General features: G+C 64.2%; 59 protein-coding genes and 1 tRNA gene (2 of these 60 cut by a window edge). 31 read left to right on the forward strand and 29 right to left on the reverse strand.

Annotated features, from left to right (window positions below; all coding sequences use genetic code 11):
- Positions 1-1,848 carry the 5' portion of an acetate--CoA ligase gene (acs, locus tag ACZ2HM_RS15960; RefSeq protein ID WP_470425690.1) on the reverse strand. Its footprint begins 96 nt before the window's first position, so 1,848 of the gene's 1,944 nt are visible here — the first part of the coding sequence; its start codon is at positions 1,846-1,848; the stop codon falls past the left edge of the window.
- Positions 1,849-2,033: 185 nt separating this feature from the next.
- On the opposite strand from acs, the gene ACZ2HM_RS15965 reads away from it, so the two are divergent.
- On the forward strand, positions 2,034-2,705 hold the full coding sequence (locus ACZ2HM_RS15965; protein WP_037476369.1) for a glutathione S-transferase family protein: 672 nt from the start codon (positions 2,034-2,036) through the stop codon (positions 2,703-2,705).
- An 86-nt stretch (positions 2,706-2,791) separates the two neighbouring features.
- On the opposite strand, the gene ACZ2HM_RS15970 is transcribed toward ACZ2HM_RS15965, so the two are convergent.
- Positions 2,792-4,123, reverse strand: a complete 1,332-nt coding sequence (locus tag ACZ2HM_RS15970) for a dicarboxylate/amino acid:cation symporter (protein WP_096060897.1) — start codon at positions 4,121-4,123, stop codon at positions 2,792-2,794.
- A 174-nt stretch (positions 4,124-4,297) separates the two neighbouring features.
- Positions 4,298-4,873 (reverse strand): pyridoxamine 5'-phosphate oxidase, encoded by a 576-nt coding sequence (gene pdxH / locus ACZ2HM_RS15975; protein WP_313922641.1) that lies wholly within the window; start codon positions 4,871-4,873, stop codon positions 4,298-4,300.
- 127 nt (positions 4,874-5,000) lie between these two features.
- Here pdxH and ACZ2HM_RS15980 point away from each other — a divergent pair, with 127 nt between their 5' ends.
- From ACZ2HM_RS15980 to ACZ2HM_RS16005, 6 genes are all read left to right on the forward strand, one after another.
- A complete protein-coding gene (locus tag ACZ2HM_RS15980) occupies positions 5,001-5,918 on the forward strand; it encodes a DnaJ C-terminal domain-containing protein (protein ID WP_313922640.1) in 918 nt (305 codons plus the stop codon).
- Positions 5,919-5,933: 15 nt separating this feature from the next.
- Positions 5,934-6,899, forward strand: coding sequence for a YihY/virulence factor BrkB family protein (locus tag ACZ2HM_RS15985; RefSeq protein ID WP_470425691.1), 966 nt, complete (start codon positions 5,934-5,936; stop codon positions 6,897-6,899).
- Entirely contained in the window at positions 6,896-7,702 is an 807-nt protein-coding gene (gene fabI, locus ACZ2HM_RS15990; protein ID WP_037476375.1) for an enoyl-ACP reductase FabI, read from the forward strand. Before ACZ2HM_RS15985 ends, fabI begins: the two co-directional genes overlap by 4 nt.
- The gene (aroC, locus tag ACZ2HM_RS15995) at positions 7,699-8,769 is read left to right on the forward strand and encodes a chorismate synthase (protein WP_037476377.1); all 1,071 of its coding nucleotides are present in this window, start codon (positions 7,699-7,701) and stop codon (positions 8,767-8,769) included. Before fabI ends, aroC begins: the two co-directional genes overlap by 4 nt.
- Positions 8,770-9,018: 249 nt before the next feature.
- Positions 9,019-10,800, forward strand: coding sequence for an SLC13 family permease (locus ACZ2HM_RS16000; protein WP_470425692.1), 1,782 nt, complete (start codon positions 9,019-9,021; stop codon positions 10,798-10,800).
- A gap of 78 nt (positions 10,801-10,878) precedes the next feature.
- Positions 10,879-11,667 (forward strand): PhzF family phenazine biosynthesis protein, encoded by a 789-nt coding sequence (locus tag ACZ2HM_RS16005; protein ID WP_470425693.1) that lies wholly within the window; start codon positions 10,879-10,881, stop codon positions 11,665-11,667.
- Here ACZ2HM_RS16005 and ACZ2HM_RS16010 read toward each other — a convergent pair.
- The gene (locus ACZ2HM_RS16010; RefSeq protein WP_470425694.1) at positions 11,664-12,788 is read right to left on the reverse strand and encodes a serine hydrolase domain-containing protein; all 1,125 of its coding nucleotides are present in this window, start codon (positions 12,786-12,788) and stop codon (positions 11,664-11,666) included. The genes ACZ2HM_RS16005 and ACZ2HM_RS16010 overlap by 4 nt on opposite strands.
- Positions 12,789-12,826: 38 nt before the next feature.
- On the opposite strand from ACZ2HM_RS16010, the gene ACZ2HM_RS16015 reads away from it, so the two are divergent.
- From ACZ2HM_RS16015 to ACZ2HM_RS16035, 5 genes are all read left to right on the forward strand, one after another.
- Positions 12,827-13,147, forward strand: coding sequence for a hypothetical protein (locus ACZ2HM_RS16015; RefSeq protein WP_470425695.1), 321 nt, complete (start codon positions 12,827-12,829; stop codon positions 13,145-13,147).
- Positions 13,148-13,195: 48 nt separating this feature from the next.
- Positions 13,196-14,968, forward strand: a complete 1,773-nt coding sequence (gene recQ / locus ACZ2HM_RS16020) for a DNA helicase RecQ (protein WP_470425696.1) — start codon at positions 13,196-13,198, stop codon at positions 14,966-14,968.
- Positions 14,969-15,295: 327 nt separating this feature from the next.
- The gene (locus ACZ2HM_RS16025) at positions 15,296-15,727 is read left to right on the forward strand and encodes a protein tyrosine phosphatase family protein (RefSeq protein ID WP_470425697.1); all 432 of its coding nucleotides are present in this window, start codon (positions 15,296-15,298) and stop codon (positions 15,725-15,727) included.
- A gap of 56 nt (positions 15,728-15,783) precedes the next feature.
- Positions 15,784-16,062 carry a ribbon-helix-helix domain-containing protein gene (locus ACZ2HM_RS16030; RefSeq protein ID WP_470425698.1) on the forward strand — a complete coding sequence of 93 codons (279 nt, stop codon included), beginning with the start codon at positions 15,784-15,786 and terminating at the stop codon, positions 16,060-16,062.
- Between the two features lie 2 nt (positions 16,063-16,064).
- Entirely contained in the window at positions 16,065-16,370 is a 306-nt protein-coding gene (locus ACZ2HM_RS16035; RefSeq protein WP_470425699.1) for a type II toxin-antitoxin system RelE/ParE family toxin, read from the forward strand.
- A 10-nt stretch (positions 16,371-16,380) separates the two neighbouring features.
- Here the strand turns inward: ACZ2HM_RS16035 and dmeF are convergent, their stop codons facing one another.
- Positions 16,381-17,373 (reverse strand): CDF family Co(II)/Ni(II) efflux transporter DmeF, encoded by a 993-nt coding sequence (gene dmeF / locus ACZ2HM_RS16040; RefSeq protein WP_470425700.1) that lies wholly within the window; start codon positions 17,371-17,373, stop codon positions 16,381-16,383.
- Positions 17,370-17,642, reverse strand: coding sequence for a metal/formaldehyde-sensitive transcriptional repressor (locus ACZ2HM_RS16045; protein ID WP_470425701.1), 273 nt, complete (start codon positions 17,640-17,642; stop codon positions 17,370-17,372). Before ACZ2HM_RS16045 ends, dmeF begins: the two co-directional genes overlap by 4 nt.
- A gap of 119 nt (positions 17,643-17,761) precedes the next feature.
- On the opposite strand from ACZ2HM_RS16045, the gene crtY reads away from it, so the two are divergent.
- The 4 genes from crtY (at position 17,762) to ACZ2HM_RS16065 (ending at position 21,998) form a co-directional block, all read left to right on the forward strand.
- On the forward strand, positions 17,762-18,910 hold the full coding sequence (gene crtY / locus ACZ2HM_RS16050) for a lycopene beta-cyclase CrtY (protein WP_037474752.1): 1,149 nt from the start codon (positions 17,762-17,764) through the stop codon (positions 18,908-18,910).
- Positions 18,910-20,391: a phytoene desaturase gene (locus tag ACZ2HM_RS16055; protein WP_470425702.1), complete on the forward strand. Its 1,482-nt coding sequence runs from the start codon at positions 18,910-18,912 to the stop codon at positions 20,389-20,391. Before crtY ends, ACZ2HM_RS16055 begins: the two co-directional genes overlap by 1 nt.
- Positions 20,392-20,396: 5 nt before the next feature.
- Positions 20,397-20,978 (forward strand): LOG family protein, encoded by a 582-nt coding sequence (locus tag ACZ2HM_RS16060; protein ID WP_470425703.1) that lies wholly within the window; start codon positions 20,397-20,399, stop codon positions 20,976-20,978.
- 147 nt (positions 20,979-21,125) lie between these two features.
- Positions 21,126-21,998 (forward strand): phytoene/squalene synthase family protein, encoded by an 873-nt coding sequence (locus ACZ2HM_RS16065; protein ID WP_037478147.1) that lies wholly within the window; start codon positions 21,126-21,128, stop codon positions 21,996-21,998.
- Between the two features lie 229 nt (positions 21,999-22,227).
- On the opposite strand, the gene ACZ2HM_RS16070 is transcribed toward ACZ2HM_RS16065, so the two are convergent.
- From ACZ2HM_RS16070 to ACZ2HM_RS16150, 17 genes are all read right to left on the reverse strand, one after another.
- Entirely contained in the window at positions 22,228-23,565 is a 1,338-nt protein-coding gene (locus ACZ2HM_RS16070) for an ammonium transporter (RefSeq protein WP_470426871.1), read from the reverse strand.
- A gap of 13 nt (positions 23,566-23,578) precedes the next feature.
- On the reverse strand, positions 23,579-23,917 hold the full coding sequence (locus ACZ2HM_RS16075; protein WP_037476545.1) for a P-II family nitrogen regulator: 339 nt from the start codon (positions 23,915-23,917) through the stop codon (positions 23,579-23,581).
- Between the two features lie 158 nt (positions 23,918-24,075).
- On the reverse strand, positions 24,076-24,651 hold the full coding sequence (locus tag ACZ2HM_RS16080; protein WP_470425704.1) for a DUF924 family protein: 576 nt from the start codon (positions 24,649-24,651) through the stop codon (positions 24,076-24,078).
- A gap of 56 nt (positions 24,652-24,707) precedes the next feature.
- Positions 24,708-26,150 carry a metalloprotease TldD gene (gene tldD, locus ACZ2HM_RS16085; protein WP_470425705.1) on the reverse strand — a complete coding sequence of 481 codons (1,443 nt, stop codon included), beginning with the start codon at positions 26,148-26,150 and terminating at the stop codon, positions 24,708-24,710.
- A 44-nt stretch (positions 26,151-26,194) separates the two neighbouring features.
- Entirely contained in the window at positions 26,195-26,422 is a 228-nt protein-coding gene (locus tag ACZ2HM_RS16090; protein WP_037473436.1) for a zinc-finger domain-containing protein, read from the reverse strand.
- Positions 26,423-26,466: 44 nt separating this feature from the next.
- Positions 26,467-26,652: a hypothetical protein gene (locus tag ACZ2HM_RS16095; protein ID WP_470425706.1), complete on the reverse strand. Its 186-nt coding sequence runs from the start codon at positions 26,650-26,652 to the stop codon at positions 26,467-26,469.
- Between the two features lie 119 nt (positions 26,653-26,771).
- A tRNA-Val gene (locus ACZ2HM_RS16100) sits at positions 26,772-26,847 on the reverse strand.
- Positions 26,848-26,916: 69 nt separating this feature from the next.
- Positions 26,917-27,909 carry a MarR family transcriptional regulator gene (locus ACZ2HM_RS16105; RefSeq protein WP_052027540.1) on the reverse strand — a complete coding sequence of 331 codons (993 nt, stop codon included), beginning with the start codon at positions 27,907-27,909 and terminating at the stop codon, positions 26,917-26,919.
- A gap of 202 nt (positions 27,910-28,111) precedes the next feature.
- A complete protein-coding gene (locus tag ACZ2HM_RS16110) occupies positions 28,112-28,963 on the reverse strand; it encodes a D-amino-acid transaminase (RefSeq protein WP_470425707.1) in 852 nt (283 codons plus the stop codon).
- Between the two features lie 28 nt (positions 28,964-28,991).
- On the reverse strand, positions 28,992-31,010 hold the full coding sequence (locus ACZ2HM_RS16115; protein ID WP_470425708.1) for a TonB-dependent receptor: 2,019 nt from the start codon (positions 31,008-31,010) through the stop codon (positions 28,992-28,994).
- Positions 31,011-31,061: 51 nt separating this feature from the next.
- Complete coding sequence (locus ACZ2HM_RS16120; RefSeq protein ID WP_470425709.1) at positions 31,062-32,279, reverse strand: MBL fold metallo-hydrolase; 1,218 nt, start codon at positions 32,277-32,279, stop codon at positions 31,062-31,064.
- A gap of 592 nt (positions 32,280-32,871) precedes the next feature.
- Positions 32,872-33,162: a UvrB/UvrC motif-containing protein gene (locus tag ACZ2HM_RS16125; protein ID WP_470426872.1), complete on the reverse strand. Its 291-nt coding sequence runs from the start codon at positions 33,160-33,162 to the stop codon at positions 32,872-32,874.
- 129 nt (positions 33,163-33,291) lie between these two features.
- Complete coding sequence (locus ACZ2HM_RS16130; RefSeq protein WP_176482657.1) at positions 33,292-33,651, reverse strand: hypothetical protein; 360 nt, start codon at positions 33,649-33,651, stop codon at positions 33,292-33,294.
- A 158-nt stretch (positions 33,652-33,809) separates the two neighbouring features.
- On the reverse strand, positions 33,810-34,202 hold the full coding sequence (locus ACZ2HM_RS16135; protein WP_096060874.1) for a PIN-like domain-containing protein: 393 nt from the start codon (positions 34,200-34,202) through the stop codon (positions 33,810-33,812).
- A complete protein-coding gene (locus ACZ2HM_RS16140) occupies positions 34,199-34,918 on the reverse strand; it encodes a DUF433 domain-containing protein (RefSeq protein WP_141249448.1) in 720 nt (239 codons plus the stop codon). Before ACZ2HM_RS16140 ends, ACZ2HM_RS16135 begins: the two co-directional genes overlap by 4 nt.
- 538 nt (positions 34,919-35,456) lie before the next feature.
- On the reverse strand, positions 35,457-36,818 hold the full coding sequence (locus ACZ2HM_RS16145; protein ID WP_096061000.1) for a methyl-accepting chemotaxis protein: 1,362 nt from the start codon (positions 36,816-36,818) through the stop codon (positions 35,457-35,459).
- Between the two features lie 88 nt (positions 36,819-36,906).
- Positions 36,907-38,427: a fumarate hydratase gene (locus tag ACZ2HM_RS16150; RefSeq protein ID WP_470425710.1), complete on the reverse strand. Its 1,521-nt coding sequence runs from the start codon at positions 38,425-38,427 to the stop codon at positions 36,907-36,909.
- 586 nt (positions 38,428-39,013) lie between these two features.
- On the opposite strand from ACZ2HM_RS16150, the gene ACZ2HM_RS16155 reads away from it, so the two are divergent.
- The 4 genes from ACZ2HM_RS16155 (at position 39,014) to ACZ2HM_RS16170 (ending at position 43,479) form a co-directional block, all read left to right on the forward strand.
- Positions 39,014-40,906, forward strand: coding sequence for a ribonucleoside-diphosphate reductase subunit alpha (locus ACZ2HM_RS16155; protein WP_069065901.1), 1,893 nt, complete (start codon positions 39,014-39,016; stop codon positions 40,904-40,906).
- A gap of 66 nt (positions 40,907-40,972) precedes the next feature.
- Entirely contained in the window at positions 40,973-41,236 is a 264-nt protein-coding gene (locus ACZ2HM_RS16160; RefSeq protein ID WP_470425711.1) for a hypothetical protein, read from the forward strand.
- Between the two features lie 12 nt (positions 41,237-41,248).
- A complete protein-coding gene (locus tag ACZ2HM_RS16165) occupies positions 41,249-42,295 on the forward strand; it encodes a ribonucleotide-diphosphate reductase subunit beta (RefSeq protein WP_470425712.1) in 1,047 nt (348 codons plus the stop codon).
- Between the two features lie 560 nt (positions 42,296-42,855).
- A complete protein-coding gene (locus tag ACZ2HM_RS16170; protein WP_037473215.1) occupies positions 42,856-43,479 on the forward strand; it encodes a glycine zipper 2TM domain-containing protein in 624 nt (207 codons plus the stop codon).
- Between the two features lie 22 nt (positions 43,480-43,501).
- Here the strand turns inward: ACZ2HM_RS16170 and ACZ2HM_RS16175 are convergent, their stop codons facing one another.
- Positions 43,502-44,023: a thermonuclease family protein gene (locus ACZ2HM_RS16175; protein ID WP_470425713.1), complete on the reverse strand. Its 522-nt coding sequence runs from the start codon at positions 44,021-44,023 to the stop codon at positions 43,502-43,504.
- 144 nt (positions 44,024-44,167) lie between these two features.
- On the opposite strand from ACZ2HM_RS16175, the gene ACZ2HM_RS16180 reads away from it, so the two are divergent.
- Entirely contained in the window at positions 44,168-44,578 is a 411-nt protein-coding gene (locus ACZ2HM_RS16180; RefSeq protein WP_470425714.1) for a group II truncated hemoglobin, read from the forward strand.
- Positions 44,579-44,582: 4 nt separating this feature from the next.
- On the opposite strand, the gene ACZ2HM_RS16185 is transcribed toward ACZ2HM_RS16180, so the two are convergent.
- Complete coding sequence (locus ACZ2HM_RS16185) at positions 44,583-44,873, reverse strand: hypothetical protein (protein ID WP_037473218.1); 291 nt, start codon at positions 44,871-44,873, stop codon at positions 44,583-44,585.
- 151 nt (positions 44,874-45,024) lie between these two features.
- Between ACZ2HM_RS16185 and ACZ2HM_RS16190 the strand changes: the two genes are divergently transcribed.
- The 5 genes from ACZ2HM_RS16190 to ACZ2HM_RS16210 are packed head-to-tail and all read left to right on the forward strand — an operon-like array spanning position 45,025 to position 47,971.
- Entirely contained in the window at positions 45,025-45,405 is a 381-nt protein-coding gene (locus tag ACZ2HM_RS16190; protein WP_470425715.1) for a RidA family protein, read from the forward strand.
- Between the two features lie 6 nt (positions 45,406-45,411).
- Positions 45,412-45,768, forward strand: coding sequence for an ArsC family reductase (locus ACZ2HM_RS16195; RefSeq protein WP_037473222.1), 357 nt, complete (start codon positions 45,412-45,414; stop codon positions 45,766-45,768).
- A 38-nt stretch (positions 45,769-45,806) separates the two neighbouring features.
- Entirely contained in the window at positions 45,807-46,805 is a 999-nt protein-coding gene (locus ACZ2HM_RS16200; protein WP_470426873.1) for a glycerophosphodiester phosphodiesterase, read from the forward strand.
- 40 nt (positions 46,806-46,845) lie between these two features.
- Positions 46,846-47,274: an RrF2 family transcriptional regulator gene (locus tag ACZ2HM_RS16205; protein ID WP_037473224.1), complete on the forward strand. Its 429-nt coding sequence runs from the start codon at positions 46,846-46,848 to the stop codon at positions 47,272-47,274.
- A 37-nt stretch (positions 47,275-47,311) separates the two neighbouring features.
- Positions 47,312-47,971 carry an MBL fold metallo-hydrolase gene (locus ACZ2HM_RS16210; RefSeq protein WP_470425716.1) on the forward strand — a complete coding sequence of 220 codons (660 nt, stop codon included), beginning with the start codon at positions 47,312-47,314 and terminating at the stop codon, positions 47,969-47,971.
- A 3-nt stretch (positions 47,972-47,974) separates the two neighbouring features.
- On the opposite strand, the gene ACZ2HM_RS16215 is transcribed toward ACZ2HM_RS16210, so the two are convergent.
- Positions 47,975-48,406, reverse strand: coding sequence for an MAPEG family protein (locus tag ACZ2HM_RS16215; RefSeq protein WP_470425717.1), 432 nt, complete (start codon positions 48,404-48,406; stop codon positions 47,975-47,977).
- 208 nt (positions 48,407-48,614) lie between these two features.
- Between ACZ2HM_RS16215 and rpmF the strand changes: the two genes are divergently transcribed.
- The 5 genes from rpmF (at position 48,615) to ACZ2HM_RS16240 (ending at position 51,648) form a co-directional block, all read left to right on the forward strand.
- Positions 48,615-48,794: a 50S ribosomal protein L32 gene (gene rpmF, locus ACZ2HM_RS16220; protein WP_006957677.1), complete on the forward strand. Its 180-nt coding sequence runs from the start codon at positions 48,615-48,617 to the stop codon at positions 48,792-48,794.
- Positions 48,795-48,860: 66 nt separating this feature from the next.
- Entirely contained in the window at positions 48,861-49,889 is a 1,029-nt protein-coding gene (plsX, locus tag ACZ2HM_RS16225; RefSeq protein WP_069065910.1) for a phosphate acyltransferase PlsX, read from the forward strand.
- Entirely contained in the window at positions 49,886-50,854 is a 969-nt protein-coding gene (locus ACZ2HM_RS16230; protein ID WP_470425718.1) for a beta-ketoacyl-ACP synthase III, read from the forward strand. Before plsX ends, ACZ2HM_RS16230 begins: the two co-directional genes overlap by 4 nt.
- 76 nt (positions 50,855-50,930) lie before the next feature.
- Positions 50,931-51,221 (forward strand): integration host factor subunit alpha, encoded by a 291-nt coding sequence (ihfA, locus tag ACZ2HM_RS16235; protein ID WP_037472241.1) that lies wholly within the window; start codon positions 50,931-50,933, stop codon positions 51,219-51,221.
- An 88-nt stretch (positions 51,222-51,309) separates the two neighbouring features.
- Positions 51,310-51,648 (forward strand): MerR family transcriptional regulator, encoded by a 339-nt coding sequence (locus tag ACZ2HM_RS16240; RefSeq protein ID WP_470425719.1) that lies wholly within the window; start codon positions 51,310-51,312, stop codon positions 51,646-51,648.
- Here ACZ2HM_RS16240 and ACZ2HM_RS16245 read toward each other — a convergent pair.
- The 3 genes in view from ACZ2HM_RS16245 to ACZ2HM_RS16255 are tightly spaced (each overlapping or abutting the next) and all read right to left on the reverse strand, a layout consistent with a single transcriptional unit that may run on beyond the window.
- Positions 51,643-52,164, reverse strand: coding sequence for a GNAT family N-acetyltransferase (locus tag ACZ2HM_RS16245; protein WP_470425720.1), 522 nt, complete (start codon positions 52,162-52,164; stop codon positions 51,643-51,645). The two genes, ACZ2HM_RS16240 and ACZ2HM_RS16245, sit on opposite strands and share 6 nt — an antisense overlap.
- Complete coding sequence (locus tag ACZ2HM_RS16250; RefSeq protein WP_037472246.1) at positions 52,161-52,703, reverse strand: SixA phosphatase family protein; 543 nt, start codon at positions 52,701-52,703, stop codon at positions 52,161-52,163. Before ACZ2HM_RS16250 ends, ACZ2HM_RS16245 begins: the two co-directional genes overlap by 4 nt.
- Positions 52,700-54,905: the 3' portion of an ATP-dependent DNA helicase gene (locus tag ACZ2HM_RS16255; protein ID WP_470425721.1), read on the reverse strand. It continues 548 nt past the right edge of the window; 2,206 of the gene's 2,754 nt are visible here — the last part of the coding sequence; its start codon lies beyond the right edge, outside the window; the stop codon is at positions 52,700-52,702. The genes ACZ2HM_RS16250 and ACZ2HM_RS16255 overlap by 4 nt, the downstream gene beginning before the upstream one ends.

Below are 54,905 nucleotides of genomic sequence, written 5' to 3' on the forward strand. Positions count from 1 at the left end.
AATTTTACGTAGGATGCGGCGCATGATCTTGCCGGAGCGGGTCTTGGGCAGGCCGGGCGCGAACTGGATGACATCGGGGGTGGCGATCGGGCCGATTTCGCTGCGGACCCATTTGACCAGCGTCTGGCGCAATGCGTCGTCCGGCTCGATCCCGGCATTCAACGTGACATAGGCATAGATGCCCTGTCCCTTGATATCATGGGGAAAGCCGACCACCGCCGCTTCGGCGACGCTTTCGTGCAATACCAGCGCGCTTTCGACCTCCGCCGTGCCCATGCGATGGCCCGATACGTTGATGACGTCATCGACGCGGCCCGTGATCCAATAATAGCCATCCGCATCGCGGCGCGCGCCGTCGCCGGTGGTATATTTGCCGGGATAGGTGGTGAAATAGGTCTGGAAGAAGCGGTCATGGTCGCCATAGACGGTGCGCATCTGCCCCGGCCAACTGCGCGCGATGACGAGATTGCCCTCGGTCGCGCCTTCCAGCACCTGCCCCTCGGTATCGACGATCTGCGGCAGCACGCCCGGCATGGGCAAGGTGGCGGAACCGGGTTTGAGGTCGGTCGCGCCCGGCATCGGCGCGATCATCGCGCCGCCGGTTTCAGTCTGCCACCAGGTATCGATGATCGGGCAGCGGCCTTCGCCCACGATACCATGATACCAGCGCCATGCCTCCGGGTTGATCGGTTCGCCGACGGTTCCGAGCAGGCGGAGCGAGGCGCGGCTGGTCGCCTTTACATGGGCGTCGCCCTCCTTCATCAGCGCGCGCAGCGCGGTGGGGGCGGTGAAGAGGGTCTGGACCTGATGCCGGTCCACCACTTCCCACATCCGCGCCGGGGTCGGCCAGTTGGGCACGCCTTCATACATCAGCGTCGTCGCCCCGTTCGTCAGCGGGCCATAGACGATATAGCTGTGCCCCGTGACCCAGCCGATATCCGCCGCGCACCAGTAGATGTCGCCGGGCCGATAGTCGAAGCAGAGTTCATGGGTGAGCGCGGCCCAGAGCAGATAGCCCCCCGATGTGTGCAGCACGCCCTTGGGCTTGCCGGTCGATCCCGACGTGTAGAGGATGAACAGCGGGTCTTCGGCCTGCATGGGTTCGGGCGGGCAGTCGGCCTCGACGCTCGCTGTCGCCTCATGCAGCCACAGGTCGCGGCCTTCCGCCATCGTCACCGCGCCGCCGGTCGCCTGCACGACCACGACATGTTTGACGCCGGGGCAATGGGCGAGCGCGGCATCGACATTGGCTTTCAGCGGCACGGTCTTGCCCGCGCGGCGGCCTTCGTCGGCGGTGATGACCAGCGTCGAATCGCAATCGATGACGCGGCCCGCCAGCGCTTCGGGCGAAAAGCCGCCGAACACCACGCTATGCACCGCGCCGATCCGCGCGCAGGCGAGCAGGGCGATGGCGGCCTCCGGGATCATCGGCATATAGATGGTGATGCGGTCGCCTTTGCGCGCGCCAGCGCTTTTCAGGACATTGGCGAAACGGCACACTTCTTCATGGAGTTGGCGATAGGTGTAGCGGCGCGGTGCCTCGTCGGGGCTGTCCGGTTCCCACAGGATCGCGACCTGATCGCCGCGCGTCGCCAGATGGCGATCGATGCAGTTGGCGCTGACGTTGAGCACCCCGTCCGCGAACCATTGGATGCCGAAATCCGCCTCGGCAAAGCTGCTTTCGTCGCTTTTGGTCGGCGGCGTGATCCAGTCGAGCCGGTGGGCACGCTCCAGCCAATAGTCGTGGGGCGCCTCGATCGAACGCGCATAGTCGGCATCACGCGCGGCCCGGTCCATGAGCGCGCTGCTGGCCCAGTCCCCCGGCACCGGGAAGAAATCGTCAGGCATGGGGGCATCCTTTCCATCGCGTAATCATTATCGCAGTCTCTTCTATCGTCCCGCCCGGCGGATCGGAAGGTCGGACCATGCCGTTTCTTGCCATGCTTTTGGACGATATGACCGAAATTGTTGAGGCGGCTTCCGCCATTTTGCCGCTTCCCCCCCGACCCGCGCGCGCCTAACAAGGATCGCCTATGTGGCTGCTTTATCAATTTCCGCTTTGCCCCTTCTCTCGCAAGGTCCGGCTGCTGCTGGGCGAAAAGGGGATCGGCTATGATCTGGTCCGCGAATCGCCCTGGGCGATGCGCGACGAATTTCTCGACCTCAATCCGGCTGGCACCACGCCGGTCATGGCCGATCATGACAAGGGTCTGACCCTGATCGACAGCCAGGCGATCTGCGAATATTTCGAGGAAACGGTGGAAAAGGTGCCGCTGATTTCCGGCACCGCCGCCGGGCGCGCTGAAGTGCGGCGGCTGACCGCCTTTTTCGACCAGAATTTCTATGGCGACGTGGTCGGCCCGCTGCTGCACGAACGGATGAAGAAACGGCTGATCGAGCGCGCGCCGCCCGAAGCCCGCATCCTGCGCGAAGCGATGAAGCGCGCGAATGTGCATATGGATTATATGGACTATCTGCTCGACCATCGTAGCTGGATGGCAGGCGGTACGCTCAGCCTCGCGGACATCGCGGCGGCGGCGCATCTGTCGGTCGCGGACTATCTGGGCGGGATCGACTGGCAGGGGCATGAGCCGGTGCGGCGCTGGTATGCCGGCTTCAAGTCGCGCCCGTCCTTCCGCCCGCTATTGTCCGAGCGGATGGAAGTGATCGCGCCGCCGCCCCATTATGAAAAGCCTGATTTTTAAGAGCGTCTGGCAATATTATGGTCGGCTTGCCGCCGTCACGAACGGCTGGACGATGCTGAAAACGTCGCCCGCGGACCGAAAGCAGCCTACCCCTTCTTGTCCTCGTCCACCATGTCGGATGCCAGTTCCAGCCCCGCGCGGCCATGCGCGGCGGTGTGGGCGGGGGCTTTGGGATGGGGGACGTCGATGGGTTCCTCGACCTCCAGCATTCCTTCCCATTTGGTGATGACCGACGTGGCGATGGCGTTGCCCAGCACGTTGGTTGCGGTGCGGCCCATGTCCATGAAGTGATCGACCGCCAGGATGAAGGCTACGCCCTCGACCGGCAGGTCGAACTGGCCCAGCGTCGCGGCGACCACCACCAAGGATGCGCGCGGCACGGCGGCGATGCCTTTGCTGGTCACCATCAACACCAGCAGAATCGTGATCTGCGTCGCGATCGGCAGGTCGATGCCATAGGCTTGCGCGATGAAGATCGTCGCGAAGGTCGCATACATCATCGAGCCGTCGAGGTTGAAGCTGTAGCCGAGCGGCAGCACGAAGCTATAGATGCGGCGCGGCACGCCGAACCGATCGAGCTGTTCCAGCATCTTGGGATAGGCGGCTTCCGACGAGGCGGTGGAGAAGGCGATCAGGATCGGTTCGCGGACATAGCGGATCAGCGTGAACATCCGCTTGCCCAGGAACACCGATCCCGCCGCGAACAGCAGCAGCCAGAGGCAGAAAAGCGCGATGTAGAATTCGCCGATCAACTCGCCGAACGTGACCAGCACGCCCAGCCCTTCGGTGGTGATCACCGACGCCAAGGCACCGAACACCGCGAAGGGCGCGACGCGCATCACATAGCCCGTCACCTGCAGCATCAGTTCGACCATCGCCTCGATCACGCCCACGATGGGTTTGCCCTTCTCGCCGATCGCGGTCAGCGCGACGCCGACGAACAGCGAGAAGACGACGATCTGGAGGATCGAATTTTCCGCCATCGCGCCGACCATGGACGTAGGAAAGACATGCAGAATGAAGTCCCGGAAATTGAGCGATTCGGTATTCACGCCCGACTCCGCTCCATTGCGGACCAGGTTCAGCCCTTCGCCCGGCGCGAAGAAATTGACGAAGATGAGGCCGAGCGTCAGCGAAATCAGGCTGGCGATGACGAACCAGGCCAGCGCCCGCCCGCCGATGCGCCCCAGCGCTGCGCTGTCGCCCATGTGGGCGATGCCCGCGACCAACGTGGAAAAGACCAGCGGCGCGATGATCATCTTGATCAAATGCAGAAAGATGTCGGCCAGCAGGTGGAAATAGCCCGCGACCTGCTTGGCCAGCGTTTCGTCGCCACCCACCCACAGGTTCGCGGCGAACCCTACGATCACCCCAAGGACCATGCCGGTGAGGATGAAGGCCGTCAGTCTGTTGCGCATCTATTCCCTCATGAGCCGCGCGGACGCGGCTCGCAATATTATTACAACCGTCAGGGAACACCTAACAGGCGCATCGGCCACCCGCAATCGGCGTGCGGCCCTCGCCTGGAGATAGACGAACAAGCCGCCGCTTTCCGCGCATCGGTTCATCCCAAACGGTGCAATCCGCGCCCGTCAGGGGTAGAGTAGCCCTTCGGTCCATCCCGCATCGTCCCGTGTGAACAGGCGGCGTTCGTGCAGCCGATGTTCGCGATCCTGCCAGAATTCGATACGCTCAGGGGCGAGGCGGAACCCCGACCAATGGGGTGGACGTGGCACGGGCTGGCCTTCGAACCGCGCATTGGCTTCTTCGAACCGGGCCATGAAGATTTCGCGCGAGGGCAGGGGGCGGGACTGGTCGGAGGCCCAGGCGCCTAGCTGGCTGTCGCGGCTGCGCGTCGCGAAATAGGCATCGGCCGTGGCATCGTCGACCGGGCCAACCGCCCCTTCGATCCGTATCTGTCGCCGCATCGATTTCCAGTGGAAGAGCAGGGCAGCATGGGGATTTTCGGCCAGGTCGCCCGCCTTGCGCCCTTCGAAATTGGTGTAGAAGATGAAGCCATCCGGTCCATGGCCCTTCAACAAGACCATGCGGACGGAAGGACAACCACGCGCATCGGCGGTGGCCAGCGCCATGGCGTTGCTGTCGTTGATTTCGGTTTCACGCGCTTGGCTGTACCAGTCGTCGAATAAGGCAAAGGGATCGATCATGCCCCACTGTCTAGGCGGGCGATGTGCTAGTGTCGATACGGGCTATTGCGCAACTTGAACCGACGCGCCGCTTTCGCCACATAGGACGGCAAATCCCTGTCCCAGAACAAGAGGCACCAGAGTATCGATGGCTGATCCCTATTCCACCCTTGGCGTTGCGCGCGGCGCGACCGAGGCAGAGATCAAGTCGGCCTATCGCAAGCTGGCCAAGGAACTGCACCCCGACAAGAATAAGGACAATCCCAAGGCGTCGGAGAAGTTTTCTGCCGCTACCAACGCCTATGATCTGTTGTCCGACAAGGACAAGCGCGCCCGGTTCGACCGGGGCGAGATTGACGGCGATGGCAATCCGACCGCGCCCTTCGGCTTTGGCGGCGGTGGCGGAGGCGGCGGTTTTCGAGGCCAGCCCGGCGGCGGCGGTTTCGATCAGGGCGGCGCGGATTTCGGCGATATCTTCGAAGGCTTGTTCGGCGGCGCGGGTCGCCGTGCGGGTGGCGGTGGTTTTGGTCGACAGGCGCCGCCGTCCAAGGGTGCGAATGTCGCCTATCGCCTGGCGGTGCAGTTCACCGATGCTGCGACTTTGGCGCCCCAGCGGATCACGCTGCAAGATGGCAAGACCATCGACCTCAAACTGCCCGCCGGGGTCGAAACCGGCACGCAGATGCGCCTGTCGGGCAAGGGGCAGGCGGGGCCGGGGGGCGCTGGGGACGCGATCGTCACGATCGAGGTGAAGCCCCATCCCTTCTTCACCCGCGATGGCGACAATGTCCTGCTCGATCTGCCGATCACGCTCGACGAGGCGGTGAAGGGTGGCAAGGTCAAGGTGCCGACTGTCGATGGCGCGGTGATGCTGGGCGTGCCGACGGGTGCGACGTCGGGCAAGACGCTGCGGCTGCGGGGCAAGGGCTTTACCGGCAAGGACGGCGCGCGCGGGGATCAGCTTGTGACCCTGCAAATCGATGTGCCCGCCGATGATCCCGCGATCCGGGCGCTGGTCGAAAGCTGGCAGGACAGCCGACCCGTGCGTGCCCATCTCGGCGTTTGAGGCGTTAGGGGGCGGATGCCGCTGAATTCGCCCTATACGCCCGAATCCCGCCGCCATATGGCGGCACGGACACGCGCCCATTTCCATCGCCATATGAAGCGGGTGCGCCCCGGATCGCAAGCGTTCGAGGTGATGAAGCGGGTCGCTGTCGGCACCTATAGCGATGGCTTCATTCACGCCGGGAATCTTGCCTATCTCTCGCTGATGACGCTTTTCCCCTTCTTCATCGTCGCAGCGGCGGTGGCGAGTATCTTCGGCCGCACCGAAGATGGCCTGGCCGCGGTCAACGCCTTCCTGACAACGGTTCCACGCGGCGTCGCCGATGTCGTGCGCCAACCGATCAGCGATGTGCTCAATGCCCGCTCCGGCCCTTTGCTCTGGCTGGGCGGATTCGTCGGTCTGTGGACCGTCGGCAGTCTCATCGAAACCATCCGCGACATATTGCGCCGCGCCTATGGCACCAAAAGCACCAAATCCTTCTGGCATTATCGGCTGAGCGCGGTTGGCATCACTTTGGCCAGCGTCGTTGCGGTAATGTTCGCCTTCTCGCTCCAGGTGGTGATCACGGGCATCGACCAGTTTCTGACCCATCTCCTTCCCTGGGCCGATGATGCCATCGCGCTCGTCGCGTCGGCGAAACTGGTGCCGATGGTCATCGTCTGCGTGGCGCTCTGGTCGCTGTTCGTGTCGCTGACGCCGACATTATATAAGGATCGTCGCTTCCCCAAATGGCCCGGCGCGGTCGCGACGTCGCTCTGGTGGTATGGCACGACATTGCTCTTGCCGCCGACCCTGTCGCTGCTGGGCGGCTATGACCGGACCTATGGCAGCCTGGCCGGCGTCATGATCACGCTCATTTTTTTCTTCCTAGTCGGGCTTGGCGTGGTAATTGGCGCGGAATTGAATGCGGCGCTGGCGGAATTTCCCGAAGAGGAAGTGGCCTTGCTGCCCGAAGACCAAGGGAACGGAACGAAGATATGAACGGCTTGATGGCGGGTAAACGCGGCCTCATCATGGGTCTGGCGAACGACAAGTCGTTGGCTTGGGGCATCGCCAAATCCTTGCATGAACAGGGCGCAGAGATGGCCTTTTCCTATCAGGGCGACGCGCTCGCCAAGCGGGTCCGTCCTTTGGCGGAGCAGGTAGGATCGGACTTCCTGATCGATTGCGACGTGACGGACATGGACAAGCTCGACGCCGCCTTTGCGGAGATTGAGGCGCGCTGGGGCACGCTCGACTTCGTCGTTCACGCGATTGGTTTTTCGGACAAGAACGAGCTGCGCGGCCTCTATGTCGATACCAGCCTCGACAACTTCCTGATGACCATGAACGTGTCTGCTTACAGTTTCGTGGCAGTCACGCGCCGCGCCCGCGCGCTGATGCCCAATGGCGGTAGCATCCTGACGCTCAGCTATTACGGTGCGGAAAAGGTCATTCCCCATTATAATGTCATGGGCGTGGCCAAGGCGGCGCTGGAAACCAGCGTCAAATATCTGGCGATGGATCTGGGTCGCGAAAATATCCGCGTCAATGCCATCTCGGCTGGTCCGATCAAGACGCTGGCGGCCAGCGGCATCGGCGACTTCCGCTATATCCTCAAATGGAACGAACTGAACGCCCCGCTGCGTCGCAATGTGACCATCGAGGATGTCGGCGGCGCAGGCTTGTATCTGCTGTCGGACCTGGCCAGCGGCGTGACCGGCGAAATCCACCATGTCGATGCAGGCTATAATGTCATCGGCATGAAAGCCGAAGACGCCCCCGACATCGCGCTCGACAAATGAGCGTCAACACTTTCGGTCGCATGTTCCGCTTCACTACCTGGGGCGAGAGCCATGGTCCGGCGATCGGTGCGGTCGTGGACGGCTGCCCGCCCGGCCTGCCGCTCAGCGAAGCGGACATCCAGCCCTGGCTCGACCTGCGCAAGCCCGGCACGTCCAAATTCACTACCCAGCGTCGCGAGGCGGATGAGGTTCGCATTCTGTCGGGGGTGTTCGAAGGGCGGACGACCGGCACGCCGATCAGCTTGATGATCGAGAATACCGACCAGCGCTCCAAGGATTATTCGGACGTCGCCAAGGCCTACCGTCCCGGCCATGCCGACTATGCCTATGACGCTAAATATGGCTTTCGCGACTATCGCGGTGGCGGGCGATCGTCGGCGCGGGAAACCGCCTCGCGGGTCGCGGCAGGCGCGGTAGCGCGCGCGGTCATCCCTGATGTCGATATCTTCGCCTATGTGAGCGCGATCGGCGGCGACGCGATTGATTATGATAATTTCGACGCGGCGCAGATTGGCCAGAATCCTTTCTTCTGCCCTGACCCGGAAGCGGCCGTCCGCTGGGAAAAACTGGTGGACGATGCTCGACGCGATGGCTCCTCACTCGGCGCGATCGTAGAATGCGTCGCCAGTGGCGTTCCGGCCGGTTGGGGCGCGCCGCTCTATGCCAAGCTCGATAGCGAACTGGCCGCCGCGATGATGAGCATCAACGCGGTCAAGGGCGTCGAGATTGGCGACGGGTTCGCGGCTGCCAGCCTGCGCGGCGAGCAAAATGCCGACCCGATGCGTCCCGGCCCCGATGGACCGACTTTCCTCGCCAATCATGCCGGTGGCATTGCGGGTGGCATCGCCACGGGCCAGCCGATCAAGCTGCGCGTCGCCTTCAAGCCCACCAGTTCGATCCTGATCCCGGTCGAAACCGTGACGCGCGATGGCGCGGCGTCCGACATCATCACCAAGGGCCGCCATGACCCCTGTGTCGGCATCCGCGGTGTGCCCGTGGTCGAAGCGATGATGGCGCTGGTGCTGGCCGACCAGAAATTGCTTCACCGCGCCCAATGCGGGGAATGACGCGCCGAACCGACCGTAAAAAAACGAGACGACTCACTTTTGTTACGATAGAATGACGCCATCGCCTGTTCGACGGGCAAGCGGCAGAGCGTAAGCCTGGGGAGCGTCACCACGCATTGCGCGGATTGACGGTCAAAACGTCCCCTGACCGCCGCGACACGGGCCAGCCATGCAACCATGGCTGGCCCATTTCGTTTCAGCCCGGCAAGATCGGCGGCCAGCGCCAATCTTGTTGGGGACAGGGGCATCATGCATTTCATCACCGCGCTGCTGGGCGTGTATCGGGCTGAAATCGGGCTGGCGATTTTGGCCGCCATGTTCATCGCTTTCGTGCGCGAACGCTATTCGCCTACGGTCATCGCGGTGGTGGGCGCTTGCGTTTTCGCGCTGCTCGGCATGCTGGATGAAAAGGCGATGTTCTCGGTCTTTTCCAACAGCGCGCCGCTGACCGTCGGTGCGATGTTCATCCTGTCGGGCGCGTTGATTCGCACCGGTGTCATCAGCCGCGTTGCCGACCTCATCATGACCCGCGCGGAAAAGCGTCCCCGGCTCGCCCTCGCCGAAGTCGCGATCGGCACGATCATCCTGTCGGCGTTCCTCAACAATACGCCCGTGGTCGTGATCCTGATCCCGATCATGTTCAAGCTGGCGCAGGCAACCGGCTATCCGGTCAAGAAGCTGCTGATACCGATGAACACGGTGGCGGTGCTGGGCGGATGCCTGACGCTCGTCGGCACGTCGACCAACCTGATCGTCGCGGGCATTGCCGCGGACCAGGGCATGGCCCCCTTCGGCATTTTCGACATCACGCTTTACGGCCTGGCCGGGACAGTGGCGGGCGTCGGCGCGCTGCTGCTGCTGTCCTTCCTGCTGCCGAGCGATCCGCCCACCATTGCCGGAGAAAATGGCGGCAATGTGCAGGATTATCTGACCGAACTGGTGGTGCCGCAGGATAGCGATCTGGTTGGCCGGGACGTCAGCACGCTCGGCATGTTCGGGCGGTCGGTCAAGCTGCTCGGCATCAAGCGCGGCGGTGACATTCGTCGCCGCGAGCTGATGGAAGAAGAACTGCATAGCGGCGACCGGCTGATCGTCCGTGCCGATGGCGCGGCGATTATGACATTGCGGGAGGCGGGGGACTTCGACCTCGGCATCGCCGCCGACTCGCGTACGTCGGGGCAGGACGGGACGGTCGTCGAGGCGATGGTCGCGCCCAGCCACCCCTCCATTGGCGAGCGGCTGGCGGACATTCCCTTCCTCCATGCGCTGCGCGTGCGGATTATCGGCATTCATCGCGCGCGCCATTTGTCCGGACCCGATCTGTCCAATACGCGGGTGCGCGGTGCCGACCGGTTGCTGATTGCAGGCAGCGACGATGCGATGCGGTCGTTGCGCGACAATCCGCATCTGATCGGCGTCGATGTCAGCCGGGTGCGCGCCTTTCGTCGCAAGAAGGCATGGATTGCGATCGTTGCGATGGCAGGCGTGGTCCTGCTCTCGGCGCTCGACGTCATCGGCATCGGCCTGGCTGCCGTCATCGCCGTTGGTCTCATCCTGCTCAGCCGTTGCATCGACCCGGAAGAGGCCTGGGGCGCGATCGACGGCGACGTGCTGATCCTGATCTTTGCGATGCTGGCGGTCGGGCTGGCGCTCGAACAGGCGGGCAGCGTCGCCTTGATGGTCGGCTGGATAACCCCGCTGCTGCAAAACGCACCCGCCTGGTCGCTGGTTTTCCTCATCTATTTCTTTGCGTTGATCCTGTCCGAACTGCTCAGCAACAATGCGGTGGCGGCCTTGTTGACGCCCATCATCATCGCGATCGCGCAGCAATTGGGCGTCGATCCCCGACCGCTCATCATCGCGCTGATGATCGGTGCGTCGGCCTGTTTTGCGACGCCGATCGGCTATCAGACCAATGCGCTCGTCTATGCCGCGGGCGATTATCGCTTTGCTGATTTCGTGCGGATCGGCGTGCCGATCAACATCGTCGTGGGCATCGCCGTGTGCAGCGCGCTGGTGCTGCTGGGCTAAGCGCCAATCCGGTGCGGTTGGCCCTGTTCGCAGGCCCGCCCATCCGCCAGACCGTGGCAAACGACAAGGAACTGATCCATGCCCAGCCTGCCCTTCACCCAGGTCGATGCTTTTGCCGATGCCCCCTTCACCGGCAATCCGGCCGCCGTGATGCCGCTCGATGCGTGGCTCGACGACGCTACGCTGCAGGCCATTGCGGCGGAGAATAATCTGTCCGAGACCGCCTTCACGCTGGCAACGCCGGATGATCCGGAGGCGGACCATGCGCTGCGCTGGTTCACGCCGACCGTCGAAGTGAAATTGTGCGGCCATGCTACGCTCGCCAGCGGCCATGTGCTGATGGGGCAGGGGGATGTGGTGCGTTTCCGCACGCGGCATGCGGGCATGTTGACCGTATCGCGCGCTGGCGATGGCTATGCGCTGTCGCTTCCGGCCTGGGATATGGCGCCCCGTGCTTTGCCGGAACTGGCGGCAGGGCTGGGGGGCACTCCAGTCGAGTCGCATTGGCGGGATGGTGGCTACAGCCTGTTCCTCTTCCCCGATGCCGCTGCGGTGCGCGCGCTCGCGCCCGACTTCGCGGCGTTGAAGGCGCAGGGCGACGTCATGCTCATCGCCACCGCGCCGGGTGAGGATAGCGATATCGTCAGTCGCGTCTTCGTGCCGGGCGGCGGCGTGGATGAAGATCCGGTCACGGGGTCCGCCCATGGCCTGCTCACCCCCTTCTGGGCCAAGCGCCTCAACAAGACGACGCTCAGCGCGTTTCAGGCGTCGGGGCGCGGCGGTCGGCTTGGTTGCACCCTCGATGGCGACCGGGTGATCCTGACCGGCCAGTGCCGCACGGTGATCGAGGGCCGCTTCCACCTCTAGCCTGGAAACAGCCCGATCACGCGTGCCAGTGCCGCCTTCACCGCGGCCCGCTGTTCCTTGTGTGGTGACATGCCGATCCGTACCACGGTCAGGCGCTGGCTGGGCGACACGAGAATATATTGGCCATTATGCCCCACACAGCCGAACAGGCTGGTGGGGGCCAGGCCCGGCATCAGCGCGCTTTCGCTGCCTTCGCGGTTGAGCCAGAGGTGCGCGCCATAGGCCGGGTTGCGTTTCGATGGCGTGCGCATGAAGTCGACCCATTTTTCCGGCAATATCTGATGCCCGCTGGGGCCGCGCCCCTGCCGTCGCAGCAATTCGCCAAAGCGGCCATAGTCGCGCGCGGTCATATGCATCATGCTGCCGCCGATCATCGTGCCGGCCGCGTCATATTCGGGCGTCAGGCTGGGCAGCTTGCCCGGTGCCTTCAACCGTCCGTCGATGAACATCGCCATCGCCCGCCGCCGCACGTCGGGATCGCTGCTGTTGGTCAGCATCCGCGTCATCAGGTCGGACAGGATGATGCTGCTGCCGGTCGAATAGTCGAAGTGCGCGCCCGGTGCCTGCCCCAGCGGTTTGGCCTCGGCATAGGCGCGCATGTCCTGCGCGCCGTCGGTGAACAGCATCCGCACCGTGTCGCCGCTCTGGATCGGCTCGCCATCCTCGACATGATCGAGGCCGCTGGTCATCTGGAGCAATTGGCGCAGCGTGATCTTGCCGCGCGGATCGCCCGGCTGGCTCCACGCCGCCACCGGCACCGGCGCGTCGATCGCCAGCCGCCCGTCCGCTACCATCAGCCCGACCAGCACCGCCGTCACGCTCTTGGCGATCGACCAGGACAGGAGTTTCGTGTCCGGCCCGAAACCCGGCGCATAGCGTTCCGCGACGATTTCGCCATCGCGCATCACCAGCAGCGCGCGGGTGTCGCCCATCGCTGCATCCTCGAACAAGGGGTCGATGGCGGCGCGCAGAGCAGCCTCGCCCACTACCCCGTCGCGCGCCACTTGGTAGATTGGCTGCGGGTCGGCCGCGCGCACGCTCCACAGCCCGCCCGCGCCGACCATGGCAACCAGGGCGGCACCAAGGCCAAGCCGCTTTACGCTGTTCCATTCGATCTTCATAAGCCGCGCCCTTAGCCATCCCCAACCGAGTCGGGAATATGCCGGGCCGCCGGACGATCATTTATCTTGCCCTTGTGCTTATCCTGTCGCTGCTGGCCGTGCTGGGTTGGCATTGGAGCGGTTTGCGCGGCCAGGCGGAACTGGGCACCGCCTATGGCGCGCGCCTCGCCTGCTCGTGCCGCTATGTCGAAGGGCGCGCGATGGGCAGTTGCGAGGACGACAAGGAGCCGGGCATGGCGCTCGTGACCCTGACCGACCGGCCCGAAGATAGAGCGGTCGAGGCGCGCGTGCCCTTGATCGCCAAGCGCACCGCCCGCTATCGTCCCGGCTGGGGCTGCCTGCTCGATCCCGTCCCTTAAACGGCGGCAAGGCTGGCCCCCCGCGCTTTCCCCCGCTAAGGCCGCGTCATGCGGCCCGACATTCCCACGCTCCTCCACGACATTTTCGGCTTCACCCGTTTTCGCGGGGTGCAGGAACAGGTGGTCGCGCGCGTCATGGCGGGCCAGCCGACGCTGGCCATCATGCCGACCGGGGCGGGCAAGTCGCTCTGCTACCAATTGCCCTCGGTCGCGCTCGACGGCTGCTGCGTCGTCGTCTCGCCATTGATCGCGCTGATGCACGACCAGTTGCGCGCCGCCACGGCGGTCGGCATTCGCGCCGCCAGCCTGACCAGCGTCGATGCCGACTGGCGCGAGACGCAGGACCGGTTGCGCAATGGCGATCTCGACCTGCTCTATGTCGCGCCTGAACGTGCCAGCCAGGAAGGGTTTCGCAATCTGCTGCGATCGGCGAAGGTTGCGCTGTTCGCCATCGACGAAGCGCATTGCGTGTCCGAATGGGGCCATGATTTCCGCCCCGACTATCGCCTGCTGCGCCCGCTGCTCGACGAATTTCCCGATGTCCCCCGGCTGGCGCTGACCGCCACGGCCGACGCGCATACGCGCAAGGATATTCTCGTCCAGCTCGGCATTCCCGACGATGGCCTCATCATTTCGGGCTTCGACCGGCCCAATATCCGCTATGCGGTCCATCCGCGCGATGGCCTGACGCGGCAACTGGCCGATCTGGTCGCCGCCAATCCCGGCCCCGGCATCGTCTATGCCCAGACCCGCGCCGCGACCGAGAAGCTCGCTGAAACGCTGGGGCGGGGCGGTCGCGCCGTGCGTGCCTATCATGCCGGGCTCGACCCCAAGGTGCGCGCCGCCAACCAGTCCGCCTTCATCGCCAGCGAGGATATGGTGATGGTCGCCACGGTCGCGTTCGGCATGGGGATCGACAAGCCCGACGTGCGTTTCGTCGCGCATGCCGGGCTGCCCAAGTCGATCGAGGGCTATTATCAGGAATCGGGCCGTGCGGGCCGCGACGGCGAACCGGCGGTCGCGCATCTCTTCTGGGGCGCGGAGGACTTCGCCCGCGCGCGCCAGCGGATCATGGAATTGGAGCAGAGCCGCCAGCAGGGCGAGCGCACGCGGATCGCGGCTCTGGGTGCGCTGGTCGAGACGGCGACCTGCCGCCGCGCCATATTGCTGCGCCATTTTGGCGAAGATCCGCCCGCCACATGCGGCAATTGCGACAATTGCCTCTCGCCGCCCGCCAGCATCGACGCGACCGAGACGGCGCGCAAATATCTGTCCGCCGTCTATCGCACCGGCCAGAGTTTCGGGTCCGGCCATATCGAGGCGGTGCTGACCGGCGCGCCCAACGACAAGGTGCGCGAGCGCGGCCATGACAAGATTTCGGTCCATGGCATCGTGTCGGGGGACGAGGTCGTGCTGCTGCGTCCCGTGTCGCGCGCGCTGCTGGTGCGCGATGCGCTGGAGACTACCGATCATGGCGGGCTGATGCTTGGCCCCAATGCGCGGCCCATCCTGCGCGGCGAGGAAGAAGTCCGCATCCTGATGCCGCCCAAGCGCGAGCGACGGTCGCGCAATGCCCGCAACGGGGCCGATGCGAACCCGGTCGGCGATCCGCTGTTCGACGCGCTGCGCGCCTGCCGCCGCGAGCTGGCGCAGGAGGCGGGCGTGCCGCCCTATGTGATCTTCCATGATTCGACGCTGCGCGAAATGGCCGAACAGCGACCGTCCTCGATCCGCGATCTCGGCACGATCAGCGGCGTGGGGCAGAAGAAGCTGGATGCCTGGGGCGACGCATTCCTGGTGGCGATTCGGCCGTTTTTGTAGCGCCAAGGGTCACAGTCCCGCGTCACATTCAAGTTCACGATGTCGTGGGCGCATTTTTCGGCCGATTGCGACCGAAAAGCCCCGGTAAAGTGCGTTCGAAGACCCGGTAACGCGACACCGGCGCGACAGGGACGCGCCTGCGACGCGACAGACACGCGACGGTCGATCCGGGATGCAGGGCAGGGTGGGGTGCGAGCGCGTTTCATCCGACAGTGTAGATCATCGGAAATCCTACATTGGAAGGGCTTTGCGCAACGACGGGAGGAAGAGGCCGCTCTTGAATCCTGATCCTGACCGGCGCATGGCCTGTGCCAAAGGAGAAGCCCCATGTTCCGCAAATTGACCGACCGCATCCTTGTTTCGCCGCAGATCACGCTGGATCAGGTGGCCGACGCCAAGGCGCAGGGCGTGACGATCATCGTCAACAACCGCCCCGATGACGAGGAACCGGGACAGGTCAACGGCGCGGAGATCGAAGCCGCGGCCAAGGCGGCGGGCATCGCCTATGTCGCGGTGCCGGTGGCGCATGGCGGTTTCGCGCCGTGGCAACTGGACGAGATGGCAAGCGCGCTGGAACAGACGGAGACAGGCGGCAAGATGCTCGCTTATTGCCGGTCGGGCACACGCAGCACCTTGCTATGGGCGCTTACTCGCGCACGGGCAGGCGACGATGGCGACGTGCTGGCGGCGCAGGCAGCGGCGGCCGGCTATGATATCGCGCCGGTGCGGCAGATCATGGATGCGGTGAAGGGGCAGTGAGTGCAGTTGCTTTTCCTTAAATAATAGGATTTAATCCTACTGTGTAAGGAAAAGCTATGCGAACCACTCGGCAACTGAGCGTAACCCTGCCCAATGACATGGCCGACGATGTGCGGGCAAAAGTGGCGTCGGGTGAATATGCGAGCGAAAGCGAAGTCATCCGCGATGGTTTGCGAGCATTGCGCGCGCGCGACCGGGCGGTGGAGCAATGGTTGCGGGCCGAGGTCGGACCGGCACTGGACGCTTACCGGGCTGACCCTGGGAGCGGCATAACGCTGGATGATATGCGCGATGACCTGAACCAACGGTATGAACAGGCAGTTCGGCACGACTGACGGTGCCCCATCATGTTGTTCTGACGCCTGAAGCGCGCGCGCAATTGACTGCAATTTTCGACTATGTCGCGGCTGCATCTTCACTCGATATTGCACAGCGTTTTACCGCCGCTATCCTCGATCACATGGAATCCTTTGCGGATTTTCCGCTTCGTGGCACCCCACGCGACGACATCCGTCCTGGTCTACGTACCACCACATGGCGTCGGCGTGTCACGATGGCCTATGTGGTAGAGGGTGAGGCGGTTGTTTTCGTAGGCATTTTTTATGGCGGCCGCGACTATGAGGCGCTGCTCGCCGACATTTGATCGGCAAGGCCTACCCGCACTCGACCGTTACATGGGCCATGCGGGGGAGCGCGTGCAGGCGCGCGCGGACGGCGGCACCGTTTGCGCCGGGGGCGAGGCTGAGGATGACGGCGTGGGCGTGGGGGCCGATACGCCAGACGTGGAGGTCGCGGATGGTGGCGCCTTCGGCTTCCGCCAGCGCGCGGACCTTGGCCGTCAGCGCGGGTTCTGCGGTGTCGAGCAGGATGGCGGCGGTGTCCTTCATCAGGCCCCAGGCCCAGCGCGCGATGACGATCGACCCCAATATGCCGACCGCCGGGTCGAGCCACCACCAGCCGAGATAACGCCCGGCGAGCAGCGCCGCGATCGCCAGCACTGATGTCAGCGCGTCGGTCAGCACATGGACATAGGCGGCGCGCAGGTTGTTGTCGGCATGGCCATGGTGATGGTCGTCATCATGATCATGCCCGTGTCCATGATCATGGCTATGGTCATGGCCCAGCAAAAACGCGCTGATGATGTTGATGATGAGGCCGACGATCGCCACCAGCGTCGCTTCGCCGAACGCGACCTTCACCGGCTTCAGGAAACGCATCCCCGATTCGATCGCGATGAACAGCGCCATGACGCCGAGCAGCAGCGCCGACGCAAAGCCCGACAGGTCGCCGACCTTGCCCGTGCCGAAGGTGAAGCGCGGATTGCGCGCGTGCCGCCGCGCATAGCGATAGGCCGCCGCCGCCACGGCGAGCGCACCCGCATGGGTCGCCATGTGGAAACCATCGGCGAGCAGCGCCATCGAGCCGGTCATCCAGCCCGCGACGATCTCCACCACCATGGTCGCGGCGGTCAGCCACACGACCCACAGCGTCCGCCGGGCATTTTTATCATGCCCGTCCGACAGATAGATATGGTCGAAATAATGGCTGTCCTCGCCATCCATGCTGGCGGGCGATGGCGCGTGGTCATGATGGGCGTGGGCGTGGCCGTGCCCGGTGCCGTGAGAGTGATCGTCGTGCATCGTCATCTCCCGTAACGGCGGATCAGCGCCAGCATTTCTTCGGCAGCCGCGGCGCGCGCCTCGTCGGACAGGCCGGGGCAGGCGACATGCTCGCGCATATGCTGCTCGATCAGTTCCTCCATCAGGCTGCCGACCGCGCCGCGCACCGAAGCGACCAGTTGCAATGTTTCCGAACAGCCCGCCTCGCCCGTCAGTTGACGCTCGACGGCGGCGACCTGCCCCGCGATCCGGCGCACCCGCGCCAGTAATTTGTCTCGATCCGCGACTATATGCATAGGGTAGCCCCCTATACTATGGGCGCGGTCGCGACAAGGCCCATCACCTGCCCTAAAAACCATAGCTTGCTCCCACTTCGGCCATGGCTTTGCCAGCCCCCCTCGCCTAACAGGGAGCGATGACAAACCGGTTGGACTGCGATCTGGCGATCCTTGGCGGCGGCCTGTCCGGCAGCCTGATCGCGCTTGCCTTCGCGGCCAAGCGGCCCGATGTCCGTATTCGGCTGATCGAAAGCGGCGCGGCGATCGGCGGCAACCACATCTGGTCCTTCTTCGATGGCGACGTGGCCGCACAGGACCGCTGGCTCATTGATCCGCTTGTCACCCATCGCTGGGAACAGGGGCATGAGGTCCGCTTTCCAGGCCATCATCGCCGTCTCGACACCCCTTATAACAGCATCGCCTCGCCCCGGCTCGACGCGCATGTCCGGGCGACGCTGGGCGATGTGACGATGACCGGCGCGAGCGTCGCCGCCGTCACGCCGACCAGCGTCCGCCTGACCGACGAGCGGGAGATTGACGCGGGGGCGGTGATCGACGCGCGCGGGGCGGCGGACCTGTCGCCGCTGCGCTGTGGTTGGCAGAAGTTTGTCGGCCATGCCCTGCGGCTCGATGCGCCGCATGGCATCGACCGGCCCGTGATCATGGATGCAACGGTCGAGCAGATGGATGGCTATCGCTTCGTCTATCTGCTGCCGTGGGACGATCATACGATCTTCATCGAGGATACCTATTACAGTGACACGCCCGACCTGGACGTGGCCGCCATCGACGCGCGTATCGCCGCCTATGCCAGCGACAAGGGCTGGACCGGCACGCTGATCCACCGCGAACAGGGCGTGTTGCCCGTGGTCCATGGTGGCGATTTCGACCGTTATTGGCCCAAGGATGATCCGGTGGCGCGCGCGGGCGTGCGGGCCGGGCTGTTCCAGCCGATGACCGGCTATTCGCTGCCTGACGCGGTGCGGTTCGCCACCTGGCTGGTCGATCAGCCGCTCGACCAGTTGGCGACCGTCACGCGCGCCCATGCGGCGGCGCATTGGCGCAGCGGCGGCTATTATCGGCTGCTTGGCAAGATGCTGTTCGGTGCGGCGGTGCCCGACCAGCGCTGGCGTATCTTCGCGCGCTTCTATGGCCTGCGCGCGCCCCTCATCCAGCGTTTCTACGCCGGACGTTCCACCATCACTGACCGTGTCCGCATCTTGTGCGGCCGCCCCCCCGTGCCCATAAGGGATGCCATGCGAACATTGCTGAATCCGCCCGCCTGATGACCAGGAAAGCGATAATCATCGGCGCGGGCTTTGGCGGCCTGGCGCTGGCCATCCGCCTGCAATCCGCAGGCATCGACACCACGCTGGTCGAGGCGCGCGATCGCCCCGGCGGCCGGGCCTATATGTGGCAGAAGGACGGCTTCACCTTCGATGCCGGGCCGACCGTCATCACCGACCCCGATTGCCTGAACGAGCTATGGCGTCTGTCCGGCCATGACATGGCGCAGGATGTGACGCTGATGCCGGTCAGCCCCTTCTACCGGCTCAACTGGCGCGATGGCACCAATTTGGATTACAGCAATGACGAAGTGTCGCTGCGTGCCGAGATCGCCAAGCTCGATCCGGGCGATGTCGCGGGCTATGAACGCTTCCTCGATTATGCCGCGGGCGTGTTCGAAGAGGGCTATCGCAAGCTCGGATCGGTCGCCTTTCTCGACTTCGCCTCGATGATCAAGGCCGCCCCGGCGCTGGCCCGCTACCAGGCGTGGCGGTCAGTCTATTCGGTCGTGTCTTCCTATGTGAAGAATGAAAAGCTGCGCGAGGCGCTGTCCTTCCACACTTTGCTGGTCGGCGGCAATCCGATGAAGACCAGTGCCATCTATGCCCTGATCCACAAGCTGGAAAAGGATGGTGGCGTGTGGTTCGCCAAGGGCGGCACCAACAAGCTGGTCGAGGGGATGGCGACCCATTTCGAGCGGCTGGGCGGCACGTTGCGGCTGGGCGACAAGGTCACCCGCATCGAAACCTATGGTGACAAGGTCACCGCCGTCCACACCGCGTCGGGCTGGCGCGGGGAGGCCGATGCGGTCGCCAGTAACGCCGATCTGATGCACAGCTATCGTGACCTGCTGGGCCATCATCCCCGTGGACAGAAGCAGGGCGGGAGGCTCGCCAACAAGCGCTGGTCGCCCAGCCTGTTCGTGCTGCATTTCGGTATCAAGGGCAGCTGGCCCGGCATTCCGCATCACATGATCCTGTTCGGGCCGCGCTATGAAGGGCTGCTCACCGATATCTACGATCATGGCGTGCTGCCGGAGGATTTCTCGCTCTATCTGCACCACCCGACCGTCACTGATCCGTCGATGGCCCCCGAAGGCCATTCGACCTTCTATGCGCTCGCCCCGGTGCCGCATATGGGCAAGCTGCCGATCGACTGGGATCAGTTTGCGCCAGCCTATGCCGAGCGTATCTTGGACGAGATCCAGCATCGCTTGATCCCCGACATCCGGTCGCGTATCGTCACGCAATTCCACTATGCGCCGACCGATTTCGGCCGCGACCTCAATGCGCATCTGGGCAGCGCCTTCAGCCTGGAGCCGTTGCTGACGCAGAGCGCCTGGTTCCGCGCGCATAATCGCGACGATGTCATTCCCAATCTCTATCTGGTAGGGGCCGGCACCCATCCCGGCGCGGGCATCCCCGGCGTGGTGGGCAGCGCCAAGGCAACCGCCGCGCTGATGCTGGAAGATCTGGGCTAGAGACGATGAAGAAATTGGCGGTCTATTGCGGTTCGGCGACGCCGGCCGACCTGACCTATATCGACGCGGCGCGCATGGTGGGCCGCACCTTGGCCGAACGCGGCATCGGCGTCGTCTATGGCGGCGGGCGGCTCGGCCTGATGGGCGCGGTCGCCGATGCGGCGCTGGAGGCGGGCGGCGAGGTGATCGGCGTGATCCCCGAAGCGCTCGTTGGTGCGGAAGTGGCCCATCGCGGCTGCACGGAGTTACACGTCGTCCAGACGATGCATCAGCGCAAGCAGCTCTTCACCGACCTGTCGGATGGCTTCATCACGCTGCCCGGCGGGGTCGGCACGATGGACGAATTATGGGAAGCGATCAGCTGGGCGCAGCTTGGCTATCATCAAAAGCCGGTCGGGCTGCTCAATGTCGCGGGCTTCTATGACCAGTTGATCGGCTTCAACCGGCAGATGGTGGAAGCGGGCTTCATCCGCGCGCAACATGCCGGGATTTTGATCCATGCCCAGGGCATTGACGAATTGCTCGACGCGCTGGCCGCCTATCAGCCACATGAGACCATCTTTGCGATGAAGGCGGATCGGCTCTGATCCTGTAGCCCAGGCATAGGGATAGGGGATGACTTGGGCAGACGGGCAGGGCATGGCGATGGCATGACCGACCTGCCCATATTCGACCGCCCCGCGCTCGTCGCCCATGCCAAGCAGAGCATTGCGCGCGGCTCCAAATCTTTCGCCATGGCATCGACCCTGTTCGACCCGCAGACGCGCGAGCGCGCCTGGCTGCTCTATGCCTGGTGCCGCAAATGCGACGATATCGCTGACGGGCAGGATCATGGTGGCACGCTCCAGGGCGTGGTGGACGGGCAGGCGCGGTTATCGACCATCAGGGTGATGACCGATCAGGCGCTGCGCGGCGAACCGACCGGCGATCCGGCCTTTGACGGCTTTGGCGTGGTGATGCGCGAATGCGCCATTCCCGCCCGCTATGCCCATGATCTGATCGAAGGGTTTGCGCTCGACGCGCGCGAATGGCGGCCGCGCAGCCAGGACGATATGCTGCGCTATTGCTATCATGTCGCGGGCGCGGTCGGCTGCATGATGGCGGTGCTGATGGGGGTCGATCCCGATGATCAGGCGACGCTCGACCGCGCCTGCGACCTGGGCCTGGCGTTCCAGCTCGCCAATATCGCCCGCGACATCAGTGAGGATGAGGCCGCCGACCGCTGCTACCTGCCGCAGGAGTGGCTGGCCGAAATGGATATGCCGCCCGGCGAACATATGAAGCCCTGGCTCCGGCCGCGCCTCGCCATATTGGCGCGGCGGATGGCGGACATGGCCGCGGCCTATGAGGAGAGCGCGCGCCATGGCACCGGCGCGCTGCCGCCACGGGCGGCCTGGGCCGTGCTGGCGGCGGCGGGCATCTATGGCGACATCGCCCGCGAAGTCGCGCGCCGGGGCGAACAGGCCTGGGACGCGCGGGTGATCACGACCAAGGCGGCGAAGCTAGGCTGGGTCGCGCGGGCGGGCATGCAGGTCATCGGTCGCGCTAGGCGCTGGCCTGCTGACACGCCCCGGCCTGCGCATTTGTGGACGCGCCCGGCCGTCTGATCGCCGCGAGTATGGATGTTCCCCGGCCGAGGCCGGGGTCCAGTCCCACGGTCTGAACTGTGCCACGGCCTTCGCCGAGGAACGGCATCTATTGCCGCTAGCCATGCCCTTCACCGCGAGCGCAAAAAAAGAGGGCCGATGCTTTCGCACCGGCCCCAGGGCTGTTCGCAGGAGGAACAAGATGGGGCGGGCGGGCCATGTCCCGGTGGGGCGGCCCGCCCTGCCAAACTTACATATTGTAGGCGCGCTCGCCGTGCTCACCGAGGTCGAGACCTTGATGCTCGACTTCTTCGCTCACCCGCAGACCAGTGACGGCCTTGGCGATGAAGATGGCGATGGCGGTGCCGACCGAGGCCCAGACAATGGAGACGACCACGGCGATGATCTGCGTCATCACCTGGGCGCCCATGGCGGTCGAACCGTCGCCCGGGCCACCCAGGAAGGGCTGGTAGACGATGCCGGTGCCAATGGCGCCGACGATGCCGCCCACACCATGGATGCCGAAGGCGTCCAGGCTGTCGTCATAGCCAAGCTTGGGCTTGATGACCGACACGAAGTAGAAGCAGATGATCGAGGCAAGGGCACCCAGGACGATGGCACCGAAAGGCCCGGAATTGCCCGCAGCCGGGGTGACGGCGACCAGACCGGCGATCACGCCGGAGCAGAAGCCGAGAGCCGAAGCCTTGTGACCATGGGCCTTTTCAGCGAGCATCCAGAACAGCGCCCCTGCCGCGGTGGCGACGAAGGTGTTGATCATGGCGAGCGCCGCCGTGCCGTCGGCTTCCAGTTCGGAACCCGCGTTGAAGCCGAACCAGCCAACCCAGAGCATGCCGGTGCCGATCATCGTCATCGTCATGCTGTGCGGGGCCATTGGCTCTTTGGGATAGCCGATACGCTTGCCAAGGATGAGGCAGGCGACCAGCGCGGACACGCCAGCGTTGATATGCACCACGGTACCGCCGGCAAAGTCCAGCGCGCCCATGTCGAACAGCAGACCGCCGCCAGCCCAGACCATGTGGGCGATCGGGAAATAGACGATCGTGAGCCAAATGGCGGTGAAGAGCATGACCGCCGAGAATTTCATGCGCTCGACCACCGAACCCAGGACCAGCGCAGCCGTGATGGCGGCAAAGGTCATCTGGAAGCTGACGAACACATATTCCGAAATCACTTCGTCGGAGAAGGTGGCTGCCGTGCTGTCGGTGGTGACGCCGACCAGGAACCATTTGCCCCATGAAATGAAGGCATTACCTTCAGGACCGAAGGCCAGGCCATAGCCGTACATGACCCAGATGAGCATGGCGAGGCAGGCGGCCGCGCCGATCTGCGTCATCGTCGCCAACATATTCTTCGACCGGGTCAGGCCGCCATAGAACAGCGCAAGGCCCGGCAGGATCATGAGCAGAACGAGGACGGTCGACGTCATCATCCAGGCGTTGTTGCCCGGATTGGGCACGGCTGCGGCGGGTGCCGCTTCGGCGGCTTCCTGCGCCCAGGCAGGCAGGGCGGCGAAGAGCGACAGCCCCGCTGCCCCCGCCATCCCGCAAAGTTTCTTGGAAAAGGTCATCATTCCCCCCTTCTTACAGCGCGGTTTCGCCGGTCTCGCCGGTGCGGATGCGCACGGCCTGACCGACATCGAGGACGAAGATCTTGCCATCGCCGATGGCACCCGAATTGGCGGCCGCCTGCGTCGCTTCCACGACGCGCGGTGCCAGGTCGTCGTCGCAAACGACCTCGACCTTGATCTTGGGAACCATGTTGGTGGAATATTCCGCGCCGCGATAAATTTCGGTCTGCCCCTTTTGGCGACCAAAGCCCTTCACTTCGCTGACCGTCATGCCTGCGATGCCGAGCGAGGATAGTGCCTCGCGAACATCGTCGAGCTTGAACGGCTTAATGATAGCCATGACAAGTTTCATGTCGCCCCCTGTTACTGGTGTGCGGGGACATACTCAGCAAGAGGCGTGCCAACTTGCTAATGGCGCGTTAATACGGGCTTAGTGTGCGGCGCGACGAAAAGTAGCGCCAAAAAATTGAGCAGCGGCGCGCGCCTGCTCAAAAAACAGGCAGCGTCAGCCTACCATTTGCCGCCTTCCGCGATGGCTGCCTCCTCATCGGGCAGCGTGGTGCGGCCGAGGGCGGCATTGGGGTGCGGGAAACGGCCGAAACGGGCGATGATCGCGTGGTGATCACGCGCAAAGCCGAGCCAATGATCGTCGCCTGCCCCTTCGAACAGGGTCAGCGCCGTCTCCTGATCCTCCAGCGCCTCGCTATGCATGAAGGGCATGTAGAAGAAGAGCCGCCCGGTGCCGCCGATCTGAATGTCATAGCCATGGGCGATCGCCCCGCGCGCGACATCGCGGGCCAGCGGATCGCTGGCGAAGGCCTGTGCGGTATCGCGGAACATATTGCGGGGCAGTTGGTCGAACAGCAGGATCGCCGCCAAAGCCTCATCGGCGCGGTCGAGGAAGGCTTCGGGCGGCAATGCCTGTTTTTCCTGCCACAGATCGCCGAAACGGGCGATGCAGCGCTGGTCCAATGCGGGGTCTTTCTCCCACCATCCGGCCTCGCCGACTTCGTTGAACCAGAAGTCGAGCAGGGCTGCGGCCCAGTCGGCGGTCACGGCATCATGGCTGTCGGTGAGCATGTTCATACCGACCTATACAGACGAGCGGCCGATCCGGTTCCACCATAGGCCGCTTCTGGCGATCAGGTCGCCGTGCCGCCTACCGTCAGCCCCTGCAGCAGCAGCGTCGGCTGGCCGACGCCCGCGGGCACGCTTTGCCCGCCCTTGCCGCACATGCCGATGCCTTCGTCCAGCGCCCAGTCATTGCCGATGCCGACCACCTTGGTCAGCGCCGTGGGGCCATCGCCGATCAGCGTCGCGCCCTTGATCGGGTCGCCCAGCTTGCCATTCTCGACCTTATAGGCCTCAGTGCAGGAGAAGACGAACTTGCCCGACACGATGTCGACCTGGCCGCCGCCGAAGCTCTTGGCGAAGATGCCGGTCTTCATGCGCGACAGCAGTTCTTCGGGATCGTCCTGCCCGCCCTTGATGAAGGTGTTGGTCATGCGCGGCATGGGACCATGGGCATAGCTTTCGCGGCGGCCATTGCCGGTCGGCTCGACCCCCATCAGCCGGGCGTTGAGCCGGTCCTGCATATAGCCGCGCAAGATGCCATCCTCGATCAGGATGTTCTCGCGCGTGGGCGTGCCTTCATCGTCGATCGAGAGCGATCCGCGCCGGTCGGCGATCGCGCCGTCATCGACCACGGTGACGCCGGGCGCGGCGACGCGCTCGCCGATGCGGCCGGAAAAGGCGCTGGTGCCCTTGCGGTTGAAATCGCCTTCCAGGCCATGGCCGATGGCTTCATGCACCAGCACGCCGGGCCAGCCAGGGCCGAGCAGCACGGTCATCTCGCCCGCAGGCGCGGCGACCGATCGCATATTGACCCGCGCCTGGGCCAGCGCCTCGTCGATCGCGCGGTTCCACACGGCCGGTTCCATGACCTGATCGTAGAGATAGCGCCCGCCAATGCCGAAGCTGCCGGTTTCGCGACGGCCATTCTCTTCCAGAATGACCGATACATTGAGGCGCACGAGCGGGCGGATGTCGGTGGCGGTAAAGCCGTCGGCGCGGACGATTTCGACCACGGACCAGCTGCCCGCCAGATTGACCGACACCTGCGCGACGCGCGGATCACGGGCGCGGGCGGCGGCGTCGATCGCGGCGCACAGCGTCACCTTCTCGGCGAAGGGGACGATCTCCAGCGGATTGGCATCGGTATAGAGATGGCGGTTGGTGCGCTGCGGCGGCGGGGCGGGCGGCGCGGCGGCGGGATCGAGCAGGGTCAGCGTTTGCGCCGCCTTGCGGATCGCCGCTTCGCTGATGTCATTGGCATGGGCAAAGCCGGTCATCTCGCCCGACACGCCGCGCAGGCCAAAGCCCGCATCGGTCGAATAATCGGCGGTTTTCAACCGCCCGTCATCGAAGCCGAAACTCTCGCTCGCGCGATATTGCAGATAGAGTTCGCCATCGTCGCAGCTTTTGAGCGCATCGGCGGTCAGGCGGCGGGCGCCATCAGGATCGAGCAGGCCCGGACGATAGAGCAGGCCACGGGCGTCGGTAAAGTGCGCGGAAATATCGGTCATGCCATCCGATATAGGGACGGCATCACCCAAGCCCAACGGAAAAGTTAGAGGCTGGCCCCGGATGCGATGTCGGGCTTGTCGCCAATGTCCGCCGTGTCGGCCACGCCGCCCATCAGCACGAAGCGCCGGTCGCAATAGCCGCAATCGACATAGCCATGCTCGTCAATCTCCAGAAAGACGCGCGGATGGCCGAGCGCGGCGGGAATGTCACCCGATCCGTCACAGGAAACGCGGGTTTTGGAGACTCGGAGGATTTCTGGCGGCTGGATCATGGCTGGGGGAATTAGCAGTGCGGACGCTGCGCCGCAATATGCCGCTACATCAAAGGCAGCGGTGGTGCCTTGCATGGGGTCGAGTCGTCGCCTTTCCGGGCCTTCGCAGCAGGTTGCCAGTCGGTGCAATCCTTGGCCGCGATCACCGCGAGCGGCGACAGCATCAGCAGGGCAGGCGCGAGGGTGCTGCCGAGGAAGATGGGGTTGGGCATGGGGACAAGATGCCGCATCCATACTTGCTGCACGATGAACGTTACGCAGGCGGTCGGATTGGTGGGGGCCTCGCAGCATAGCTGCTCGGAGTTTTTCGGCCGCCCGTCCCCCGGACGGGCTCTAAAGACCGAAAAACTGGTGGGCGATGACGGGCTCGAACCGCCGACATTCTCGGTGTAAACGAGACGCTCTACCAACTGAGCTAATCGCCCCCTTTGCGGAGAACCGCCTATCTAGGCGAAAAAGCGGTGCCGTCAAGCCGGGCCGTCACAACAGGCGAGTCAACTCGCCAGCAGGCGGCGGCTGGCCCCGAACCAGCGGATCATCGCGTCGGCGGCGTCCTGCGCCAAGGCGATGAAGATGCGGCGGCCATCCTGCGGGTCGGCCTGTCGCTCCACCAGGCCTTTGGCGGTCAGGGTGCGAATCCAGCGTAGCGCTGTGGTCGGCGGCACGGCGGCGGCGATGCACAGGCTGGAGACGGAGACGCGCTCCTGCTCCAGCCGGGCGGCGAGCAGGTCGAGCAGCATGTCCCAGGCGGGATCGGCGAACAGGTCGCCGGGCAGGAAGTCGGCACGGATACGGCGCGCGCGCAGCAGGTCGCGGACCTGCGTCGCGCTGAGCGTCGGCGTCGGGACATAGGCTTGGGGCGCGGCGGCCCCGATCGGCGCGAGCGCGGGCATGCCGATATAGTCGCTTGGCCGGTCGGCGATGCGTGGGCCGGGGTCGAAGGAGGGGGCGGCAAAATGCGACCGCTGCGTCAGCGCATCGAGCGTGCGGGCGAGGCGGCTGACCTCCGCGCTTAACTGTTCGAGCCGACTGCTGTCGCCATCCCGGTCATGGACCTGACCGGGAGCGGGGCGTTCTTCGCCTGCGGTCACCAATGCCGCAGCCAGGTCGCTATGGTCGGGGTCGCACAATAATTGGGTGTGCGATCCTTGCGCGGCCGCAAAGGCGAGGTCGATCGTCTCCCATCCCGCGACCAGGATGACGGCCATCCCCTGCCGGACCGCCTGTGCGTCCACTTGCGCCAGCAGCGATTCCAGCGCGGGGGTCGCTACGGGGCAAAAGAGCAGCAGCACATCGCATTGCAACTGGCCATCCAGCCGGGCCGGAGCATCGGCGAGCGGCGCGACGCCCAGCAGCCGCAACCCGGCGGCATCGGCCACCGGGGTCAGGTCTGCCACATCGATTCGGTCGGCGATGACGAGCAATCCTGACCGATGATCGCGCCGCAAAGGATCCGCCCTGCCCATGCTGTAGGAAAAATCTTCCATTATTGCCCCGCCCCGTTCTAGCTTCGTTCCTGGGAATAAAGCAAGAACGGATCAAAGCAGCCGCATCTGTCGCCATAGTGACGATAATCTGGTGCAAAGGGGCGGGATGCCGGCCCTGTACGGGTGTTTTTCCACCATCTTCGCGCCGATCTGGCGGGAGGAGAGGGGCTGCCGCATGATCCCTCCATTATGGAGTCATTTGTCAGATGGGTGTAGCGCGCGCGAAGACGATGTAGAGCGCGCGCAGCCGCAGCGCGACCGGGCCGGGGGTGCCGTCGCCGATCGTCTGTCCGTCGATCCGCACCACTGACTGGCACAGCGTCGAGGCGCTGGCGATGAACGCCTCCCGCGCGGCAAGGGCCTCCGCCACGGTGAAACGGCGATGGACAACCGCAAGGCCGCTTTCCTGCGCCAAGGCAGTCAGCGCCGCGCCGGTGCAGCCCGCCAGCACGGCCTGACTATAGGGGCGGGTAATGATGCCTTCGTCAGTGACGATGAAGGCAGTCGAGGATGCGCCTTCGGTCACGAAGCCATCCTCGACCATCCACGCCTCCTGCGCGCCCGCGTCGCGCGCCGCCTGTTTCGCCATGACCTGGGCCAGTAGCCCGACGCTTTTGATGTCGCGCCGCGCCCAGCGCAGGTCGGCCATGGTCGCCACGGCGATGCCCGTGCGGACGGCGGGCACGTCCAGCACCGGCTTGTCCGCGACGAACAGGAAGAGCGTGGGTTCGATATCGGGCGCGGCGAGAAAATCGCGGCCCGCCTCCGCCCCGCGCGTGAGTTGGAGATAGACCAGCCCTTCGGTCACGCTATTGCGTGCGACCAGTTGCGTCTGCACGGCCTCGATCTGCGCCAGCGACACGGGCAGGCGGATACCGAGCGCGTCTGCTGAGCGTTCCAGCCGGGCGAGATGGCTGGCGCTGTCCACCAGCCGTCCGTCGATCACCGCCGCGACCTCATAGACGCCATCGGCGAAGAGGAAGCCGCGATCGAGCGGCGAAATGCGCGCCTCGTCCAGTGGCAGGAAGGTGCCGTTCAGATAGGCGATTGCCATAAGTCCCGTCCTTCGCTCTGATCCGCTTCTAACCGCCGAAGCTGACGCCGATCCATAGCGTGCGCGGCGTGCCCAGATCCATCGATCCGCCCGCATTGCGCGTGACGATCGTCTCATCCAGCAGATTTTCGCCCCGCGCCACCAGCGTCACGCCGCCCGCCAGCGGCAGCCGCGCGATGGCGTCGACCGTGATCGCGTGCGGCAGCACGTCGCTTTGCAGATCATCCTCATATTGTTTCGCGACATAGCGCAGCGTTGTCGACAGCGTCGGCCCCTGCGCCGGGCTATAGGCGATGGTGGCGCTGGCGGCATGGCGCGGGCTTTGCGCCGGGGTGAGGCCATCGAACGCTTCGCCCGGCGCATGCACGCGGCTGCGGCTATAGGCGTAGGAGGCCGACAGGCGCATCGCACCCAGCGTCGCATCCGCCGTCAATTCCACGCCCTTGGCGACGATCCGGTCGATATTGCGGCGCTGGCGCGTGGTGGCGGTCAGCGTCACATTGGCGACGGCGTCGTCCAGCCGGTTGATGAAGCCGGTCGCCGACAGGCTGATGCCCGGCACCGGGGTCAGATCGATGCCGACCTCCGCGCCTTTCAGCTTTTCCGGCGTCAGCGCGTCATTGGCCTGCGTCGTGATCGGAAACACCACGAAGGGGCGATAGAGTTCGTTGAGCGTCGGCAGGCGGAAGCCGCTATAGGCCGCGCCGCGCAGCGCGATCGCGTCGCTCGCCCGGTAAAGCGCGCCCGCCCGGCCCGACACTTCCCAGTCCGACCGATCGGCATAGTCGCTCGACGTGCCGACGCCGCTGGTCGCGCTGACCTGTCGGTAGAAACCGTCGCTGATCGACCAGCGATCGGCGCGCACGCCGCCGGTCAGCACCAGCCGCCCGTCCGGCCCGCCTGGCGTCCAGTCATCCTCCACGAATATCCCGCGCGTCCATTGCTGGCCCCCGGCATGGCGGCGGAAGGTCGCGGGATTGCTGGCGCTGTTGGCATTATAGGCGTCCTCGAACATGTCGCCGCTCGCAAAGCGGCTGTCGACGCCCACGCGCAGCACATGCGCCTCCCCCACCGGCGGGCGCAGTTCGATCTTGCCGCCGATCCCGGTGGAGGGCGTGTTGCGCTGGTCCAGCGTCCGGCGGAAGGTGGAGGAGGAGATGACGATGTTCGAGAAATTGCGCACCTGCACATAGGCGAGCGCATCGACCTGCCACCGCCCGCGATCGATATAGCGGATGCTGGCGTCCTGCCCCTGGCTGCTATTGTCCGCCCCGGCAAAGCGCAGCGTGCGCTTATCCTCGAACAGGGTGGCGCGAAATTGCACCTCCGACGTGGCGGAGATCGGCGCGACCGCGCGCAGGTTGGTGGACCAGCCGTCATAGGCGGCGGGCACGGTCGCGGCGACGCGCTGGTCCTTCGGTGTCGTCTGGAACCCGTCGCCCCGGTCCCACCGTCCTGATAGCGAGACATAGCCGCTGCCAAGATCGGGCGTGACACTGGCCGAGACTTCGGTCGAATCGCGGCTGCCATAGAAGGCGCTGGCGGCAAAGCCCGGCAACTGGTCGCGCGTCGCGCTCGCCAGTTCGATCGTCCCCGCCACCGCGCCCGCGCCGAACGCGCCGATGCCGCCGCCGCGCGTCACCCGCACCACCGAAAGCCGGTCGGGCACCAGCGCGCTGAACGGGATATAGCCGAAAAACGGGTCCGCCATCGGCACCCCGTCGAGCAACACCAGTGTCCGGCTCGACGCATTGCCGCCCAGCGCGCGCAGCGTCGCCCCCTGCGCGGACGGGTTCGCCGATCGGCTGTCGGACCGACGGAATTGCTGGAAGCCCGCAACGTCGCCCAGCACGCTTTCGATCCGGCCCGATGCGCTGTCCTGCAAGCGTTGGCGGTCGATCACCACCGATCCATAAGCGGGCGTGCCGGGCGGCAGGTCCAGCCCCGCGCCGGTCACGACGATGGTGGCCGGGTCACCCGCCGCCGGTTGCGCCAGGGCGATGCCGGGCAGGAAGAACAGGATGGCGGGGAGGGCATGAGATTTCATGCCCCCGCTCTCCCCATTTCGGCCGCCTTTTGCAAATGGAAAGGCCGCGCCTCACTCCAGCCTGCGGATCGCCCGTTCGTCGCAAGTGGGCGTGACCCGCTCGACCGGGCTGACGCCGGGCACCTGCAGCGATTGCCCGATGCGCAGCGGCGCGAACCGCTTGCGCGCAATCCCCTGGCAGCGCAGCGCCAGTTCCAGCATGCGCGGCGGCGTATCCCATTGTTCGTAGGACAGGCGGAACGTCCCCCAATGGATGGGAATGGCGGTCGATGCGCCCAGCCGCTTGAACATCTCCACCGCCTGGATCGGGCCGACATGCGCGTCCGACTGCATCTGCCCCTTCCAGAAGCGGAACGCGCCGATGGGGATCAGCGCCAACCGGATCGGCCCGATCCGCGCCGCCTCGATCGGCCAGCCCATGTCGCCCGCGCCCGTGTCGCCCGCAAAGAAGATATTGCCCGCCCGCGTCGCGATGACGAAGCTCGACCACAGCGCCCGGTTGCGGTCGCTGCCCCAACGGCTGCTCCAATGATAGTTGCGGGTCACATGGACGCGATAATCGGGGCAATGTTCGTAATTGCCGCACTGGATCACCGCGCCCGGTGCCAGCCCGTTGAGCGCCGCGCCGCTGACCGACTGGCCCCAATCGAGCGCGGTCGCGGGAATGCCATGCGCGCGGAGCAGCGCGTCATTACCAAGGCTGGTGACGATCTTGGGCTTGTCCCGTTCCCACAATCTTTTCAATGTCGGCAGGTCGAGATGGTCGTAATGATTATGGCTGATGACGATTAGGTCGATCTTGGGCAGATCATCGAAGCGGATGCCCGGCTCCGCCACCCGCTTGGGGCCAAAGGGGGGCAGGGGGCTGGCATGGTCCGACCAGATCGGATCGGTCAATATGTTCAGCCCCGCCGCCTGCACCAGCACGCTCGCATGCCCGACCCAGGTCGCCACCATGCCGCGCGGCGCGGCAAAGGGCGCGGGCCTGGCGGGCTTGACCGCGATGCCGACCGGCCATTCCGGGCGATCGTCATCGCCCAGCAGCCAGCGCAGGAGGAAGCCCGTCCGACTGGTGCCGGGCGGCGCGGGCGGCTCGATCGCGCCATCGGGATTGAAGAAATGCGCGCCGTCATAATGGCGGCTGACCGGCCCGTCATAATAGATGCGGTCGAGGAAGGGCGGAACGATGGTGATCGCCAGGCACAGCGCCACCACCGCGAACAACAGCGCGACCCCCAAGCCCCTGACGATGCGGATAAGCCGACCCATGCCCAGCGCCATAGCGGACGGGGGCGGGGGAGCAAGGGGGGCGTGGGGGTGAGGGGTGCTCTACAAGATTACACGCGATAAGATTGTCCGCGCGCCATTAATCCCCCCTCCCCAGCGGGGAGGGTTGATTGGAGTCACGTGCCTCCAATCAAGGGGAGGGGGAGCGAGGCAAAGCCGAGCGTCTGCGCAAGCGGCGGCACACCCCGACCTAACTTCCCCCTCAAAGGGAGAACGTTGCGAATTGCGGATCGTCTACGAATCATCGTCATCCCCGCGAAGGCGGGGATCCATCTCCGGACCTAAAATCAAGACGATAAGGTGGGAGATGGATTCCCGCCTGCGCGGGAATGACGTAAAAATCTGTGGTCGATGAATTTGGCAACGATCTTTCTAAACAGGGAGGGCTTATACCATCGCGCAATAAGGCTGACTCATGCGCGCTGTTCCCCGGCGAAGGCCGGGGTCCAGTTCTGACCGTGGAACTGGACCCCGGCCTTCGCCGGGGAACAACAAGCTATAGGTTCCCGTCAATGCACCTTGGTATTAGACAGCGCAACCGAGGCGCACCGCCAACAGCGCCGCACCCACAACCTCACGACCCGCCACGCTTCCCGCGCCTCCCCCGCGCCGCCGTCATCGGATCAGGCTTCGTCGGCGGGGTCCAGCCCGGCGGCGGGGTCATGCGCTGCTGGCTGGTGCCAAGGCCCATCGCGCCGGGGCGGGATCGCTCCACCCCGGACAGGTCGGCCGCCTTCGCCTCCGCCGCGCTGGCGCCCCCGCGCATCAGGCTGATCGCGTCGCGGCACCGCTTCGCTTCCTCGAAATCGAGCGCTTCGGCAGCCGCCGCCATCTTGCGTAACAGGGTTTCGATCGTGTCGTCCATGGCGGGTGAACGCGCGATCGGTGCGTTAGGCTGCATGGCGGCGAGCGTCGGCCAGTCGGCGTGGTGTCAACCAAGCCCGGAACGGACCTTCGTTCGGCCGCCAACCGCCATCGCCTCACCGATACCGCCTCACTGATAATGCAGCTTCTTGTCGAACCCCTCATTCGCCTTGGCCATCTTGGCGATCTTGCGCAGCTGGCTGCGGACATGCCGCTCGAACCGCCCATCGTCATAAACGCCCGTCGCCGCATAGTCTTCCTGGCGGATCAGATCCTTGAGGCGCTGGGCGAACAGCGCCTGCGTCTCGATGCAATCGGGCAATTGCAGGGCACGGCACACCCATTCCTCGGCAGCGGCCTTGTCATACTCATCGCGCGATTCATAACCGCGCCGATCCGCCGCCGCCTGATCCAGCCGCGCCGCATCGCACCGCCGCGCCAACCAGTGCCGCACCACCGCCCCATCCCACGCTATCGACGGCTCGCTCATGATTTACTCCACATCTTGGTCATCATGGCACCCATAGAGGAGGAGAGTGGAGAAGCTACCATGATGGAAGGAGGCAACTGCTCGACCGACATGCGGCAGTTGTCGCCGTTCGCCTGCAATTTCTCTGCGTTTAGAAGCGGACACTCGCGCGTTGGACGTCAGAACCCGCGCAATCGATCCCCTGTCGCGCTGATCTCATAGCAGCCTGAGCTTACCGATTCCGATAGGTTGACGAGGGATGGCCACAGCGTCAGCAGTCGTGCTGCGATACGCTCCGTTGGCCATTTGGCAACCGATGGTGATGGGAAGAAGCCGATCAGGCCGGAGGCTAAGAACAACTGCCGAGACGGACGCTTCTTTGCAATGTTGCGATCTCCAGTCAGAACGCACCAGCGCCCTTCCTGCCCGAGCATCTTGATCCAATCTTCGTCAGAGAGGTTACCTCTTCCAAACTTGTCCTTGATGTGGATGACGACATGCTCGTCATCAAAGAACGCGCCGAGCCCTCGGGCAAGGCGTGGAGGCAGGTTGTTATCGACTAGGAGCTTCACGCTGCTTTGCGATTGCCGATGCTGACCTCGTAGGCAATGGCATCACGGATTACGCGTGGTTTGATCTCGTAGACCTTCGCTGCCCGATCCACCGAACCTTCTGCCTCCACAATCTCAACAATTCGCGCAGTGGAGATCCCATAGTCGGCTAAGATCGGTTGGCCGAATGAACGGGTGGGATCTGCCACGACAGTCTTCTTGCCATGCAGCAACCACCAGCGCTCTGCACCAGTCGGACCAAAATCCAAATCCTGTAGGCTTGGCTCGACTACCCTTTTGAAAACACCTTGGCTCTTGCGCAGGTCGATGAAAACTGGCTCGTCGAGGTTACGGGTGATTTCGAGAAAGATTGTCTTTCCATCGGTCTTGAACTGTTGCGTCGAAAATGGGCGCTCATCGCCCACAATCTCTCGGGCGCGTTCAATGCACTTCCTGATCGTAGGGAGGCCGATGCGCTTCTCGCGCAGTGCGTTAACGATTCTCGCTTCAATGAGATCGCGAAATCCAAGTAGAACGCCGTCCTCGTCATGCGCATATTGGGGACGCCATAGGGCGTCCTCCGAACGACCATCATGTGCATAGCCAAGGAGCCACCGCCGCAGGGTGGCGGGGCTCATCCCGACCATGCGAGCCGCTTCCAGTGCGGTGTATACACCTATGCCAAATTCAGCGGTTTCCATATCTGCTTTATAGCCACAGCGTTTGCCGCGCGCCAAGCGCTTTGCTTGCAACTGGCTGTTATGCAATTCGACGACCGTGTGGCATCGAGATGGCTTACAGACCTGCCAACCCTTCAGCGCCGATGGCGATCTAAAATGTCGGTCGCAGACGCTTTGCGTCTGGACCAATAGGAGCGGCTAATCATCACCACACCGACGGCGGCGGTGAACGGGCGGCAGCAGTTGGGAGTAAGTGGGTGCTATATATAACGCCTATTTGACATTGGTCATCCAGACCGATCTGACCCCACGCAAACGTCAGATATCTCTGTACATCCGCTCTGAACCGGTCGTTCTGCAACCGGCCAACACCCCTCTGTCCTACATCCCCCAAACCATGCCACACTCGCCCCGCTCTTTCTCGCCGTCCGTCCCCCTCGACCCGCGCGCCCATAAGCGCGCGCCCGCACTTCGCAAAATTTCTCCTATTGCGAAATCGACGCTACCCGTCCGTTCGCCTACGATTGCGTGGCCTGCGACGGTGTGAACTTCACAGATTTGGCAAGGGCGCGCCGGCCGCTTTGCCGGGCCGCGCTTAGCCCTGGTCCTGATAGGCCATCTGCAAAATGCCCCAGTGCCGCCCCTTCACATGGATCGACGCGATCACCTGTTTGAGCAGCAGCACTTCGCCGCTGGCGGTCAGACGGCGATAGGCTTTGATGCAGAAGGGCTGGGTGGTCCGCGCCTGTTCGCGCGTGTCGGGAAAGTCGAAGATCAGCCCCTGCCGCGCATGTTCCGCGTTCCAGGCGTCGTCGCCCGGCCGCTGCGGCTGCGCGCGTTCGGGCATGGCCACTGCGCCATAGGCGTTGCGGTCGGTGAAGGTCATGCCGAACAGCCCGGTAAAGCCGCGTGCCCGTTCCTGCTGCGCGCGGGCGACGGGCAGGATCACCGCCTGCACCGGATGCGTATATTGCGGCGGGTTGGTGCCGGGGATCGGCGCATAAGCGTCGCTGAAGATCGCCGCTTCGCTTGCCTCACCGCGCTCGATCGCCCGCTCTATGGCGTCCGCGACCTTTTGCGCCGACTCCAGGCTGAAGCGGATATAGGGCGAGTCGGGAATATCGACCCCGCTTTCGGCCAGATATTGCAGCAGCATATTGGTGTCGCTGCTGGCGGTCGACACGCGGCCCGACAGCCGTTGCAGCCCGTCGGCATTGGCGCTCGACGTGCTGGCCAGCGTCGCGATGCCGGTGCGGATTTCGCCCGCGGACCCGACCATCGACGCGATCCGCCGCGCCACCGTCTCGCTGTTGCTCGACAGGTCGAGCATCAGCGCGGCGAGCCGTTCGACCAGCGTTTCGATGTTGCGCGTGTCCGACTGGGCGGTGCGCGCGGTCTGCGCGCCCTGGGTGATGCTGGCGAGCATCCCGCCCGCCTCGCCGGTCAGCGCAGCGATCGACTGTTCGATGGTCTGGGTGGCGGCGGCGGTTTCCTGCGCCAGTTTCTTCACCTCGGCCGCGACCACGGCAAAGCCGCGCCCCGCATCGCCCGCCCGCGCCGCCTCGATCGTGGCGTTGAGCGCTAGAAGGTTGGTCTGGCTGGCAATCCCGCTGATCATGCTGGTGACATGGGCGACGGTGCGCAGCGCCTCGCCAAAGCCGTCGAGCCGCGCATGGATATGGCTGACCTGGTCGATCAGGTCGACGAAATTGCTGTTGGCTGCGGAGAGCTGGCGGCCCGAATCGTCGATGATGGCGCGCGCCGCGATCGCCTGTTCCCGCGCATCCTGCCCGGCCAGCGCCACGCTGTCGCCATCGCGCGACAATTGCCCGGCGGCACCGCTGATCGCCTCGATCATCTGCGCCTGCTGCGTCACCCGGTCGGCCAGTTCGCTGATGTCGGCCTGCAAATCGAGCGTGCGAATGCCCAGGTCGCCCGACAATTTGGCGACCTTCATGACCGCTCTGGCGACGGTTCCGATGTCTGCGATATTCCCCATTTCCATGGGGGTATCGCAGCATGGTGAAGGAAGCGTTAGCGCGCGCTCACACCCCTTCCAGCAAGCCTTCGCGCTTGATCTTTTCCTGCCAGACCAGCGGGGCGAGATGGTGGACATTCTGCCCTTCGCTGTCCACCGCGACGGTCACCGGCATGTCCTGCACATCGAATTCGTAGATCGCTTCCATGCCCAGATCCTCGAAGCCGACGACCTTCGCGCCCTTGATGGCGCGCGCGACCAGATAGGCCGCGCCGCCGACCGCCATCAGATAGGCGCTCTTATGCTTGGCGATGGCTTTGGTCGCGGCGACGCCGCGCTCCGCCTTGCCGACGCAGCCGAGCAGCCCCTGTTCCAGCATCATGTCCATGAAGCTGTCCATGCGGGTGGCGGTGGTGGGACCGGCCGGGCCGACCACTTCGTCGCCGACCGGATCGACCGGGCCGACATAATAGATGACGCGGCCCTTGAAATCGACCGGCAGCTGTTCGCCCCGGCTCAGCATATCCTTGATCCGCTTATGCGCGGCGTCACGGCCGGTCAGCATCTTGCCGTTCAGCAGCAGCCGGTCGCCATGCTTCCAGCTTTGCACTACTTCCGGCGTCAAGGTGTTGAGATCGACGCGGATCGCTTCCTTGCTGGGCGTCCAGTTAACATCGGGCCATTCGGACAGCTTGGGCGCTTCCAGATAGGCGGGGCCGGAGCCGTCGAGCGTGAAATGCGCGTGGCGCGTCGCGGCGCAATTGGGGATCATCGCCACGGGCTTGCCCGCCGCATGGCAGGGATAGTCGTAAATTTTGACGTCGAGGATGGTGGACAGGCCGCCCAGACCCTGCGCGCCGATACCCAACGCATTGACCTTGTCGAAAATCTCGACCCGCATCTTCTCGATGTCGGTCTGTGGTCCGCGCGCCTTGAGTTCGCCCATGTCGATGGGCTCCATCAGGCTTTCCTTGGCCAGCGCCACCGCCTTTTCCGCGGTGCCGCCAATGCCGATGCCCAGCATGCCGGGCGGGCACCAGCCGGCACCCATTTGCGGGATCATGTCCAGCACCCAGTCGACGATCGAATCGCTGGGGTTCATCATCTTGAACTTGGTCTTATTCTCCGACCCGCCGCCCTTGGCCGCGACGTCGATGACGACCTTGTTGCCTGGCACCATCTCGACCGACAGGACGCAGGGCGTGTTGTCCTTGGTATTCTGGCGGGTGAAGGCGGGATCGCGCAGGATCGAGGCGCGTAGGCGGTTTTCGGGGTTGAGGTAAGCGCGCCGCACGCCTTCATCGATGACGTCCTGCATCGACCGGCTATTATCGTCCAACCGGCATTCCATGCCCCATTTGACGAAGACATTGACGATGCCGGTATCCTGGCAGATCGGGCGATGCCCCTCCGCGCACATGCGGCTGTTGGTCAGGATCTGCGCAATGGCGTCCTTGGCCGCCGGGCTTTGCTCCGCCTCATAGGCTTTGCCGAGCGCGCGGATATAATCCATCGGGTGATAATAGCTGATGAACTGGAGCGCGTCGGCCACGCTCTCGATCAGATCGGCGGTTTTGATGAGCGTCATCTACCCTAGTCCCCATATCTGCGGCCCGGTCCTGCACGGCGGGTTCCTGCTTGGGCTGGGGCTATACGCATCCCCGTTCTCAAGTCCAGTGTAGGCAGACAGGTACATAGGTGCGAAGCCCGACTCCGGCCGCGCACGCATTTGCGTGGCAAGCCCCTATATATTTTTTTGGGGCCATGCTCCCCCTTGCCTTTTGCGGGGGGCAGGGAAGTCCATGCGTCGCGGCGTTGCGACAGGCAAAAGCGGCGATGAAATGAATCGGGCGAGCGACGAACGGAGTCTCTAAACGGTCATTTACCCTCTTGCGTCCCAAAGGGGCTATGGCACTATCCCTTGTATCGGGTTAACGGGGGTCACCCAACAGATTGTGATTGCGTCGCGGAACCTGGTTTCGCTTGAAGGGCATTTTGTCCGTGCGATCGCGGTCTTGCGGGCCTCGTTCCGGTCCCGGCACGAAACGGTTTGCGGCGGATGCGCGACTGGACGGCGCGGGGCTTGACCGAATCGAACGGAACAGGAACATTCGGGGGCTGAGATGGATTTTCGAGATAGCGGACAAGGTGGTACTGGCGACGTGGCGACTGTGATGGATGAAGTGTTGGACGCGGTAGCGGCAACGAATAAGGCGGCTCCGGCCAAGGCGCAGCCCAAGGAGGCGGCACCCCTGACCTCCTCGACCGTGGTGGAGCGTCGCTTCGACATCGTGACCGATGCGTCGCGCGATGCGTTGCTGACCGAATTCGGCAAGGATACGCTGAACGACCGCTATCTGCTGCCCGGCGAATCCTATCAGGATCTGTTCGCCCGCGTCGCGTCGGCCTATTCGGACAATCAGGACCACGCCCAGCGTGTCTATGACTATATCTCCAAACTCTGGTTCATGCCCGCCACCCCGGTCCTGTCCAATGGCGGCACCGGACGCGGCCTGCCGATCAGCTGCTATCTGAACTCGGTGGACGACAGCCTGGAAGGCATCGTCAACACCTGGAACGAGAATGTCTGGCTCGCCTCGCGCGGCGGTGGCATCGGCACTTATTGGGGCAGCGTGCGCGGCATCGGCGAGCCGGTGGGCCTCAACGGCAAGACGTCGGGCATCATTCCTTTCGTTCGCGTGATGGACAGCCTGACGCTGGCGATCAGCCAGGGCAGCCTGCGTCGCGGTTCGGCCGCCTGCTATCTCGACGTGTCGCACCCGGAAATCGAGGAGTTTCTCGAAATCCGCAAGCCCAGCGGCGACTTCAACCGTAAGGCGCTGAACCTGCATCACGGCGTCCTTTTGACCGATGAATTTATGGAAGCCGTGCGCGATGGCCGCGAATTCCATTTGCGCAGCCCCAAGGACCAGTCGATCCGGTCCACCATCGACGCGCGCGCGCTCTTCCAGAAGCTGGTCGAAACCCGGCTGGCGACCGGCGAGCCCTATATCGTGTTCAACGACACGGTGAACCGCATGATGCCCAAACATCATCGCGACCTGGGGCTGAAGGTCTCGACGTCGAACCTCTGCTCGGAAATCACCCTGCCGACCGGGCGCGATCACCTCGGCAATGATCGCACGGCGGTCTGCTGCCTGTCGTCGATGAACCTGGAAACCTGGGACGAGTGGAAGGACGAAAAGCTCTTCGCCGAAGACATCATGCGCTTCCTCGACAATGTGCTGCAGGATTATATCGACCGTGCGCCGCCCGAAATGGCGCGCGCCAAATATAGCGCCAGCCGCGAACGCTCGGTCGGCCTTGGCGTCATGGGCTTCCACAGCTTCCTCCAAGCGCGCGGCATCCCGTTCGAGGGCGCGATGGCCAAGTCGTGGAACCTGCGCATGTTCAAGCATATCAAGGGCCAGGTCGACGAAGCCTCGATGCAGCTCGCCATCGAGCGTGGCCCTTGCCCGGACGCCGCCGACCAGGGCGTGATGGAGCGTTTCAGCTGCAAGATGGCGATCGCGCCGACCGCGTCGATCAGCATCATCTGCGGCGGCACATCGGCTTGCATCGAACCGATCCCGGCCAATATCTACACCCACAAGACATTGTCGGGCAGCTTCTCGATCAAGAATCCTTACCTCGAAAAGCTGCTGATCGAGAAGGCGAAGGACAGCAACAATGTCTGGAACTCGATCCTCGAACATGGCGGCAGCGTCCAGCATCTCGACTTCCTGACCCAGGAAGAAAAGGACACGTTCAAGACCAGCTTCGAAATCGACCAGCGCTGGCTGCTCGAACTCGCGGCCGACCGCACCCCCTATATCGACCAGGCGCAGTCGCTGAACCTGTTCATCCCGGCCGATGTGGAAAAATGGGATCTGCTCATGCTCCACTTCCGCGCGTGGGAACTGGGCATCAAGTCGCTTTATTATTTGCGCTCCAAATCGGTCCAGCGCGCGGGCTTTGCCGGTGGCGTGGAAGCCGACAACACGATCGACGCGCCCAAGTTCGAGATCGAAAGCACGGACTATGACGAGTGTCTGGCCTGTCAGTAAGCGCATAAGCGCCTCTCCCCTAGTGGGAGAGGATGCTCATCTTGCTTTGAGCTAGGGTCGTTAGCCATGTGGTTTGTAGTTGCGATGTCACTTTGGTCGATTGGATATGGCATCTACGCCATGATCCGAGCCAACCAAGTTGCGCAGGGAAATGCGGCATTCATTGCAAGTGGCAAGGAAACTTACTTTGAGCAGCGGCGGGAATGGAGCACTTATGGCACCACCCCGCCCACCGATATCGCGACCGTTCGTAAGAAAGGTCGCAGAGAAATTCTAGTTGGTGCGTTCGGCCTGATCGTCGCTACCACATTCACCTATTTTGCGAACTAGGGAGTTCGATCCATGTCTCTTCTTCAAGCCTCCAAGCAATATAAGCCGTTCGAATATCCCTGGGCCTACGACTTCTGGAAGCGCCAGCAACAGCTGCACTGGCTGCCGGAGGAAGTCCCCTTGGGCGAGGATTGCCGCGACTGGGCGCAGAAACTGTCCGATCATGAGCGCAACCTGCTGACGCAGATCTTCCGCTTCTTCACCCAGGCCGACGTGGAAGTGCAGGATTGCTACCACGAAAAATATGGCCGCGTGTTCAAGCCCACGGAAGTCAAGATGATGCTGACCGCGTTCAGCAACATGGAAACCGTGCATATCGCGGCTTACTCGCATCTGCTCGACACGATCGGCATGCCCGAAAGCGAATATAGCGCCTTCCTCCAATATAAGGAGATGAAGGATAAGCATGACTATCTGCAGCAGTTCGGCGTCGATACCGACGAGGATATCGCCCGTACCCTGGCGATGTTCGGCGGCTTTACCGAAGGCCTGCAACTCTTTGCGTCCTTCGCGATGCTGATGAACTTCCCGCGCTTCAACAAGATGAAGGGCATGGGCCAGATCGTCACCTGGTCGATCCGCGACGAGACGCTGCATTGCGAGGGCATCATCAAGCTGTTCCACGCCTTCTGCGCCGAACGCGGCTGCCTGACCCCCGCGGTCAGGGAAGATATCATGGATATGTGCCAGAAGACGGTGCGGATCGAGGATGCGTTCATCGATCTGGTCTTCGAAATGGGGCCGGTTCCGGGCATGACGGCGAAGGATATTAAGAAATATGTCCGCTACATCGCCGACTGGCGGCTGGGCCAGCTTGGCTTCAAGCCCATCTACATGATCGAAGAGCATCCGCTCCCCTGGCTCAGCCCGCTGCTCAACGGCGTGGAACATGCCAATTTCTTCGAAACCCGCGCCACCGAATATTCAAAGGGCGCGACGCGCGGCCAGTGGAACGACGTGTGGGACGCCTTCGACCGCCGCAAGGCCCGCGCCGTGCCCGCCAATGCGGATGAGGTGGACCCGGACATGTTCAAGGCGGCTGGGATCGCGGCGGAGTAAGCATTTAAACGGCTAATGACAGGAGGTGCAATCAGACGATATTTTTCGCAATGACATAGACTAAACCCGATTGCGGAACAGCATCACTAATTTTTTAGTCCTCTGGTGAATGGCGGATAGAGATCAACTCAGGCCACCAGACTTCACTATGCTACATATACGGTGATGCCCTTTCAAAACTGGGTTAAACTCGTTTAGAAGGATAACCTGATTATGCTATTTTGCAGCGTATATCAGGATTGGAATGGTGCGTGGGTTTGGGAAATCCTCGATGATGAGGGCCTATACCTCAGGTGTGAACGCTCATTTGAGTGTAAAACCGATGCACATAGTGACTTGGAGAATGCGAGCCACTTGGTGCGCTCGCAGTTTTGCTTTCATTAAATCCAATTTTGGGGGGCAGGCGGGCGACCGTCTGCCCTTCCAGACTAGAAGCTATACCACATCCGAATGCCCCGTCTGTCCTGCCTATGAACAGCCCGTTTTGTTCCGTTCATGCAACATCCTGTACACTCTGGGGTTCTGACAGCAGAGACACGACCCCAGGGAAGGACCCGCCCATGACATTCACCTTCAAACAGGCCATTGCCGCCTTGTCGCTCGGCGCGATGACGCTGACGGGGCTTGCCGCGACGCCAGCCTTTGCGCAGCCGGGCCGCGACAATCGCGAGCGGCGCGAAGATCGCCGCGATGACCGGCAGGAGCGTCGTGCCGACCGCAAGGATGACCGCCGCGACAATCGTCAGGATCGTCGCGCCGACCGCCGCGATGATCGCCAGGACCGCCGGGTGGATCGTCGGGATGATCGCCGCGACTGGCGTCAGGATCGTCGGAACGACCAGCGCGTGACCTATCGCCGTCCCGGCCGTCCGGTCTACAGCTATGACTGGAACCGCCCCGACCCGCGCTATGGCCGCAGCTATCGGCCCGACCGCTATTATCGCGGCGGCTACCAGCCGATCCGCGTCGATCGCCGCACCCGCATCTATCGTGGCTATGACGACCGCTATTATTGTCGCCGCTCGGACGGCACCACCGGCCTAATCGTCGGCGCGGCGCTGGGTGGATTGCTCGGCGGCCAGATCGACCGTGGCCAGTCCAACATCGCCGGTATCCTGATCGGCGGCGGCGCGGGCGCGCTGCTGGGCCGCGAAATCGACCGTGGCGGCGTGAACTGCCGCTAACAGGAGAATAGGGGCGCTGCGTTCAACACCAGGGACGCCGCGCCCCGTCCCATTCCCGCGCCAGCCCTTCGGCCACCAGCATCCCGCCGATCGAGCTACCGCCGCGCGTCACGACCCGCAACGACCGGCCATAGCGGTCCACATCGCGATCCACGCTTTCCAGCGTGAAGGGACCGGCATTGAGCAAGACTTGCAGCCGCTGCGTGGCCTGCGCGCCCAATGCGCCCTCGGCGGCGCAGCGCGGCCCATGGGTTTCGGGTGTGTCGATGTCGGCGATCCGATATTTCGCGCCCTTGAACCAGAATGTGTCGCCATCAACGACGCAATCAGTCCCGCCGCCGCTGTGGCAAAAGCCGAACTGCGCCGATAGCGTATCGCTGCTTTGACTTTGCCCGGTTACTGGAATCGTCGGCAGCGTTCCCCGCTCGATCCACTCCGGTCCATACCAGCCCAGCAGCAGCCCCAGACATAGGATATAAATGAAAGATGGGCCGCTGATGGCCCCGCTGCGCCGGTTGTTGCGCCCATATGCCTGTCTTGCCATCGGGCGAGCCTAGGTGGCCAACAGCAAATGACAGGTTAAAGTGCGACCATCTTCGCGCCGATCCGGCGCGATTTGACCGGGATCAAGGACAGGGCGCGCGCCAACGCCATGCTGAAAGGGTTATCCGAAACGGAGCCATCTCCCATGAACGCAGCCGCGCCGCCCAGCCCCTATGCCCGCATCGGCGGCGAACCCGCCGTTCGCGCCATCGTCACCCGCTTTTACGATCTACTGGAAGAGGACCAAGCCTATGCGGACCTGCGCGCCGTCCACGCCGCAGACCTTGGCCCTGTGCGGCACGGCCTGACCCGCTTCCTGACCGGCTGGCTGGGCGGCCCGCGCGACTGGTTTGAGCGCGGGCCGTGCATCATGTCGCTGCATCGCGCCTTTCCGATCACCCCGGCGTTGGCGGATCAATGGGCGATGGCGATGACCTGCGCCATTGCAGCGCAGGACGATATCGATCCCGCCATTGCCGATTCGATGACGCAGGCGCTGGGCCATATGACGCGGGGCATGATCAATTTGGGGCTGGACGACAGCGCCGCCGCCTGACGACTTACTCGTCGTCTTCGGTCGTCCCGAAGGCGTCATCCTCATCGTCCATCTGCGGCTCGCCCGCATAGGCATCCATGTCGATCCGGCCCGACCGGTTCATGTCGTTCATCCGCTCGACCAGGTCGGGCACATCGTCGGGAATGATCTGCGCCGGATTGGCGTGGCCGCCCCGCTCGCTATCTTCCGACGGATCGGTCGCGCGCGCTTGCGCGTCGGCGGCGACGTCCTGCGCCTGCGTGCCCGCATCGGCCTGTTCGCTATTGTCTTCCGTGTCGGGGGTAGGGCGGTCCATGGCCGGTCTCCTTATAGGGATTGATCGCCCTTCAACGGTCGGCATCGCGGCGCGTTCCCCGGGAACCACTGGCCCCGGAAACCACTGGACAGCGCCGGGCCGAAAGGCCAAAGGCCCAAGCGATCCTTTTCGCACTGCAACAGGAATCCTCATGCCTCGCCAGCTCATTTCGTCCGGCTCGCCCTTCGAGGCGCAGGTCGGCTATTCGCGCGCCATCGTCCAGGGCGACTGGTGCTTCGTCGCCGGAACCACCGGGTCGGACCCCGAAACCAAGATGATGCCCGACAGCGTGGTCGATCAGGCCGCCAATGCGCTCAAGGTCATCGGCAAGGCGCTGGAGGATGCAGGCTTCTCGTTCGCCGACGTCGTGCGCGTCACTTATTATATCACCGACCCGGCTTATTGGGACGATCTGGGCCAGGCGACCGCGCCGGTGTTCGGCACGATCCGTCCCGCCGCCAGTTGCGTCGTCACCGGCCTTATCAAGCCGGAGATGAAAATCGAAATCGAAGTCACCGCCTTCAAAGGATAAGTCGCCATGATCACCATGTACGGCATCAAAAATTGCGACACGATCAAGAAGGCCCGTAACTGGCTGGACAATGAGCGCGTCCCCTACAGCTTCCACGACTATAAGGTTTCGGGCGTGGATAAAGCCAAGCTGGAGGAGTGGGTCATGGAACATGGCTGGGAAACCATCTTCAACCGTTCCGGCACCAGCTTTCGTGCGCTCGACGCAGGGGACAAGGCGCATATCGATGCGGACAAGGCGATCCTGCTGATGATCACCAATCCCTCGCTGATCAAGCGGCCGATCCTCGACACCGGCAAGGGCACGATCATCGGGTTCAAGGCCACGACATACGAAAACGCGCTGCAAGGCGTTTCGGCTTGAGGGGCGGGGATGTGGTGCGGATCGGCTTGTTGCTGTTGATGAGCCTCATCCCCCTTTCTGCCGCGCGGGCCGATCCGCTGATCATCGCCCATCGCGGTGCCAGCGGGGAGCGGCCCGAACATACGCTCGCCAGCTATGAGCGCGCCATCGACCAGGGCGCGGACTATATCGAGCCGGATCTGGTGCTGACCAAGGACGGCGTTCTGGTCGCCCGGCATGAAAATGAGATTGGCGGCACCACCGATGTCGCCGACCATCCCGAATTCGCCGATCGCAAGACGAGCAAGACGATCGACGGTATCGAAATGTCGGGCTGGTTCACCGAAGATTTCACCCTTGCCGAACTGCGCACCCTGCGCGCCCGTGAGCGGTTGCCGGACCTGCGCACTGCCAACAAGCGGTTCGACGGCCTCTATCCGATCCCCACTTTCGAAGAGATAGTGCAACTGGTGCGCGCGAAGGAGGCCGAGAGCAGCCGCCGCATCGGCCTGTATCCCGAAACCAAGCATCCGAGCTATTTCGCCGGGCTGGGCCTGTCGCATCAAGGGCCGCTGCTCGATCTGCTGAGCCGCTATGGCTATCAGACCGAGGTCGACCCGGTTTTCATCCAGTCGTTCGAGGTCGGTAATCTGAAAGCGATCCGCGCCACCTCGCGCCTGCGTCTCATTCAGTTGGTGGATGCAGAAGGCGGCCCTGCCGACCTGCCCGGCACCAGCTATGCGGATATGCTCACCGTTCAGGGGCTGACCGATATCGCGGCCTATGCCGATGGGATCGGGCCGTCGACGGCGCTGGTGATTGCACCCGAAGGGGCGACGGCGCTCGTCGGTCGCGCGCATGATGCGGGCTTGCAGGTCCATGTCTGGACCATGCGGATGGAAAACAGCTTCCTGCCGCCCCAATATCAGCGGCTCGATGATCCGCAGGGGTTGGGCGATTTTACGGGCTATGTCCGCGCCATCGCCGCCACCGGGGTCGACGGCCTGTTCAGCGACTTTCCGGGTCAGGCGCGGGCGGCGCTGACGCCCGCGCGTTGAGCGGGTTGTAAAATCGGCCGAGGGGGCGAATAACGACGCTATGTTGTCCCAGAAGACCCGTTACGCCATCCGCGCGCTGCAACATCTTGCCGATCGCTACCGCCAGGGTCCGGTGCCGCTCGGCGAGATTTCCACACGACAGAATATCCCGGCGAAATTCCTGACCGTCATCCTCTCCGAATTGTCGCGCGAAGGGCTGGTCGCGACCCAGCGCGGGCGGGACGGGGGCTATTGGCTGGCGTTGGCACCCGTTGATATCAGCTATGGCGACATTGTGCGGATGACGCGCGGGTCGCTGGCGTTGACCCCCTGCGCCAGTCGTTTCGCGCATGAAAGCTGCACCAACTGCCTGCCCGAATCGGAATGCCGCCTGCACCGCGTGATGCTGCGCGTTCGCGATGAAACCGCCAAGGTACTCGACAGCATCAGCCTGGCGGAGCCCTTTGCCGCGCTGGACGAAGCGGTCTAGCCTTGCGCCCGCCGCGTCGCTTCGCCACATCGGGGGCATGACGACACCTCCGCTCAAAGCCATGCTGATCCCGGTCACCCCGCTCCAGCAGAATTGTACCCTCTTTTGGTGTACCCAAACCATGCGCGGTGCCTTCGTCGATCCGGGCGGCGACCTGCCGGTGCTGAAACGCGCGGCGGCGGAGCAGGGGGTCACGATCGAGAAATTGCTCGTCACTCATGGCCATATCGACCATTGCGGCCAGGCGGGGGTTTTGGCCCGCGACTTCGGCGTGCCGATCGAAGGACCGCATGAGGAGGACCGCTTTTGGATCGAGCGCTTGGCCGAAGACGGCAAACGCTGGGGCGTGCCGGGCGAGAGTTTCGAGCCCGATCGCTGGCTGCAGGATGGGAACCAGGTGACGGTCGGCAACCTGACCTTCGACGTCATCCATTGCCCCGGTCATACGCCGGGCCATGTCGTGTTCCACCATGCGCCGAGCAAGCTCGCCATCGTCGGTGACGTACTGTTCCAGGGATCAATCGGCCGCACCGATTTCCCGCGTGGCAATCATCAGGATCTGATTGATGCGATTACCGGCAAGCTGTGGCCATTGGGGGGTGACACGGCCTTCGTCCCCGGCCACGGCGCGATGAGCAATTTCGCCCATGAGCGCCGCACCAACCCCTTTGTCGCCGATTCGGTGCTGGCCGGATAGAGCCTATACCTGTGCCGCCAGTGCGGGCGGCACAGGCATTTCGCGCGTGGCGGTGTAGGCGATCGTCAGCGCCGTGATCGCGAGGCCGACCATCACCAGCCAAGTGACCAATGCGCCAACGGCCCGCCAGACGGTGGGCTTGTCCGCATCCATGCCAAAGCCGTGCGCTACGCGCGCCAGCACATAGACCAGCGCCGCGATGGACAGCCATAAGGAGCCACCCACCGCTAGCTCGACGAGGGCGAACAGGATCAGCACGATCGGCGTATATTCGATGAAGTTGGCCTGGGCGCGCATCCGCCGCGCCAGTAGCCCGCTGCCGCCGTCGCCATGCAGCACCTTGTCCTTGGCGCGGAGCCGGACGCAGCGAATCGCCAGCCATAGGTTGAGCAGCGCGCAGGCTGCGGCAAAGGTCAGCGTGATCGGCAAAGCCATGAAAATTCCCCCGTTGCGGTAGGGCTTCAGTCTAGGGCGTGGGGCGCGATCGGCAAGGAAGGACTTGCGCCCCGAACAAAAACCGCTATAGGCGCAGGGCTTCGCGATCACCCGGGCCGCATGGGTCTGCGGCGCCTTGTGGCGTCTGCGTCTCCATCGGAAACCGGCCAGTCGCACAACCAGATAATTTACGGAACAAGGTGCCGACATGGCTGTCCCCAAAAGGAAAACGTCCCCCTCCAAGCGCGGTATGCGCCGTAGCCACGATTCGCTGCGCGTCGAAGCATTCCAGGAATGCTCCAACTGTGGCGAACTCAAGCGCCCGCACAATCTGTGCGGTGCCTGTGGCCATTATAACGGTCGCGAAATCGTCGCCGTCGGGGCGTAAGCCAGTCTCGATCTCCGCAAAGGGGTGATCAGCGTGTCCAGGCAACCGCGAATCGCAATTGACGCGATGGGCGGGGATGAAGGCGTGCGTGTGATGATCGCGGGTGTTGCACTCGCGCGTCACCGGCACGATGGACTCCTTTTCACCCTGTTCGGTGACGAAGCGCGGATCAAGGCCGCGCTCGACAGCCACCCTAATTTGCGGGCCGCATCGGACGTCGTTCATGCCGCTTCGGTGGTCGATGGCGCGGACAAGCCCGGCGTCGCGATCCGCAAGAAGGACAGCTCGATGAGCATGGCCATTGCGGCCGTGAAATCGGGTCAGGCCGGGGCGGCGGTATCGGCGGGCAATACCGGCGCGCTGATGGCGATGGCGAAAGTGGCGCTGCGGACCATGCCGGGCGTCGATCGCCCTGCGCTGGCCGCGATGCTGCCGACGCTGGGCGACAATGACGTCATCATGCTCGACCTGGGCGCCAATACCGAATGCGACGCGCGCAACCTCGTCCAGTTCGCGGTGATGGGCGCGGCCTATTCGCGTATCGCCTTCGACCTTGAACGGCCGCGCGTGCGCCTGCTCAACATCGGCACCGAGGATCTCAAGGGCACGGACGAGATTCGCGACGCCGCCGCCATATTGCGCGCCGCCGACACCCTGCCGCTTCAGTTCGATGGTTTTACCGAGGGCGACAAGATCAGCCGCGGTGATACCGACGTGATCGTGTGCGACGGTTTTTCAGGCAATGTCGCGCTCAAGACGGCGGAGGGCACCGCCCGCTTCGTTACCGACGTGCTGCGCAAGGCGTTCACCAGCTCGATCCGCTCGAAGATCGGCTTCCTGATCTCCAAGCCTGCCATGCACCTGCTCAAACATCATCTCGACCCCAACAACCATAATGGCGCGGTTTTCCTGGGCCTCAACGGCGTCGTCGTGAAAAGCCATGGCAGCGCCGATGCCAAGGGCGTGGCCAATGCGGTCCATGTTGCCGCGCGGCTGCTGGAAGAGGACATCACCCGCCGCATCGCCGCCGATATGGCGGGCATTGCGGACCTGTCGGCTACTAAAGCCGCCAAGCTGGAGCTGCCCGTCAAGTGATCCGTCGATCGATATTGCTGGGCACGGGCTCGGCCCTGCCCGTTCGCGCGGTCAGCAATGCCGAACTGGCGGAAACCGTCGATACCAGCGACGAATGGATCGTTGAGCGCACCGGCATCCGTAACCGCCATATCGCGGGGGAGGGTGAAACGACCTCTACGTTGGCGACCGATGCTGCCCGCGCTGCGCTCGACGCGGCGGGAGTCGCGCCGCAGGATATCGACCTCATCATCCTGGCGACGGCAACGCCGGACCAGACTTTTCCTGCCACCGCGACCACCGTCCAGGCCGCGCTTGGCATCGACGATTGCGTTGCGTTCGACGTTGCCGCCGTCTGTTCAGGCTTTCTCTACGCCATGACCGTGGCCGACAGCATGATCCGATCGGGTGCCGCACACCGCGCGCTGGTGATCGGCGCGGAAACCTTCAGCCGCATCCTCGACTGGGAGGATCGCGCAACTTGCGTCCTGTTCGGCGATGGCGCGGGCGCTGTGGTGTTGGGGGCAGAGGAAAGCGCGGATGGCGCGCGCGGTATTCTGGCGTCGAAACTCCATGCCGATGGCCGCCACAATCAGCTTCTCTATGTCGATGGCGGCCCGTCCACGACGCAGACCGTGGGCAAATTGCGGATGCGCGGGCAGGAGGTGTTTCGCCATGCGGTCGTCAACCTCGCCTCGGTCCTCAACGAAGTCATGGCGATGGCGGGCCTGACCAATGCCGACATCGACTGGCTGGTCCCGCACCAGGCTAATGCCCGTATCCTCGACGCGACGGCGCGCAAATTGAAGCTGTCACCCGACCGGGTGGTGGTGACTGTCGATCGTCACGCCAATACCTCTGCCGCATCGGTTCCGCTGGCGCTCGACCTCGCGGTGCGCGACGGGCGGATCAAGCCGGGCGAACTTATCGTCCTGGAAGCGATGGGCGGCGGCTTCACCTGGGGCGCCTGCGTCATTCGCCTGTGACGTAACGGCAGGCAAAGCTTGCACATTTGGTATAAATCGGTCAATTTGGCGCTCTGTCATCGGGGAGCGACGGGTTATGAGCGGCACGGGTACATTGACGCGCGCGGATCTGGCGGAAAGCCTCAACCGCCATGTCGGCTTGTCGCGGGCGGAAGCCGCTGCGCTGGTCGAATCGATCCTCGATCATATGTCGGTCGCGCTGGAGCGCGGCGAGAATGTGAAGATCTCCAGCTTCGGCACCTTCGTCCTGCGCGACAAGACGCAGCGCATGGGCCGCAATCCCAAGACCGGGGTCGAGGTGCCGATCCAGCCGCGTCGGGTGTTGACGTTCCGTGCCAGCCAGACGATGCGCGACCGGGTCGCCTGATCCCCGTCTCAGCCCACTGGCTTTTTCTTCTTTCTCCGACATTTACCATGGTTGACGCGCGCCCGGCTGTGGGTGCAACATCGCTGTCATGAAAAAGGTGGAGGGGGCATTTCTGACCATCGGCGAATTGGCCGGTGAACTGGGCCTGGCCCAGCATATCTTGCGCTATTGGGAAACACGGTTTCCGCAGTTGCGACCGCTGCAACGCTCCGGCAATCGGCGCTATTACCGCCCCGCCGACGTCGATCTCGCCCGCCGCATTCACCATCTGCTGAATGTGGAGGGTTTTACCGTCAAGGGGGCGCAAAAGGCGCTGGAGGATGGCAATGGGGCTGCTCTTCCGGTTTCGCCGCCGCAGGCCGAAGATGACCTGCTGACGCGTCTCGAAACCATCCGTGCGACGCTGGCGCGCGCGATCGCTTTATAGCGTTCGCGCATAGATGAGGTCGCGGAACGGCACGTCCCCGACCATGAAGGTCAATTCGCCGATCTCGCCAAAGCCGTGTCGCGCATAGAAGCGACGTGCGCGTTCGTTCTGCGGATAGACGGCGAGTAGCAATCGGCGCGCCCCGCGCCGCTGCGCTTCTTCGACCACCAGCGCCATGATCCTATCGCCATGCCCACCACCCTGCCAGCCATGCAGCAGGTAGACGCGCTTCAATTCCACGTCACGCGCCGGGTCGGTGGCTATCGGCAGGTCCGGTGGGGTGATCATCGCATAGCCCACCGCCGCGCCGAGCGGGGTTTCACCGATCAGCACCGTCTGCGCCGGATCGGCGAGCGCTGATGCATAATAGGCCTCGCCATGCGCGGTGCGGATATGGGCGGTCAGCGCCGCACCCGGATGATCATGGGCAAAGCTGGTGAGGAAGGTCGCCCCGCCTAATATGGAGAGGGCAGGGGCGTCGCGTGCCTCCGCCCGGCGCCACGTGATCGGCGTCACCGCGAACTTGGCCCCAATGCGGGGTCGAGGTCGCGCGGTCGGGTGAAGCTGGCTAGTGTTGCGACACCTTCTTTTGCCTGCGACCAGCGGTCGATGGCGAGGTCAAGCACTGCTATGCTGGCGGTCGGGAACTTCGCCTCCACATTCTCGCGCAAGTCATTGTTGCCATCATCAGGAACCAGATCGAGGATCAACTCCTCCAGCCCCGGATTATGCCCGGCCATCAACACGCTGTCGGCCTTGTCGGGGAGGTCGCGGACGACATCGAACAGGATGGGGGAGGAGGCGAGGTAGATGCGCCGGTCCCAATGCGCGTCGAGTATCTGGCCATAGCCTGTGAAGAAGACGTCCAGCGTCTCCACGACCCGCACGGCAGGCGAGGCGACCAGCATGTCGAACTGCATTGCGCGGCGCGCGGCGAACTGGCCCATCAATATGGCAGCCTTTTCGCCCCGGCGGTTCAACGGCCGGTCGAAATCGCGAGCCACCGGATCGTCCCAGTCCGACTTGGCGTGGCGCAACAGGGTCAGCCGTTTCATTCTGTCTCCTGGGGGGGCATGCCGGATTCGGCCCCCTGATGCCCCAAAGCGGCGGCTTCGCCAAGCGTTTGCGCGCGCGCGCTGGCGTTGACCGCCAGGATCGCTTCGTCCAGCGTCAGGCGACGGATCGGCGTTCCCGGCGGGAAGGCGCTCAATAGTCGGCTGGGCATGGCGGCCGACAGGATCACGAAACTGCCCCTGTCCTCGGCCCGGCGGATCAGTCGCCCGAACGCCTGCGCCAGCCGCGCGCGGATCAGCCGGTCGTCATAGGCATTGCCGCCGCCCGCCAGTCGCCGCGCCGCGTGCAGCACTGTAGGCTTGGACCAGGGCACCCCCTCCATCACCACCAGCCGCAGCGAATGGCCCGGTACGTCCACACCGTCGCGCAAGGCATCGGTGCCGAGCAGCGAGGCGCGCGGATCGTCGCGGAAGATATCGACCAGCGTGCCGGTGTCGATCGGGTCGACATGCTGCGCGTAAAGCGGAAGGCCCGCGCGCGCCAGCCGGTCGGCAATGCGCGCATGGACGCCGCGCAGCCGCCGGATCGCGGTGAACAGCCCCAGCGTACCGCCGCCCGCCGCCTCGATCAACCGGCCATAAGCACCGGACAAGGCGGCGATGTCGCCCCGTTTGATGTCGGTGACGATCAAGACTTCAGCGCGCTCCGGATAGTCGAAGGGGCTGGCCGCCTCGAACCGCTCGGCACCATGGGGCAGGTGGACCGCGCCGCTGCGCCCCTCCGCATTGCTCCATTCGCCGCCGCCCTTCAGCGTCGCGCTGGTGACGATCACCCCCTGCGCCGGTTTCAGCACGGCTTCGGCGAGCGGGCGGCTGGGGTCGAGCCAGTGGCGGTGGATACCGATGTCGAACTCGCGCCCCTCGATCCGGTCGACCGCCAGCCAGTCGACATAGTCGGGGTCCGCCGGGCCGCCGATGCGCGTCAACAGTGCAAGCCAGGCCGCGATCAGGTCGCGCCGCCAGCCGAGCGATGCCACTGCGCCCTCGATCCGCGCCCGCGCCGCGCTGTCCAGCCAGTCGGGCGCGTCTTCGATCACCGCTTCCAGCCGCCGTCCCAGCCGCACCAATGGCTTGATGAGCGCGTCGAGCGCCAGCGCCGCTTCCTGTGCCGCCTCGACCAGTGCGCCGTCCGGTTCGGCCAGCTCGGTTTCCATGCCATAGCCTGCATCCGCCTCGCCCGTATCGGCGGCGCGGGTATAGACGGTGGCGCGCACCGCGGTCAGCAAGGCTTCCAGCGCCCCGAACGGTTCGCCTGCGACAACGCGTTTCAGCCATTCGTCGGCGGGTAGCGTCTGCGCTGCGTCAATCGCCGCGCGGATCGCCTGTCCGCCCTCCTCATCATAGCTGGCAAGGTCGGACAGGCGCGCCGCCAGCCCGCGCCGCCGCCCGCGTGATCCACCTTCCGGCCCCATGATCCAGCGGCGCAGCTCGATCGCTTCCTGCCCCGACAGCGCGACCGAAAAGGTCGAATCGGCGGCATCGAACAGATGATGGCCTTCGTCGAAGATGATCCGCTGTGGTCGCTGGCCGGTTTCCCGCCCGCGTGCGGCGTTGATCATGACGAGCGCATGGTTGGCGATGACGATGTCCGCATCCGCGCTCGCCCGCGACGACCGCTCGATGAAGCATTTGCGATAATGGGGGCAGCCGGCATAGATGCACTCGCCCCGCCGGTCGGTCAGCGCGGTCGATCCATTGCGCCGGAACAAGGTAGGCAACCAGCCGGGCAGGTCGCCGCCGACCATGTCGCCATCCTTGCTGAACGCCGCCCAGCGCGCGACCAGTTGCGCCAATATGGCCGCGCGCCCGGTGAAACCGCCTTGCAGCGCGTCTTCCAGATTGAGCAGGCAGAGATAATTTTCCCGTCCCTTGCGCACCACCACGCGCTTGGCGGCGACGGCTGGGTCGGGAAAGAGGCGCAGCGATTCGCGATCGAGCTGGCGCTGCAGCGCCTTGGTATAGGTCGACACCCACACCGTCCCCTGCGCCTGTCCCGCCCAGAGCGAGGCGGGGGCGAGATAGCCCAGCGTCTTACCGATGCCGGTGCCTGCCTCGGCGAGCAGCATATTGGGCTGGTCGCGATGGCGACGCGGCAGGAAGGCGGCACTGGCGGCGGCGGCATAGGCGCGCTGGCCAGGACGCGGCTCGGCTCCCGCACCGGTCAGTGCGTCGAGCCGGGCCAGC

This window comes from Sphingobium sp. KKT206, from assembly GCF_055640555.1.

Excerpts from the sequence above, each read along its gene's own strand:
- ACZ2HM_RS16180 (WP_470425714.1), top strand. The coding sequence starts at position 44,168 with ATGAACGCAGCCGCGCCGCCCAGCCCCTATGCCCGCATCGGCGGCGAA.
- ACZ2HM_RS16025 (WP_470425697.1), top strand. The coding sequence starts at position 15,296 with ATGTTCCGCAAATTGACCGACCGCATCCTTGTTTCGCCGCAGATCACG.
- ACZ2HM_RS16030 (WP_470425698.1), top strand. The coding sequence starts at position 15,784 with ATGCGAACCACTCGGCAACTGAGCGTAACCCTGCCCAATGACATGGCC.
- ACZ2HM_RS16215 (WP_470425717.1), bottom strand. The coding sequence starts at position 48,406 with ATGGCTTTGCCGATCACGCTGACCTTTGCCGCAGCCTGCGCGCTGCTC.
- tldD (WP_470425705.1), bottom strand. The coding sequence starts at position 26,150 with ATGACCGATATTTCCGCGCACTTTACCGACGCCCGTGGCCTGCTCTAT.
- ACZ2HM_RS16160 (WP_470425711.1), top strand. The coding sequence starts at position 40,973 with ATGTGGTTTGTAGTTGCGATGTCACTTTGGTCGATTGGATATGGCATC.
- ACZ2HM_RS15980 (WP_313922640.1), top strand. The coding sequence starts at position 5,001 with ATGGCTGATCCCTATTCCACCCTTGGCGTTGCGCGCGGCGCGACCGAG.
- ACZ2HM_RS16080 (WP_470425704.1), bottom strand. The coding sequence starts at position 24,651 with ATGAACATGCTCACCGACAGCCATGATGCCGTGACCGCCGACTGGGCC.
- ACZ2HM_RS16150 (WP_470425710.1), bottom strand. The coding sequence starts at position 38,427 with ATGACGCTCATCAAAACCGCCGATCTGATCGAGAGCGTGGCCGACGCG.
- ACZ2HM_RS16110 (WP_470425707.1), bottom strand. The coding sequence starts at position 28,963 with ATGGCAATCGCCTATCTGAACGGCACCTTCCTGCCACTGGACGAGGCG.
- ACZ2HM_RS16195 (WP_037473222.1), top strand. The coding sequence starts at position 45,412 with ATGATCACCATGTACGGCATCAAAAATTGCGACACGATCAAGAAGGCC.
- ACZ2HM_RS16170 (WP_037473215.1), top strand. The coding sequence starts at position 42,856 with ATGACATTCACCTTCAAACAGGCCATTGCCGCCTTGTCGCTCGGCGCG.
- ACZ2HM_RS16000 (WP_470425692.1), top strand. The coding sequence starts at position 9,019 with ATGCATTTCATCACCGCGCTGCTGGGCGTGTATCGGGCTGAAATCGGG.
- rpmF (WP_006957677.1), top strand. The coding sequence starts at position 48,615 with ATGGCTGTCCCCAAAAGGAAAACGTCCCCCTCCAAGCGCGGTATGCGC.
- recQ (WP_470425696.1), top strand. The coding sequence starts at position 13,196 with ATGCGGCCCGACATTCCCACGCTCCTCCACGACATTTTCGGCTTCACC.
- ACZ2HM_RS15985 (WP_470425691.1), top strand. The coding sequence starts at position 5,934 with ATGCCGCTGAATTCGCCCTATACGCCCGAATCCCGCCGCCATATGGCG.
- ACZ2HM_RS16240 (WP_470425719.1), top strand. The coding sequence starts at position 51,310 with ATGAAAAAGGTGGAGGGGGCATTTCTGACCATCGGCGAATTGGCCGGT.
- ACZ2HM_RS16145 (WP_096061000.1), bottom strand. The coding sequence starts at position 36,818 with ATGAAGGTCGCCAAATTGTCGGGCGACCTGGGCATTCGCACGCTCGAT.
- ACZ2HM_RS15970 (WP_096060897.1), bottom strand. The coding sequence starts at position 4,123 with ATGCGCAACAGACTGACGGCCTTCATCCTCACCGGCATGGTCCTTGGG.
- ACZ2HM_RS16120 (WP_470425709.1), bottom strand. The coding sequence starts at position 32,279 with ATGGGTCGGCTTATCCGCATCGTCAGGGGCTTGGGGGTCGCGCTGTTG.
- ACZ2HM_RS15965 (WP_037476369.1), top strand. The coding sequence starts at position 2,034 with ATGTGGCTGCTTTATCAATTTCCGCTTTGCCCCTTCTCTCGCAAGGTC.
- ACZ2HM_RS16115 (WP_470425708.1), bottom strand. The coding sequence starts at position 31,010 with ATGAAATCTCATGCCCTCCCCGCCATCCTGTTCTTCCTGCCCGGCATC.
- ACZ2HM_RS16190 (WP_470425715.1), top strand. The coding sequence starts at position 45,025 with ATGCCTCGCCAGCTCATTTCGTCCGGCTCGCCCTTCGAGGCGCAGGTC.
- ACZ2HM_RS16065 (WP_037478147.1), top strand. The coding sequence starts at position 21,126 with ATGGCATCGACCCTGTTCGACCCGCAGACGCGCGAGCGCGCCTGGCTG.
- ACZ2HM_RS16205 (WP_037473224.1), top strand. The coding sequence starts at position 46,846 with ATGTTGTCCCAGAAGACCCGTTACGCCATCCGCGCGCTGCAACATCTT.
- ihfA (WP_037472241.1), top strand. The coding sequence starts at position 50,931 with ATGAGCGGCACGGGTACATTGACGCGCGCGGATCTGGCGGAAAGCCTC.
- ACZ2HM_RS16165 (WP_470425712.1), top strand. The coding sequence starts at position 41,249 with ATGTCTCTTCTTCAAGCCTCCAAGCAATATAAGCCGTTCGAATATCCC.
- ACZ2HM_RS16060 (WP_470425703.1), top strand. The coding sequence starts at position 20,397 with ATGAAGAAATTGGCGGTCTATTGCGGTTCGGCGACGCCGGCCGACCTG.
- ACZ2HM_RS16010 (WP_470425694.1), bottom strand. The coding sequence starts at position 12,788 with ATGAAGATCGAATGGAACAGCGTAAAGCGGCTTGGCCTTGGTGCCGCC.
- crtY (WP_037474752.1), top strand. The coding sequence starts at position 17,762 with ATGACAAACCGGTTGGACTGCGATCTGGCGATCCTTGGCGGCGGCCTG.
- ACZ2HM_RS16250 (WP_037472246.1), bottom strand. The coding sequence starts at position 52,703 with ATGAAACGGCTGACCCTGTTGCGCCACGCCAAGTCGGACTGGGACGAT.
- fabI (WP_037476375.1), top strand. The coding sequence starts at position 6,896 with ATGAACGGCTTGATGGCGGGTAAACGCGGCCTCATCATGGGTCTGGCG.
- pdxH (WP_313922641.1), bottom strand. The coding sequence starts at position 4,873 with ATGATCGATCCCTTTGCCTTATTCGACGACTGGTACAGCCAAGCGCGT.
- aroC (WP_037476377.1), top strand. The coding sequence starts at position 7,699 with ATGAGCGTCAACACTTTCGGTCGCATGTTCCGCTTCACTACCTGGGGC.
- ACZ2HM_RS16105 (WP_052027540.1), bottom strand. The coding sequence starts at position 27,909 with ATGGAAGATTTTTCCTACAGCATGGGCAGGGCGGATCCTTTGCGGCGC.
- ACZ2HM_RS16210 (WP_470425716.1), top strand. The coding sequence starts at position 47,312 with ATGACGACACCTCCGCTCAAAGCCATGCTGATCCCGGTCACCCCGCTC.
- ACZ2HM_RS16185 (WP_037473218.1), bottom strand. The coding sequence starts at position 44,873 with ATGGACCGCCCTACCCCCGACACGGAAGACAATAGCGAACAGGCCGAT.
- ACZ2HM_RS16125 (WP_470426872.1), bottom strand. The coding sequence starts at position 33,162 with ATGGACGACACGATCGAAACCCTGTTACGCAAGATGGCGGCGGCTGCC.
- plsX (WP_069065910.1), top strand. The coding sequence starts at position 48,861 with ATGGGCGGGGATGAAGGCGTGCGTGTGATGATCGCGGGTGTTGCACTC.
- ACZ2HM_RS16095 (WP_470425706.1), bottom strand. The coding sequence starts at position 26,652 with ATGCGGCATCTTGTCCCCATGCCCAACCCCATCTTCCTCGGCAGCACC.
- ACZ2HM_RS16175 (WP_470425713.1), bottom strand. The coding sequence starts at position 44,023 with ATGGCAAGACAGGCATATGGGCGCAACAACCGGCGCAGCGGGGCCATC.
- ACZ2HM_RS16045 (WP_470425701.1), bottom strand. The coding sequence starts at position 17,642 with ATGCATATAGTCGCGGATCGAGACAAATTACTGGCGCGGGTGCGCCGG.
- ACZ2HM_RS16055 (WP_470425702.1), top strand. The coding sequence starts at position 18,910 with ATGACCAGGAAAGCGATAATCATCGGCGCGGGCTTTGGCGGCCTGGCG.
- ACZ2HM_RS16070 (WP_470426871.1), bottom strand. The coding sequence starts at position 23,565 with ATGACCTTTTCCAAGAAACTTTGCGGGATGGCGGGGGCAGCGGGGCTG.
- ACZ2HM_RS16200 (WP_470426873.1), top strand. The coding sequence starts at position 45,807 with ATGAGCCTCATCCCCCTTTCTGCCGCGCGGGCCGATCCGCTGATCATC.
- ACZ2HM_RS16075 (WP_037476545.1), bottom strand. The coding sequence starts at position 23,917 with ATGAAACTTGTCATGGCTATCATTAAGCCGTTCAAGCTCGACGATGTT.
- ACZ2HM_RS16090 (WP_037473436.1), bottom strand. The coding sequence starts at position 26,422 with ATGATCCAGCCGCCAGAAATCCTCCGAGTCTCCAAAACCCGCGTTTCC.
- dmeF (WP_470425700.1), bottom strand. The coding sequence starts at position 17,373 with ATGACGATGCACGACGATCACTCTCACGGCACCGGGCACGGCCACGCC.
- ACZ2HM_RS16015 (WP_470425695.1), top strand. The coding sequence starts at position 12,827 with ATGCCGGGCCGCCGGACGATCATTTATCTTGCCCTTGTGCTTATCCTG.
- ACZ2HM_RS16155 (WP_069065901.1), top strand. The coding sequence starts at position 39,014 with ATGGATGAAGTGTTGGACGCGGTAGCGGCAACGAATAAGGCGGCTCCG.
- ACZ2HM_RS16130 (WP_176482657.1), bottom strand. The coding sequence starts at position 33,651 with ATGAGCGAGCCGTCGATAGCGTGGGATGGGGCGGTGGTGCGGCACTGG.
- ACZ2HM_RS16005 (WP_470425693.1), top strand. The coding sequence starts at position 10,879 with ATGCCCAGCCTGCCCTTCACCCAGGTCGATGCTTTTGCCGATGCCCCC.